Source organism: uncultured Desulfovibrio sp., from assembly GCF_944324935.1.
Lineage (GTDB): Bacteria > Desulfobacterota > Desulfovibrionia > Desulfovibrionales > Desulfovibrionaceae > Desulfovibrio.
The window spans coordinates 1-48,916 of record NZ_CALUYG010000020.1; the positions used below are offsets into that span (position 1 = coordinate 1).

At 63.2% G+C, this 48,916-nt stretch carries 41 protein-coding genes and 1 tRNA gene; 22 read left to right on the top strand and 20 right to left on the bottom strand.

Features of this window, described 5'->3' with window-relative positions; genetic code table 11:
- Window positions 1-341 precede the first annotated feature (341 nt).
- The 3 genes from Q0J54_RS06100 to trmFO form a co-directional block, all read right to left on the bottom strand.
- Window positions 342-1,283, bottom strand: coding sequence for a phosphoglycerate dehydrogenase (locus Q0J54_RS06100; protein ID WP_296304575.1), 942 nt, complete (start codon window positions 1,281-1,283; stop codon window positions 342-344).
- A 197-nt stretch (window positions 1,284-1,480) separates the two neighbouring features.
- Window positions 1,481-1,669 carry a hypothetical protein gene (locus tag Q0J54_RS06105; protein ID WP_296304576.1) on the bottom strand — a complete coding sequence of 63 codons (189 nt, stop codon included), beginning with the start codon at window positions 1,667-1,669 and terminating at the stop codon, window positions 1,481-1,483.
- Between the two features lie 48 nt (window positions 1,670-1,717).
- The gene (trmFO, locus tag Q0J54_RS06110) at window positions 1,718-3,301 is read right to left on the bottom strand and encodes a methylenetetrahydrofolate--tRNA-(uracil(54)-C(5))-methyltransferase (FADH(2)-oxidizing) TrmFO (protein WP_346666812.1); all 1,584 of its coding nucleotides are present in this window, start codon (window positions 3,299-3,301) and stop codon (window positions 1,718-1,720) included.
- A 375-nt stretch (window positions 3,302-3,676) separates the two neighbouring features.
- Between trmFO and Q0J54_RS06115 the strand changes: the two genes are divergently transcribed.
- A complete protein-coding gene (locus Q0J54_RS06115; protein WP_296304614.1) occupies window positions 3,677-4,510 on the top strand; it encodes a glycosyltransferase family 61 protein in 834 nt (277 codons plus the stop codon).
- Window positions 4,511-4,639: 129 nt separating this feature from the next.
- On the opposite strand, the gene Q0J54_RS06120 is transcribed toward Q0J54_RS06115, so the two are convergent.
- Together Q0J54_RS06120 and Q0J54_RS06125 are read right to left on the bottom strand one after the other, a co-directional pair.
- Window positions 4,640-5,224, bottom strand: a complete 585-nt coding sequence (locus tag Q0J54_RS06120; protein ID WP_296304578.1) for a nitroreductase family protein — start codon at window positions 5,222-5,224, stop codon at window positions 4,640-4,642.
- Window positions 5,225-5,383: 159 nt separating this feature from the next.
- A complete protein-coding gene (locus Q0J54_RS06125) occupies window positions 5,384-6,379 on the bottom strand; it encodes a GNAT family N-acetyltransferase (protein ID WP_296304579.1) in 996 nt (331 codons plus the stop codon).
- 1,101 nt (window positions 6,380-7,480) lie between these two features.
- Between Q0J54_RS06125 and Q0J54_RS06130 the strand changes: the two genes are divergently transcribed.
- The gene (locus tag Q0J54_RS06130; protein WP_296304580.1) at window positions 7,481-7,879 is read left to right on the top strand and encodes a helix-turn-helix transcriptional regulator; all 399 of its coding nucleotides are present in this window, start codon (window positions 7,481-7,483) and stop codon (window positions 7,877-7,879) included.
- Between the two features lie 120 nt (window positions 7,880-7,999).
- On the top strand, window positions 8,000-8,956 hold the full coding sequence (locus tag Q0J54_RS06135; protein ID WP_296304581.1) for a radical SAM protein: 957 nt from the start codon (window positions 8,000-8,002) through the stop codon (window positions 8,954-8,956).
- Window positions 8,957-9,158: 202 nt separating this feature from the next.
- On the opposite strand, the gene Q0J54_RS06140 is transcribed toward Q0J54_RS06135, so the two are convergent.
- The 3 genes from Q0J54_RS06140 to Q0J54_RS06150 all read right to left on the bottom strand — a co-directional run bounded on the left by Q0J54_RS06140 (window position 9,159) and on the right by Q0J54_RS06150 (window position 12,115).
- A complete protein-coding gene (locus Q0J54_RS06140) occupies window positions 9,159-10,367 on the bottom strand; it encodes a metallophosphoesterase (protein ID WP_296304582.1) in 1,209 nt (402 codons plus the stop codon).
- Window positions 10,368-10,484: 117 nt separating this feature from the next.
- Complete coding sequence (locus Q0J54_RS06145) at window positions 10,485-10,865, bottom strand: RidA family protein (protein WP_296304583.1); 381 nt, start codon at window positions 10,863-10,865, stop codon at window positions 10,485-10,487.
- Window positions 10,866-10,876: 11 nt separating this feature from the next.
- On the bottom strand, window positions 10,877-12,115 hold the full coding sequence (locus tag Q0J54_RS06150) for an aromatic amino acid transporter (protein ID WP_296304584.1): 1,239 nt from the start codon (window positions 12,113-12,115) through the stop codon (window positions 10,877-10,879).
- Between the two features lie 169 nt (window positions 12,116-12,284).
- Between Q0J54_RS06150 and ettA the strand changes: the two genes are divergently transcribed.
- From ettA to Q0J54_RS06205, 11 genes are all read left to right on the top strand, one after another.
- A complete protein-coding gene (gene ettA / locus Q0J54_RS06155) occupies window positions 12,285-13,967 on the top strand; it encodes an energy-dependent translational throttle protein EttA (RefSeq protein ID WP_296304585.1) in 1,683 nt (560 codons plus the stop codon).
- 19 nt (window positions 13,968-13,986) lie between these two features.
- Window positions 13,987-15,693, top strand: a complete 1,707-nt coding sequence (locus Q0J54_RS06160) for a DUF4139 domain-containing protein (protein WP_296304586.1) — start codon at window positions 13,987-13,989, stop codon at window positions 15,691-15,693.
- 408 nt (window positions 15,694-16,101) lie between these two features.
- On the top strand, window positions 16,102-17,448 hold the full coding sequence (radA, locus tag Q0J54_RS06165) for a DNA repair protein RadA (protein ID WP_296304587.1): 1,347 nt from the start codon (window positions 16,102-16,104) through the stop codon (window positions 17,446-17,448).
- Window positions 17,449-17,455: 7 nt separating this feature from the next.
- Window positions 17,456-18,082 (top strand): class IV adenylate cyclase, encoded by a 627-nt coding sequence (locus Q0J54_RS06170; protein WP_296304588.1) that lies wholly within the window; start codon window positions 17,456-17,458, stop codon window positions 18,080-18,082.
- Between the two features lie 3 nt (window positions 18,083-18,085).
- Entirely contained in the window at window positions 18,086-18,403 is a 318-nt protein-coding gene (gene clpS / locus Q0J54_RS06175) for an ATP-dependent Clp protease adapter ClpS (protein ID WP_296304589.1), read from the top strand.
- Between the two features lie 3 nt (window positions 18,404-18,406).
- Complete coding sequence (clpA, locus tag Q0J54_RS06180; protein ID WP_296304590.1) at window positions 18,407-20,794, top strand: ATP-dependent Clp protease ATP-binding subunit ClpA; 2,388 nt, start codon at window positions 18,407-18,409, stop codon at window positions 20,792-20,794.
- Complete coding sequence (gene aat, locus Q0J54_RS06185) at window positions 20,781-21,551, top strand: leucyl/phenylalanyl-tRNA--protein transferase (RefSeq protein WP_296304591.1); 771 nt, start codon at window positions 20,781-20,783, stop codon at window positions 21,549-21,551. The genes clpA and aat overlap by 14 nt, the downstream gene beginning before the upstream one ends.
- Complete coding sequence (uvrB, locus tag Q0J54_RS06190) at window positions 21,548-23,578, top strand: excinuclease ABC subunit UvrB (RefSeq protein WP_296304592.1); 2,031 nt, start codon at window positions 21,548-21,550, stop codon at window positions 23,576-23,578. Before aat ends, uvrB begins: the two co-directional genes overlap by 4 nt.
- A gap of 4 nt (window positions 23,579-23,582) precedes the next feature.
- Complete coding sequence (ligA, locus tag Q0J54_RS06195; RefSeq protein WP_296304593.1) at window positions 23,583-25,664, top strand: NAD-dependent DNA ligase LigA; 2,082 nt, start codon at window positions 23,583-23,585, stop codon at window positions 25,662-25,664.
- A 35-nt stretch (window positions 25,665-25,699) separates the two neighbouring features.
- Entirely contained in the window at window positions 25,700-26,482 is a 783-nt protein-coding gene (gene dapB, locus Q0J54_RS06200; protein WP_296304594.1) for a 4-hydroxy-tetrahydrodipicolinate reductase, read from the top strand.
- 179 nt (window positions 26,483-26,661) lie between these two features.
- Window positions 26,662-27,084, top strand: coding sequence for a hypothetical protein (locus tag Q0J54_RS06205; protein ID WP_296304595.1), 423 nt, complete (start codon window positions 26,662-26,664; stop codon window positions 27,082-27,084).
- A gap of 237 nt (window positions 27,085-27,321) precedes the next feature.
- Here Q0J54_RS06205 and Q0J54_RS06210 read toward each other — a convergent pair whose 3' ends face one another.
- The 7 genes from Q0J54_RS06210 to Q0J54_RS06240 form a co-directional block, all read right to left on the bottom strand.
- The gene (locus Q0J54_RS06210) at window positions 27,322-30,360 is read right to left on the bottom strand and encodes a chemotaxis protein CheA (protein ID WP_296304596.1); all 3,039 of its coding nucleotides are present in this window, start codon (window positions 30,358-30,360) and stop codon (window positions 27,322-27,324) included.
- Between the two features lie 58 nt (window positions 30,361-30,418).
- Window positions 30,419-30,787 (bottom strand): response regulator, encoded by a 369-nt coding sequence (locus Q0J54_RS06215; protein WP_296304597.1) that lies wholly within the window; start codon window positions 30,785-30,787, stop codon window positions 30,419-30,421.
- A 90-nt stretch (window positions 30,788-30,877) separates the two neighbouring features.
- Window positions 30,878-31,612 carry a chemotaxis protein CheW gene (locus tag Q0J54_RS06220; RefSeq protein ID WP_296304598.1) on the bottom strand — a complete coding sequence of 245 codons (735 nt, stop codon included), beginning with the start codon at window positions 31,610-31,612 and terminating at the stop codon, window positions 30,878-30,880.
- Window positions 31,606-32,382 carry a ParA family protein gene (locus Q0J54_RS06225; RefSeq protein WP_296304599.1) on the bottom strand — a complete coding sequence of 259 codons (777 nt, stop codon included), beginning with the start codon at window positions 32,380-32,382 and terminating at the stop codon, window positions 31,606-31,608. Before Q0J54_RS06225 ends, Q0J54_RS06220 begins: the two co-directional genes overlap by 7 nt.
- A 4-nt stretch (window positions 32,383-32,386) precedes the next feature.
- Window positions 32,387-33,319, bottom strand: a complete 933-nt coding sequence (locus Q0J54_RS06230; RefSeq protein WP_296304615.1) for a protein-glutamate O-methyltransferase CheR — start codon at window positions 33,317-33,319, stop codon at window positions 32,387-32,389.
- A 572-nt stretch (window positions 33,320-33,891) separates the two neighbouring features.
- Window positions 33,892-35,826, bottom strand: a complete 1,935-nt coding sequence (locus tag Q0J54_RS06235) for a HEAT repeat domain-containing protein (protein ID WP_296304600.1) — start codon at window positions 35,824-35,826, stop codon at window positions 33,892-33,894.
- Window positions 35,827-35,853: 27 nt separating this feature from the next.
- The gene (locus Q0J54_RS06240) at window positions 35,854-37,104 is read right to left on the bottom strand and encodes a chemotaxis response regulator protein-glutamate methylesterase (RefSeq protein ID WP_296304601.1); all 1,251 of its coding nucleotides are present in this window, start codon (window positions 37,102-37,104) and stop codon (window positions 35,854-35,856) included.
- 125 nt (window positions 37,105-37,229) lie between these two features.
- Here Q0J54_RS06240 and Q0J54_RS06245 point away from each other — a divergent pair.
- Window positions 37,230-37,307 (top strand) — tRNA-Pro (locus Q0J54_RS06245).
- 195 nt (window positions 37,308-37,502) lie between these two features.
- On the opposite strand, the gene Q0J54_RS06250 is transcribed toward Q0J54_RS06245, so the two are convergent.
- Genes Q0J54_RS06250 through Q0J54_RS06265 form a run of 4 tightly spaced genes read right to left on the bottom strand, consistent with a single transcriptional unit; the run spans window position 37,503 to window position 42,043 of the window.
- A complete protein-coding gene (locus Q0J54_RS06250) occupies window positions 37,503-38,342 on the bottom strand; it encodes a 1-acyl-sn-glycerol-3-phosphate acyltransferase (RefSeq protein WP_296304602.1) in 840 nt (279 codons plus the stop codon).
- A gap of 1 nt (window position 38,343) precedes the next feature.
- A complete protein-coding gene (locus tag Q0J54_RS06255; RefSeq protein WP_296304603.1) occupies window positions 38,344-39,609 on the bottom strand; it encodes a replication-associated recombination protein A in 1,266 nt (421 codons plus the stop codon).
- On the bottom strand, window positions 39,573-40,325 hold the full coding sequence (locus Q0J54_RS06260; RefSeq protein ID WP_296304604.1) for a 16S rRNA (uracil(1498)-N(3))-methyltransferase: 753 nt from the start codon (window positions 40,323-40,325) through the stop codon (window positions 39,573-39,575). Before Q0J54_RS06260 ends, Q0J54_RS06255 begins: the two co-directional genes overlap by 37 nt.
- Window positions 40,322-42,043, bottom strand: coding sequence for a hypothetical protein (locus Q0J54_RS06265; protein WP_296304605.1), 1,722 nt, complete (start codon window positions 42,041-42,043; stop codon window positions 40,322-40,324). The genes Q0J54_RS06260 and Q0J54_RS06265 overlap by 4 nt, the downstream gene beginning before the upstream one ends.
- 191 nt (window positions 42,044-42,234) lie before the next feature.
- On the opposite strand from Q0J54_RS06265, the gene Q0J54_RS06270 reads away from it, so the two are divergent.
- Genes Q0J54_RS06270 through Q0J54_RS06280 form a run of 3 tightly spaced genes read left to right on the top strand, consistent with a single transcriptional unit; the run spans window position 42,235 to window position 45,143 of the window.
- Window positions 42,235-43,284, top strand: coding sequence for a GAF domain-containing protein (locus tag Q0J54_RS06270; RefSeq protein ID WP_296304606.1), 1,050 nt, complete (start codon window positions 42,235-42,237; stop codon window positions 43,282-43,284).
- 2 nt (window positions 43,285-43,286) lie between these two features.
- Window positions 43,287-44,312: a rod shape-determining protein gene (locus Q0J54_RS06275; protein ID WP_296304607.1), complete on the top strand. Its 1,026-nt coding sequence runs from the start codon at window positions 43,287-43,289 to the stop codon at window positions 44,310-44,312.
- A 15-nt stretch (window positions 44,313-44,327) separates the two neighbouring features.
- A complete protein-coding gene (locus Q0J54_RS06280; RefSeq protein ID WP_296304608.1) occupies window positions 44,328-45,143 on the top strand; it encodes an inositol monophosphatase family protein in 816 nt (271 codons plus the stop codon).
- A 205-nt stretch (window positions 45,144-45,348) separates the two neighbouring features.
- Here Q0J54_RS06280 and Q0J54_RS06285 read toward each other — a convergent pair whose 3' ends face one another.
- Window positions 45,349-45,849 (bottom strand): NUDIX hydrolase, encoded by a 501-nt coding sequence (locus Q0J54_RS06285; protein WP_296304609.1) that lies wholly within the window; start codon window positions 45,847-45,849, stop codon window positions 45,349-45,351.
- Between Q0J54_RS06285 and rimI the strand changes: the two genes are divergently transcribed.
- From rimI to Q0J54_RS06305, 4 genes are all read left to right on the top strand, one after another.
- Window positions 45,848-46,309: a ribosomal protein S18-alanine N-acetyltransferase gene (gene rimI / locus Q0J54_RS06290; RefSeq protein ID WP_296304610.1), complete on the top strand. Its 462-nt coding sequence runs from the start codon at window positions 45,848-45,850 to the stop codon at window positions 46,307-46,309. The genes Q0J54_RS06285 and rimI overlap by 2 nt on opposite strands.
- Window positions 46,310-46,321: 12 nt before the next feature.
- Entirely contained in the window at window positions 46,322-47,074 is a 753-nt protein-coding gene (gene tpiA, locus Q0J54_RS06295; RefSeq protein ID WP_296304611.1) for a triose-phosphate isomerase, read from the top strand.
- Between the two features lie 74 nt (window positions 47,075-47,148).
- A complete protein-coding gene (gene secG, locus Q0J54_RS06300) occupies window positions 47,149-47,541 on the top strand; it encodes a preprotein translocase subunit SecG (protein WP_296304612.1) in 393 nt (130 codons plus the stop codon).
- 67 nt (window positions 47,542-47,608) lie between these two features.
- Complete coding sequence (locus tag Q0J54_RS06305) at window positions 47,609-48,580, top strand: Smr/MutS family protein (protein WP_296304613.1); 972 nt, start codon at window positions 47,609-47,611, stop codon at window positions 48,578-48,580.
- Window positions 48,581-48,916: the final 336 nt, after the last annotated feature.

The following is a 48,916-nucleotide window of genomic DNA, read 5'->3' on the forward strand; positions in this document are numbered from 1 at the left end:
GTATCGACACTGCTTGCTTTTTGTTTGGAGGAAAAGGGGGAAGCCCTCGCTCTGCTGTCGATGCCCGTAAGGCTCCTTCCTCGCCTAACGGGCACGGCCTACGGCCGCCTTTCGGTCGCGCTCTGCGGCAAAGAGGGGGTGCCCCCTCACCTCCCATTTTTTCCCAAAACCTCTACTTACCAGAATGAAAGTAGAGCGTTTTGCTTTTTTCAACGGCAAAACGCTTCAGCAAAAGCGCGCTGGGGGAAGGGGAGGGGGTTCCCCTCCCCCCAATAGCCACTCGAAAGAGGAAAGAAAAAGTAAAAGCGCCAAAGCGGCCATGCCGCACCCGGCTGATCGGACTAAGCCTCCTGCGCCGGAGCCAGGCCCAGATCGCGCAGCAGATTGGCCACGGCCATACGGCCCATGAGCTGGGTGGCCCCGCTGGTGGAGGAGGAGCAGTGCGAGCCCATGACCAGATTGTCCAGGGCGTACCAGCCGTCCTCCACGGGCGGCTCCTGCTCGAACACATCCAGTCCCGCGCCGTAGATGCGCCCTTCCTGCAGGGCGGCCAGCAGGGCGGCATTGTCCACCAGCTCGCCGCGGGCGGTATTGATGAGGATGGCCGTCGGCTTCATGGCCGCCAGACGACCGGCGTCGATACAATGCCGGGTGCTGTCGTCAAGCTGGGTGTGCAGCGTGATAACGTCGGCCTGGGCGCAGATGTCGTCAAGCGTGGCGCGCTCGATGTCGTTGGCCTCGGCATAGGCGGCGTCCCAGCGGATGTCGTGGGCCAGTATCCGCATGGAAAAGCCCTTTGCCCGCCGGGCCACGGCCCGGCCGATGGCCCCCAGGCCCACGATGCCCAGCGTCTTGCCGAAAAGGTCGATGCCGGTGATCTTGCTCCAGTCCCGGCGGCGGCAGCGCCCGTCGATGAGGGGGACCTTGCGGGCAACGGCCAGCATCAGGGCCAGCGCGTAATCGGCCACGGCTTCGGTGGGCGCGCCCTGCGTCCGGGAGACCGCGATGCCCCGCGCAGCGCAGGCGTCAAGGTCGATGTTGTCCAGCCCCACGCCGTACTTGGCCACGGCCCTGAGCTGCGGGGCGGCGGCAAGCACCTCCGCATTGACCGGATCGACACCGACGATGAGCCCCTGACAGTCCGCCAGCAGGCCGCACATCTGTTCGCCGGAGAGGATGCCGCCCGTCTCGTTGCGCACGACGGTCAGCCCCGCCTCCCGCAGGCTGTCAAAAAGGGTGGGGTCGGTCTTGCCGAAGGAACGCGGCGTCACCAGAACTTTCATACGAACCTCCCGGAAAAGGACGTTGCCGTCTGCCGCCGCAACGCTGCGACGGGCGGCGGAAAAAGGGCGCTCCCCTGTGAGGCGGAGCGCCCTGCTGAAGATGTGGGCCCGGCTGCGGGGAAAAAACAACGCGCGTTACGCTCGTTCCGGCGGAAAAGATACGGGAAGGAGCGCTCACGCCGGCGTGTCCTCTCCTCTTAGGCCACGGTATCCAGCCGGGTACCGATGCCTTCGGCGGCCAGACCGGCGGCACGGGCGGGATCGGTCTGCGTCGCAAGACCGGCCGAACTGCCGTTGATGATCTGACTGGCCATATTGGCCTGCATGTCCATGATGGAACGGCTCAACGCCACATTGATGCTGGCCTGAACGGCTTCCAATTCCATAACCGGCTCCTTTTTTTGTCGCAGGAACGACGTTTGAGCAACTATAGCCTAAAAGGCCGCGCTGGGGAAGAGGCGGCAACCGGCCTTCGCCGCATCCGCGCACCAGCGCTGGAAGGCCGCCTGCGCCCGCTGGGCGTAGAGCGCCTTGCGATCCTTTTTTTTCGCCTTTTCGTCCAGTTCGGGCATGAGGCCGAAATGGGCGTTGGACGGCTGAAAATGTTTGACCGGCGTCCGCAGATGGTTGAGCAGCGCGCCGAGGGCGCATTCCACAGGCGGCTGGGGCAAGAGCGTCCCCTGTTCGCGGGCAATGAGCATGAGAGCCAGCCAGAGCCCGGAGGCCGCCGATTCCACATAACCTTCCACCCCGGTGATCTGCCCGGCCAGGAAGACATCGGGTCGGGCCCGCAACGACAGGTCGGGCGCGAGGACTTCAGGCGCGTTGACGTAGGTATTGCGGTGCATGCTGCCGTAGCGGGCGAATTCCGCCCGCTGCAGGCCCGGTACCATGCGGAAGACGCGGGCCTGTTCGGCATAGGTCAGCTTGGTCTGACAGCCCACCAGATTGCAGGCCTCGCCGTTGCGGCTTTCCGCCCGCAGTTGCAGCACGGCCCACGGCCGGCGGCCGGTGCGGGGGTCCACGAACCCCACAGGCTTGAGCGGGCCGAAGGTGAGCGTGCGCGGCCCGCGCTGGGCCAGGGCCTCGATGGGCATGCAGCCCTCGAAGTGCTTTTCCTTCTCGAAACCGTGGGGCTGCACCTTCTCCGCATCCATCAGGGCCGCATGGAATGCCTCGTATTCGTCCCGCTCAAAGGGGCAGTTCAGATAATCGCCACCTTCTTCCCCTTTTTCCTGCCCGTAGCGCGAAGCGCGGAAGACGATGGACATATCGAGGGAATGCGTCCAGACGATGGGCGCGATGGCATCATAAAAATAACAGTATGCCGTACCGATGGTCTCCGCCAGCGAGGCGGAGAGGGCGGCATCCGTCATGGGACCGCTGGCCAGGATGATCACGTCATGCCCTTGCAGGCGGGCGTCGTCGAGCCCGGTGATGCGGGCCTCTTCCCGGCGGATATGTTCTGCGGCCTCGATGCGCTGCGTCATGTCGGCGGCAAAGGCCTCACGGTCCACGGCCAGCGCCTTGCCGGCCGGCACGCGGTGGGCGTCGGCCGCCGCCATGAACTCGCTGCCCAGGGCGCGCATCTCGGCCTTGAGCAGCCCTATGCCCGAAGTCGTCTCGTCGGAGCGCAGCGAATTGGAACAGACGAGCTCCGCCAGCTGCCCGCTCACATGGGCGGCGGACATGGCGGCCGGCTTCTGCTCGAAAAGGGTCACCTCCAGCCCGGCCCGGGCAAGCCGCAGGGCGCATTCGCAGCCCGCCAGCCCGCCGCCGACGACGGCAAATCGTTTATGCGACACGATAGCTCCTTGAATGGCGTTGGCCGCATGTTGCCCAAGTGCGCCGGGCTTGGCAAGGGGGCGCACGACCTGTTCACCGGCCGGCGGACCGGAAAACCGCATTGCGGGAAATGGGCTCGCCGCCGCTTTCTGCTTGCCTGACGCCGCAATATGCCGCGCACTTGGAAACAAGGAAGGCATACGCGTGCCGTCAGTGAAAACGTGTTTTTTCATGCGGCAAGGTGATGTGGAAAAACAGGCGACACCATGCCGGCATGGCGAACGGTCGGTTTTCCCGGCAGCCCGGCACGCGACAGCCCGCCCCTCTTCGGGGCGCCAGACCTTATGGCCGCCGGGCGCGCCGGCAAGGAAGAAATGCCTTATGGATGAAGCGCAGACTGCCTATCCCTATCTGGTCATGCCGTCTCAGCCGCTCCTGGAACGGCTCCCGCTCTATCTCTCGGGCGTCTATGCGTATGGGGAACCGCTCCCTCAGTCTTCGTCATTAACGCGCGGATAGATTTTCTGGCCCCCTCCGGCACGCCAGAGGCATTCATTGACGCCCCCGCTGTTTATTGCGGAAGATTTTTCAATCATTACGGACATGTTATTTTAGAAAGCCTGTCCCGGATGACGCATTTGCGGCATACCCCGGCATTACTGTGCCGCTATATAAAAGATTATCAAGGCGAAATGCTTCCCTGGCAGCGAGAGATTCTCTCCATCCTCGGCATAACGAACACGTTTTTTGAGATAACCCGCCCGACGGCTTTTGCCGCACGTGAGGTTCCCCAGCCGGGATATATCATACCCACAGAATTTTCTGAAGAACACAACAGCTTTCTCTCCTGCATCCGCCCGGAAAAGATGATACGGGGGAAAAAGACCTATCTTTCGCGGAAAAATATTGAGAAGACGATTCAAACAAATGAAGAAGATGCAGAAAAAATACTCAGGAACTGCGGATGGAATGTCATCTATCCTGAGGAGCTCTCTGTGCGGGAACAGCTGCGGGAGATCTCCAGTTCGGAAGTCGTGCTCGGCATCGAGGGGGCAGTCTTCCACAACATCGTTTTCTTTACCGGACTTGACACGAAACTTTATGCAATCCATCGTGAAAATAATGAGAATTACGTGACGATAGCCCGCCGGAAACACTTTTTCTATAAAAGAATCGATGCAGGACGCGACGGCATCATAGATATTGAAAAACTGGCGTATCTGCTGAAATATGACTGCCTTGACCAGCATGTCATCTCTGATGACGATCAGCACAGACTCTTGTGCCGGGCCCGGCTCGCACGCATCGCGCAATCGTCCATGCTCTGCGGAGAAAGGCTGAAAAACCTGCTGCTGTCGAAAGACCGCCATACATGCTCGCCAGGCAGGATGGAAAAGAAAAAAGAATGCCGCTCCTCTCACCGCGACGACACCCGCCCCTGAAGGACGGCAAAGGAGGTTGGCCCGCACCGGCGGCTCCAGGTGCGGCAACGGCGCGTACGCCTTCCGGCAGACGCACGCCTTCCGTTGCCGCTGGATGCCGTGAGGCGCGAGGCCTTTCGTATCCGCGATCTACCGCGGCCTGCCCACGGACTGGGTGGCCAGAGCCCGCCAGCCGTCCGGCAGAAAGGCAAAGCGGCCCGCATCGCGGGTGGTGGACGCCTTGACCACATTGCCCAGCCCCGCCGAAGCGCAGAACAGCCCCACATTCTGGTAGACAGAACCGATATGCATGCCGCCGTAAGGATCCTCCTCCGGCACGGCATAGATCAGCACGACGGCGGCATCATCCAGCGGACTGCCCAGGGGGGCGGCGGCGATCCGTTCGAGACGATGCCCGGCGGCGTCATACAGCCAGAGCCCGTCAGCCTTGTTGACATAGAGTTTCAGCGCCTGCCGGTTGCGGGCGCTGGGCGCCGTTCGCCTGCCGTCAGGACGATTCCGCCCCCAGGCGGCCCAGAGCAGATTGCCGAGCGTGGCTTGATCCAGCGGATCCTTGCTCAGGCTGCGAATCGTCTTCCGCTGGGCCAGCGCCTGCATGAGCGGCAGGCCGCCGGCGGTATCCGGGGCGGGCAGGGTGACGGTCTCCGCCAGCGCGGCGCAGGGCGTGGCAAAAAACAGGGCGGCGGCAAGCAGGGGAGCGGAAAGGGTTCGCATGACATCTCCTTTGGCAAACGGTGAAAACAAGCGGGACAATACGTTCCACAAAAAGCTCAAAACCGCCCCCCTGTCAAGGACAGACGGCCGGGAAGGACCGCGGCGAAAGAACCGCCGCGAAAGAACCGCGCCCGGTGCGTCGTTTGCCCGCCGCTGCCCTCAACGGCGCAGCAGCAGCCAGGATTGGAGGGGCAGGCGCTTTTCCGTCCAGTGTTCCTTGTAGCGCATGGCTTCGCCGTCGAGCGGGCCCATATCGTAACGACAGGCGCCTTCCTCGCAGAGCCAGCGCACCTGCTCCACCTGCAGGAGATTGCCGATCCCCCAGCGCTTCCAGGCGTCATGGTAGCTGAACTGCTGCCCTCGATAGACGTTGCCCGCCTTGCCGCCGAAAATAAAACCGATATCCACGCCCTCATGGCGGGCAAACATGATGCGCGCCAGCCCCTCTTGCGCCAGATGGCGCACAAGTACCGCGTACAACTGTCGGGCGGGCTGCTCCGTCATGCCGCAGGCGGCGATTCCCTTCCAGCTCGTCCTTTCCACAGCCAGCATGCGCGCGTAGAGCGGCGCGGCTTCCTCGGCTGTCCGCGGCGCATGCCGCTCAAAAACGATGCCTGCCCGCAGCGCCCGCCGCCGGGCCTTGGCCAGCTTCTGCCGGTGATTGGCCGACCGCCGGGCCAGAAAGCCATCCAGCCCGCCTTTCAGGGAAGCCGCACACTGGAGGCCGTCGGCGAAATGCAGCACGCGAAAATCTTTTTCCAGCCGTTGCAGCAGGCTGGCGGCCCGGCTGCCACGCGGGCGGATGCCGCTGATAAGGATCTTGGAAAAGATGCGCGTACCGCTTTCGCCAAGCCATCCTTCCAGCAGCGCCGGCGCAGCCCTGCCCAGCAGGCAGGCGCCAAAAAGCCAGTGCGACTCTATGGGCGTCAGGGCCACGCTCCCGTCAGAAAGGGGCTGCTCGGCAAAGGCCAGCACGGCCCCGTCATCGGCCCGGATACGCAGACGGCGGCGGGGCGAAACGGCGGCATGGAAGGAAAGCTGCCAGAGCGGGCCGGAGCAAAACGGGTCAGCCTGCTGCGTCCCCAGGGCAAGTTTCTGCCACAAGCGTTTCTGTTCCGCAGGGCAGAAGGTATCGGCCAGGTAAGCACACTCCATGATCCCTCCTTTTCCAGCATCGCATCCGGCAAGGCAACACAAAATATCGCACGGCTCCGCCTTGCTCTCCCGTTCACAGTCATGTACCATAAAACCAAAGAAAGCCGATGAGATGGCGCTTTCTTCTGTCTTGTTCCCAGCGTGCTTTCCCCTCAGGCCGAAAGTGGGAACGAGATCCCGCGCCGCCCCGGCTGACCATGACACTGTCGCGACATCCCGTAAGGCCATCGCCAAGGAGCAGACCATGCGTCACGCGAACAGTCCACCTCACCTGCCGGTATCACCGTTTTCGTTGTCATTCCGCAACGCTCCCCGTCACTGCGGGGCTCTCTGTCATTGCAGGCTCTCTGTCCACATACATATAAATATACATTACAGCAAGTTATAAATTTTTTACTGTGTAAATATTCATATATGATATATTCTTTCCCTTCATATCGCTTTCAGTTCTGTAAAAAAAGAAATATTGTCTATTTTTTTCTTTCATTGAGCAAAATAATTTTTAATTTATTTTTAAATAAAAGCAATATATATAATATTTTAGTGCATAGGGAAAAATACTCTGCATGCCTTTTTCTAAAAAAAATAAAAATAAATAAAATGCACTTTATACACAATTTATAATATATTATTTTTTTACTTTATCCATAATGAAACACAAAAACAAATTGCAATTTACACATATATATTTCACTATTAACATGAAACATGCAGCTAAATGGGCAAAAACGATAAATTCAAAAACTGCAATAAAATGTAATAATTTATTGATAAATGAAAAAATATCCATATTTGCATGAATTCATACATACATAATGAAAAAAAATAATGTATATCCTAAGCAACAATATGCAATATAAAAAACAACAATCCATCTTTTTTCAAAAAACTATCTTTAAATCGCATACAAAAAAATAAAATAAAAATTTTTTTCATGTTATATTACTAAAATATCATATATATAATAGTTTCTCAATTAGCACACTCATACTAAAAAGTACATATTTTATTATGACATACTTTATAAATCAACATATTGCGCGTTATAAGCTGTTCTCCCCCGGCGCAGTTCCTGCGAAAAAGACAGAAGGAGGCGTTAACATGAATTCCAAGGATGCTAGTAAACTTGCCGCGCAGGTCGGCCGCGTCATGGCCCGGCGACGCAAAATGTGTGGGATGACGCAGGCCATGCTTGCCGAGAAGCTCGGCATTACACAAGACTCGCTTTCGCGCATGGAAAAAGGCGTCATGGCGCCCAAATTTTCCCGGCTGCCGGAAGTGGCCCATTTTCTGGACTGCCGCGTGGCGGATCTTTTCCGCGACGCCAGTCCCGAAACGGACGACTGGGCCGCCGCCATTGCCGAAGAACTGCGGGATCTCGCCCCTGACGGACGTGAGCTCATCCTGACCCTGGTGCGGGAAACCGCGCGCGCCTTGCGCAAAATGCGCGAAAGCCAGCCTGCGCTCAGGGGGTTTGACAGCAGCGAAAGCCAGGCATAATTTCCTTTCCCAGTCATCCGGGCCGACAAGCCTCATGACACCGATCTGCACGTTACGGGCGTCCGCGCCAGTGGCGGGCAGATATGCTTTCCATTTTTCATGTTACAGGAGCAAAAGGGCATGAGCAAAGCCTTCCAACATGTTTACGGCCCGGTCCCTTCCCGCCGTTTGGGTCGCTCGCTGGGCGTGGACGCCCTGACATTCAAGACCTGTTCCTTTGACTGCGTCTACTGCCAGCTCGGGCACACCACCAATCACACCATCGAACGCAAGGAATATGTGCCCGTCGATGAGCTCCTCGATGAGGTGAAGCGCAAGCTTGCCGCCGATACCCCGCAATACATCAGCTTTGCCGGCTCAGGCGAGCCGACACTCCACAGCCGCCTTGGCGACATCATCCGCCACATCAAGATTATGACCGATGTGCCGGTGGTCGTCATCACCAACGGTTCGCTTCTCTGGCGGCCAGATGTCCGCTCGGACCTGGCTGCCGCGGATGTGGTCATTCCCTCTCTGGACGGCGGCACTGCCGCACAGCTCATGGCGGTCAACGATCCCGAGCCTTCTCTGAAATTTCAGGAGATCGTGGACGGGCTCATCCGCTTCCGCACGGAATTCCACGGCCAGATCTGGCTGGAGATCATGTTGCTTGGGGGCATGAACGATGATGACGCCTCCATCGACGCCCTGTGCCGCCTCGTTGCACAGATCCGCCCGGACAAGGTGCAGCTCAACAGCGTCTGCCGTCCTCCGGCGGAGCGCAGCGCCCGCCCCGTGCCGGCGGACCGCCTGCGCGCCATCCGGGAGCGCATGGCCGCCTCCGTTCCCTGTGAGGTGGAGATCATCGCCACGCACCTCGATGATGCGGCGCACACGAGCTTTCGCACCGAGGTACAGGAGGAAGACGTGCTGGCGACCATCGCCCGGCGACCCTGCACCGTTATTGACGTGGCCGATGGACTGGCCATCCACCATAACGAGGCGCTCAAGCATCTGGAAATGCTGGTGGCCGACGGCAAGGCCGTCACACAGACGCGCGGGGATCAGCTCTATTACGCCGCCGTGGAAAAAGCCTAGGACTGCTCAGGCGGCACGCTTTTGCCAGGAGGCGTCGAAGCCATACGCTCAACGCCCATTGTTTGCCTTGTTTGAACGACCGCTGATCCAGCGCGCGACAGGCCAGGTGAACGGCGTCCGCTCCCTGTGGGGCGGGCGCCGTTTCGCGCCATGCCGCGCCATGCCGCATCGTCCGTACCGCGGTGGCGTCCCTCCCGCCGCGTCAGGAAGCGGGCCCATCCCCGGCCCGCCGCAAGACCAGCAACAAAATTTCTCCGGGGACCCCCAGCCGGTAGGGGAAACCGCCCCACAGTCCACAACCGCTGGATACCACAAGGCGCGAGTCCTCGTCGCCGTAGATGCCGCGCACATAGCCGCCGTTGAAGGCGGCCACCAGCCAGTCCACGCCCAGGATCGAACCGCCGTGCGTATGGCCTGACAACTGCACCGTCACCTTGCCCCGTACCGCGTCGAACAGGGCCGGACGGTGGGAAAGCAGGATCACGGGAACGCGTGCCCGTGTGCCGTCCGGCCGTGTCTCCGTCCTGCCCACGGGCGCTATGAGCGCACGGGCAGCATCCAGGCCGCGTTGCAGCGTGCCTTCCGCATCCGGGCCGGGCAGACCGAAGCGCGCGGCAGCGGGATCGGTCACGCCAAGCAGGAAGAGTTCCTTGCCGCCGCGGGCCACGCTGACGGCCGCGTTGTCCAGCATCGTAATGCCCATTTGACGCAGCAGGGGTCGCCAGGCCGGGTAGTCGGAATAGTATTCATGATTGCCCGTACAGGCATATGTGCCCAGCGACGAGCGCAGATCGGCCAGCGGGCGGATGTCGTCGGCGCGCAGCGCAGGGGATCCGTCCATAATGTCCCCGGTCAACAGGACGACATCCGGCCGGGCCGCATTGACGCGCTCCACCAGCTCCGCCGTCCATGCCCGTCCGAACGTGCGGCTGACATGCAGATCGCTCAGATGCGCCAGCCGTATGCCGTCCAGTTCCGACGGCAGATGCCGCACGGCAAGCTCCACCTCCCGCACGGCGGGCACGCGCAGGGCCGTGGGGATGGCCACGGCGGCCAGCAGCAGGGCCAGCAGCCCCAGTCCCAGCGAAAGACGCGCATCATACGGGCGCAGGCGCGTCCAGACGTGCCCCAGTCCGCAGCGTTCAGCCAGCAGACACAGCAGCAGACAAACGTCCCGCCCCAGACTCAGCGCGGCGAAGAGCAGCACGATGCCCAGCGGGATGCCCGTGCCGATCTGGAACCAGCGCGGCACTTCCGGCGAATAGGAGCCGAAAAAAAAGCGGAAAAGCAGGAGCTTGCAGGTCCCGGCAGCCACTAGCACCGCCAGCGCAAGCCGCATCCGCAAGGAAAGCGGCGCAGGCAGGACGACCCGCAGCAGGATATACAACGTGAGAAAGAGGGAAAAAGTCATCAGCATACGTCAGAAATATAAAAAAAGACGGAGGGAGCCGCAACTCCCTCCGTCCATATGGCGTCGTGTGCCAGCGCGTCGCACGGCGTCCGCCTCAGCGGACAGCCGGACTTGCCCCTAGCGGGTGGCGATGGCCTCCACTTCCACCAGCGCTCCCAGCGGCAGGCCGGACACGGCCACGCAGGAACGGGCCGGATAAGGAGCGGCAAAGTATTTCTTGTAGACTTCATTGACCGCGGGGAAGTTGTCCATATCCGTAATGAAGACGACCGTCTTCACCACGTTTTCCGTGCTGAGCCCGGCTTCGGCCAGCACGGCGGAAAGGTTTTTCAGCGCCTGCTCGGCCTGGGCCGCCACGTCGCCTTCCACCATCTTGCCGGTCTCGGGCACCAGGCCGACCTGGCCGGAAAAGTAGCAGGTCTCGCCGGAGCGGATGCCCTGGCTGTACGGGCCGACGGCGGCGGGGGCCTTGGCGGTGTTGATCAGTTCCTTGCTCATAATGATCCTCCTTATTTGAAGGCAGGCAGATAGTTCAGTACGGTCAGGGTATGGCACACCGCCACCCCGATGCCGTACACCAGCAGCAGAGGGATGGCCCAGCCTGCGCCGGGCATGCGGTACAGCGCCTCGCCCCCCTTGCGGCGGCTGACGTGCAGCAGCATGGCCGGCACGATGACCGACCAGATGGCCGCGGCAAGACCGGCCCAGCCGATGGCCGCCAGAAAGCCGTCCGGCCAGATGAGGCCGCCCAGCATGGGGGGAAGGAAGGTGACCAGCATGGTCAGTGTACGCCCACGCCGGGAATTGTCAAAGTTGCACAGGTCCGCCATGTAGTCGAACAGGCCGAGCCCCGCGCCGAGGAAGGACGTGGCGATGGCGAGCAGGGCGAAGAATTCCAGCATCTTCTGGATGATGTAGCCCAGGGAGGACCCGGAAGCCTGCACAAGGTCGCCCACATTGCCGCCCGCCGCGATGACGGCCCGGAAGGCCTCGCGGTCCAGTATGCCGTCGGCGGCGATGATCCAGACAAGGTAGCAGAGCAGGGCGATGAAGGTCCCGTTACGCAGACAGGCATTGATGATGCGGGGCTCCTTGCCCAAATACTTGATGAGGCTGGGGACCGACGCATGGAAGCAGAAGGAGGTCAGATAGGTCGAGACCGCGCCGAACAGGAAGATGACTTCGCCGCTGTCGGCCTGATCCCCCCAGATGTGCCCCAGATCGGCATTGCCGATCATGCCGCCCACGGAAAGGAAAAAGGTGATGATCATCCCGCCCATGAGCACCACGGAAAGGCGATCCACCACATGGGAGCTCCACCAGACGCAGGCCGTGAGCAGCAGGGAAAAGATGAGGCTCGTCAGCACCCGCGGCGGCGTATAGCCCCAGCTTGACTGCATGGCCTGCTGTACCACCGAGCCGCCGCCGCTCACATAGGCGTACACCAGCGTGTAGAGCACGAAGGCCACGGCAAGGCCGTTGATGAGGCTCCATACCGGCCCCAGCGTCCGGTTGACCATGGTGTGCAGGCTGTCCCCGGGCTCGAAGCCCAGATTCACTTCCAGGATGGCCTGGCTGGCGCGCAGCATGCAGAACCAGGAGACAAAGATGACCACCAGCGACCAGTTGAACCACATGCCCGCGGAGATCATGGGCAGGCCCAGCATCCCCGCGCCGATGGCCGTACCGGCCACGACCATGGAGCCGCCCATGATCTTATGGAAATTCGGGCCGAAAAAAGTACGCATATGTCGTATTCCCTCCTCACCGCCGCCGGATCGCGGCGGGAGGTCATCTTGGCAGAGAGAGGAGGGCAAATCAAGGGGCTCCCGTCGCACGCTTGAAAATCCGTGCGACTCCGTATAGATTTGCTGTCCCGGCGGCCGGCGGCCGCCCAATCCGACCTTTGAGGAAAGCATGAGCAACGAACCGGACAAGATTATTTATTCCATGATCCGCGTGTCCAAGCGGCACGGACAGAAGGAAGTGCTCAAGGACATCTCGCTCTCCTATTTTTACGGAGCGAAGATCGGCGTGCTCGGCCTGAACGGCGCGGGCAAATCCAGCCTGCTCAAGATCCTGGCCGGCGTCGATCAGTCCTTTGACGGCAAGACCGTGCTCGCGCCCGGCTATACCATCGGCTATCTGGAACAGGAGCCCCTGCAGGGCGAGACCCGCACCGTGCGGGAAGTGGTGGAGGAGGGCGTGGCCGAGCTCATGGCCATCGCCCGCGAATTCGAAGCCATCAACGCCAAATTCGCCGAGCCCATGGAACCGGAGGAGATGGACGCCCTCATCGCCCGTCAGGCGGAAGTGCAGGAACTGATGGATCACAAGGGCATATGGGATCTGGACTCCAAGCTGGAAATGGCTATGGATGCCCTGCGCTGCCCGCCCGGCGACATGAGCGTGGAGCATATCTCAGGCGGCGAACGCCGCCGCGTGGCCCTCTGCCGTCTGCTGCTCCAGAATCCCGACATCCTGCTGCTGGACGAACCCACCAACCATCTGGACGCCGAGTCCGTGGCCTGGCTGGAGCGTTACCTCTCCACCTTCCCCGGCACGGTCATCGCCGTCACCCACGACCGCTACTTCCTCGACAATGTGGCGGGCTGGATCCTTGAGCTGGATCGCGGCCGCGGCATCCCGTGGAAGGGCAACTATTCCTCCTGGCTCGAACAGAAACAGAAGCGTCTGGCCCAGGAGGACAAGGCCGAGGCCGACCGCCAGAAGACGCTGGCCCGCGAACTCGAGTGGATCCGCATGTCCCCCAAGGGCCGCCACGCCAAGGGCAAGGCCCGCATCAACGCCTATGAGGCCATGCTCTCCCACGAGAGCGAGAAGCGCGCACCGGATCTGGAGATCTACATCCCGCCGGGACCGCGCCTTGGCAAGAGCGTCATCGAACTCAAGGGCGTGAGCAAAAGCATGGGCGACAAGCTGCTCATGGAGGATGTGAACGCCCTCGTGCCCGCCGGGGCCATCGTGGGCATCATCGGCCCCAACGGCGCGGGCAAGACCACGCTGTTCAAGCTCCTCACCGGGCAGGAACAGCCGGACGCCGGCTCCATCACCATCGGCGATACCGTCAAGTTCGCCTATGTGGATCAGGGGCGCGAGTCGCTCACGCCGGGCAAGACCGTGTATGAACTCATCAGCGACGGCCACGAGACCATCAAGCTGGGCAGCAGGGAAGTGAACGCCCGTGCCTACTGCACGCGCTTCAACTTCCACGGAGCGGACCAGCAGAAAAAGGTGGATGTGCTCTCCGGCGGGGAGCGGAACCGCCTGCACCTGGCCCGTATGCTCAAGTCCGGGGCCAACGTCCTCCTCCTGGACGAACCCACCAACGACATCGACGTGAACACCATGCGGGCCCTTGAGGACGCGCTGGACAACTTTGCCGGCTGCGTGCTGGTGGTGAGCCACGACCGCTGGTTCCTCGATCGCATCGCCACGCATATCATGGCCTTTGAAGGCGACTCCAGGGTGGATTTCTTCGAGGGGAACTTCACGGAATACGAGGAAGACCGCAAGAAGCGCCTCGGCAAGGATGCCGATACGCCGCATCGCCTGAAATTCCGCCGTCTTACCCGCTAAGGCAGCAGGAGATATGTTCATGTTCAACATTAACTGCAAGACGCCGCATCCGTGCCGCGGGCCTCTCCGGCACGGCCGCGGGCTGCCGCTGGCCGCACTGGCCCTGTGCGGCCTGCTGACGGGCGGCCACGCTCCCGCGCAGGCGGCGGCCGCCATGCCGGAGGTCGCGACCATGCCGACAGGTGCTTCGACGTTTCCCGATAACGGCGGAAAAACGACGACGCCCCCGGAGACGAAGACCCCTTCCGCCACGCCCGTTTGTCCGAAGCACAAGGAGCGGACGGAGCGGAAAATGGCCGGCATATTCGATCAGCCGCACAGCGTGGAGCTGTTTCCCGGCGGCGCGCGGATCACCCTGAATGAAGACGGTCTGCTGACGGAGGTCCGCAACGATCAGCCCGTGGTGTCGCTGCTGCTGCCGGACGGCGCGGCTGAGGTCTCGCCCGTCGTGGAGGGTCAGCGCATCCTGCGCTGGATGCTGACGCCCGTCACCTCCGAGCCCCAGGGCGAGGCCGCCGCGCAGCGGCGGCAGCTGCTGGCCCGGGCCGACGAGCTGGAAGGCCGTATCGCGGCCTGCACTGCCCGTATGGAGCTGCACAGGCAGCTCCCCGGCGGCGCGGACGGCGCGACCGTGGAAAATCTGTCCGCGCTGGCGGAAAAGACCGTGCCCGGCCTCATGGCCGAACGCCAGCGCCTCACGCGCGAGCTGGAGCAGCTCCGCAAGCTGATCAACGCCGTGCCCGCCGCTTCCGGGCAGGGCAAGCGGCTGGACATTGTGCTGGCCCAGTTCCCCGGCAAGCCGGTACGGGTCACCTGCACCTACACCCTGCATGATTGCGGCTGGCAGCCGCGCTACAGCCTCAATGCCCGTCCCGGTACGGGCAAGGTGGATATCGTCATGTCGGCCGAGGTCTGGCAGTATTCCGGCATGGACTGGGACAAGGCCCGGCTGACGCTGGTCACCCGCACGCCCGGCGAGATAGCGCCGGATGCGCTGCCGGACTGGGTCATCGAGCCCGTTGCCCCGGGCCGGCCGCGTCTGGCCGGCCCGCCGGCGCAGGGCAAGGCCGTCCCGCTCATGGCGGCCGTCGACAACAGCGGCATCCCCGCCCGGGAAGACGGGGCCTTTGTCCGCTGGGAGATCCCCACCGCGGGGCTGGCGCAGGGCAAGTCCATCCTCAACGTCACCAGCGAGGAATGGGCGGCCCCCATGCAATGGCTGGCCCGCCCCTCGGCGGGCGAGAGCCGCGTATGGATGACGGCGGAATACGCCTTTGACGACCGTCCCTCCTGGCCGGCCGGTCTCATGGAGTGCCGCATCGACGGACAGTATGTGGGCACGGGCGCCTTCCGCCCCGAAGCCGGCAAGGTGAAGCTCTTCTTCGGGGCCGACCCGCGCGTGACGGTCGCCACCATCAACGAGACCCGCAAGGAAAACGAGAGCGGCATCATCAATGCCCGCCGCTTCTGGCGCTGGAGCTGGCGCTACGCCATCCGCAACGAACGGCCGGAGGAAGTGCGGGTACGGCTGGAACGCCCCCTGCCGCGCAGCGTGGATGAGCGCGTGGCCCTCAAGCTGGGCGGCACGCCCGCACCGGCCACGGATGAGGACGCGGGGATCCTCTTCTGGGACGTGAAGGTCCCCGCACGCGGCACGAGCGATGTCCGGCAGGAGGTCGAGATCACGGCTCCCGCCGACCTGAAGCTCGCGCCCGTCGCTCCTTAGGGCCTGTTAACACTATCCGTTACTTGTTTGGGGGAAGGGAACCCCTCGCTCTGCTGTCGATGTCCGTAAGGCTCCTTCGTCGCCTAACGGACACGGCCCTCTGGGCCGCCCGTTGGATCGCCGCCGGCGCGGGAGGGGTTCCCCTTCCCCCCATCCCTTCCCCAGCGCGCTTTTATCAAAAGCGAATGGAAAACACCGCGTTTTTCCCGCGAAACGACAGTCCACAGGGTTTGAAACGCAAAACGTTCCAAACGAAAAATGCTTTAACGGACTGTAGAACAGCCTTTCGTGACCGTGAGGGAGCCGCCCATTTCCGGGCAGCTCCTTTTTTTGCGCGGCGTACCCATCATGCGGTCGGACAGCGCCGCGGCACTTGCCTCTCACCGCCTTTTTCCGTAGGTTTGCCGCATGGCAAAAACGCGCGAAGTCTACATCTGTTCCGCCTGCGGCGCACAGACCCTGCAATGGCGCGGGCAATGCCCCGGCTGCCATGAATGGAACACCCTGCAGGCCGCGGCCCAGCCCCGCACCACGGCCTCGCGTTCTTCCTCCGCCGCCCGCACGCCGGGCAGCCGTCCCCAGCCCCTGCAGGACGTTTCCGACGCGGGCCACACCCCCTATGCCAGCGGCATGGAGGCGCTGGACCGCGTCCTCGGCAAGGGGCTCGTGCCCGGCGCGGCCCTGCTGGTGGGAGGCGAACCGGGCATCGGCAAATCGACCCTCCTGCTCCAGGTGGCCGGGCTCGTGGCCCGGCAGGGCAGGGACGTGCTCTACGCCAGCGGCGAGGAGTCCCTCCCCCAGATCAAGGCGCGCGGGCAACGACTTGAAGTATTGCATGAACGTTTGCTGGCCCTGGCCACGTCCAGTGTGGAGGAAGTCATTGCCGCTGTGGAAAGCGCCACGCCGACCCTGCTGGTGGTGGACTCCGTCCAGACCCTGACCAGCCTCGAGGCCGACGGCCTGCCCGGCAACGTCAGCCAGGTACGGGCCGTGGCCACCGCGCTGCTGGAATGCTGCCGCCGCACGGGCACGACGCTCATCCTCGTGGGGCACGTCACCAAGGACGGCGTGCTGGCCGGGCCGCGCATGCTGGAACACATGGTGGATACGGTCATTTCCGTAGAGGGCGACCGCCGCCAGCTTTTTCGCCTGCTGCGCGTGTTCAAGAACCGCTTCGGCCCCAATGAGGAGCTCCTGGTCTTCCGCATGGGCCAGCGCGGCATGGAAGTGGTGGACGATCCCTCCACCTTTTTCCTCGGCGCGCGCGACCCTGAGCTCTCCGGCACGGCCGTGGTCATGGCCGTTGACGGCCAGCGTCCGCTGGCGGTTGAGGTACAGGCCCTGGTGGCGCGTACCTTTCTGAGCATCCCGCGCCGGGCGGCCCTGGGCTTTGACGCCAACCGGCTCCATCTGCTGCTGGCCGTGCTGGAAAAACGCCTCAAGCTCAACTTCGGCCAGGTGGACATCTACGCCAAGGTGGGCGGCGGCATGAAGTTGCAGGAACCGGGGCTCGATCTGGCGCTGGTGGCGGCCGTGCTCTCCTCCTACTATGACGTGCCGCTGCCGGAAAAATGCGTCCTCTGGGGAGAAGTCGATCTCAACGGCCAGATCCGCCCGGTGGCCGCCCAGGAATTGCGGCTCCGGCAGGCGCAGCGGCTCGGCTTTTCTCCCATCATCCACCCGGCGGCGGACACGGGCGGCATATCCACCCTGACCCAGCTGCAACAGCGGCTCTTCCACCGCCGCAACCCCTGAGGCAACCATGAGCTATGAAGTGGAGCGAAAATATCTGGATGCCGACTTTTCCCGCCTGCGTGAGCTGCTGACCGCCCACGCCGCCCGCAGCGAAGGCGTCCATTTTGAACGCAACATCCTCTTTGACAGACAGGACGAACTGTTCGACAGCCATCGCCTGCTCCGTCTGCGCAGCCGCCAGTGGGCCGGTCGTGAGGATCATATCCTCACCCTCAAGCTGCCGCCCGTGGCCGCGCGCCATGCCGGCGAGACCGGCTTCAAGATCCGGGAGGAGCGCGAATGCCCGGTGGCGGACAGACAGGCCATGCAGGGCATCCTGGAAGGGCTGGGCTATCTTCCCGCCGCCCGCTACGAAAAATTCCGGGAAAGCTGGCAGCTGGACGGGGTACAGGTGGACATGGACATTTTGCCCTTTCGTCAGGTGGTGGAACTGGAAGGCGCGGCGGAACGCATCCGCGAAGTTGAAGTGTTGCTTGAACTTGACAAGCTGCCGACCAGTGCCGACTCTTACCATGTACTGCATCAACGCTGGCGCGCGGAACAGGGTTTGCCGCCGGAGCGTTCCTTTGTCTTTTCCCCCTGTCAGGCGGCGCAATGGCGCGCCGTCCTGCATCTGCCGCCAGAGGAGGACTGAGCCATGCCGGCCCCGTACAGACCCCAGGATGAAAGCGACGGACAAAGCCTGGTGAAAGAACGCGTCAAGGAGCCGCAGCGCTTCGTGGTGCTGCTGCACAATGACGATTACACCAGCATGGATTTCGTGATCGATGTCCTTCAGGGGATTTTCAACAAGAACAGGGAAGAAGCCACGCGTATCATGCTGTCCGTACATGAGAAGGGCGTAGGGCGCTGCGGCGTCTACACCGCGGAGATCGCCGAGGCCAAGGTCCGCCGCGTGACCCAGAAGGCGCGGGCGGCGGGTTTCCCGCTGCGCTGCACTATGGAGCCGGAATAAGCCATGTTGAGCAATGACGTTCAGGAAGTCCTGAAAATCGCCGTCATGGAAGTGCAGGAACGCCAGCACGAGATGCTGACCGTGGAGCACATCCTCTACGGCATGACCGCCACCGTGCGCGGCTGCCTCATCCTGGAGGGCAGCGGTGTGGACGTGCCCCTGCTGCGCGAGCAGCTCGAGCATTTCTTCCAGACGGAGATGGAGAGCGTCCGCCCGGCCAATCAGCTGGAGATCGTCCAGACGCCGGGCGTGCAGCGCCTCCTGGAACGGGCCGTGGCGCACATCCGCTCCGCCGGACGGGAAAATGTGGATGTGGGCGATGTGCTTGTCTCCCTCATGGAAGAGGAAGGCAGCTATGCCGTCTATTATCTGCGCAAGCAGGGCGTGGAACGGCTGGATGTGCTGACCTTCATCTCCCACGGGCTGGAAGACGGCAGCGGCTCGAGGGGCGTTCGGGAAAAGGCGGAGGACGACGAGGAGGGCAGGGAAGAGGATCCCCTGGCCCGTTACACCACGGACCTCACGGCCCGTGCGGCCGCCGGCGGCATAGACCCCCTTATCGGACGGGAAATGGAGCTGGACCGCGCCATCGAGGTGCTCTGCCGCCGCCGCAAGAACAATCCCCTTTTCGTGGGCGAGCCCGGCGTGGGCAAAACCGCCCTTGCCGAGGGCCTCGCCCTGCGCATCCATGAGGGCAAAGTGCCGCCCCGCTTCCGCAAGGCCCGCCTCTTCGCGCTGGACATGGGGCTCGTGGTGGCCGGCACACGCTACCGCGGCGACTTCGAGCAGCGCCTGAAAAAGATCATGGATGCCCTGAAGCATGTGCCGCAGGCCATCCTTTTCATTGACGAGCTCCACACCATCGTGGGGGCGGGCGCCACATCCGGCGGGTCGATGGATGCTTCCAACCTGCTCAAGCCCCTGCTGGCCAGCGGCGAACTGCGCTGCATCGGCTCCACCACACATGAGGAATACCGTAACCATCTGGAGAAGGACAGGGCGCTCGTACGACGTTTCCAGCGCATCGATGTACGCGAGCCCGGCATCGAGGACTGTCTGGCCATCCTGGAAGGCTTGCAGCGCCATTACGCGGACTTCCATCAGGTGCGCTATGCCAAGCCCGTTCTCCGGGCCATGGTGGAGCTTTCCAGCCGTCATGTGCGGGAACGCCTCCTGCCGGACAAGGCCATCGACGTCATGGACGAAGCCGGCGCCGCCGTCCGCCTGCGCCAGCCGGACGAGGACGGCATGCGCCCGGCCGTGACCCTGCGGGACGTGGAACGCATCGTGGCCCGCATGGCCGGCATCCCCGAACGCAGCGTCAGCGGCGGCGAGAAGGACCGCCTGCGCCATCTGGAGCGCGATCTCAATGCCCGCGTCTTCGGGCAGGAGGCCGCCATCTCGCTGGTGGTGCGTGCCATCCTGCGCTCGCGCGCCGGGCTGGGGCAGAGCGGACGCCCCGCCGGGGCCTTCCTCTTCTACGGGCCCACCGGCGTGGGCAAGACCGAGGTCGCCCGCTCGCTGGCTCAGTGCCTCGGGGTGGACTTCCTGCGCTACGACATGAGCGAATACATGGAAAAGCACGCGGTCTCCCGCCTCATCGGCGCGCCTCCTGGCTATGTGGGCTTCGATCAGGGCGGCCTGCTCACCGAGGCCGTACGCAAATCCCCGTATTCCGTGGTGCTGCTGGACGAGATGGAAAAGGCGCATCCCGACATCTTTAATGTATTGCTTCAAGTCATGGATTACGGCACGCTGACCGACACCACGGGCCGCAAGACCGACTTCTCGCATGTGGTGCTGATTATGACCAGCAATGCCGGAGCCTTCGAGATGTCCGCCGCCAGCATGGGCTTTGCCGCGCCCGCCGCGACCCGTACGGAAACGGCCGGGGACGACAAGGCGGGCAAACCCACGGAAGCCGCCACCCGCAAGGGCCGCAAGGCGCTGGAACAGCTCTTCACGCCGGAATTCCGCAACCGCCTTGATGCGCTGGTTCCCTTCGGCAGCCTGACGCAACCCATGATGCTCCGCATCGTGGACAAGTTCGTGGAAGAAGTGGCGCAAAGCCTGACCGAGCGCCATGTCCGCCTTACGCTGGACGAGGAGGCCCGGCGACATCTGGCCCGGAAGGGCTTCGATCCGCGCATGGGCGCGCGGCCGCTGCGGCGTCTGCTGCGCGACGAGCTGGAGGATCCGCTGGCGCAGGAACTGCTGTTCGGCCGCCTGCAAAAGGGCGGCGAAGCCCTGCTCACCCTGAAGGACGGCAAGCTGCACCTGGACATCGCCCGAAAGGAGGCGGCCTGTGCCGCCGCTCCCGTGAGCGACGGACAGCATCCGCCACGGCATCGTGCGGCCACGAGGCGCAAGAAACAGGATGAGCAGGATTGAAACGCCGGCGCAACAGCCGGTCGATCCCGTAACGGCCTACGCCGAGCAGTTTCCGCCGCTGGAGGCGGCCCGGGAAGACGGCCTGCTGTGCCGGGGAGGGGATCTGCATCCGGTGCGCCTGCTGGCCGCCTACAGCCGTGGCATCTTCCCGTGGTACAGCGAGGGCATGCCGCTGCTCTGGTGGTCGCCCGCGCCGCGCTGCATCCTGCCGCTGGACAAGTTCCGCCTGCCCCGGCGCAGCATCCGCACCCTGCGCAAGGCCGGCTTCCGTCTGAGCTGTGACGCCGCCTTTGCCGACGTCATGCTGCACTGTGCGGAGCCGCGCCGCCGGGAGCGGGGCACATGGATCACCCGCGACATGTTCCGGGCCTATGTGCGCCTGCACGAGATGGGCTATGCCCATTCCATCGAGACCTGGCAGGGGGAAACGCTGGTGGGCGGGCTGTACGGCGTGTCACTGGGGCGGGCCTTCTTTGGCGAATCCATGTTCCACCGGGTCTCCGAAGCGTCGCGCGCGGCTCTGACCGGACTGGTGGATCTGCTGCGCCTGCGGGGGACCCTTCTGCTGGACTGCCAGCAGGACACGCCGCACATCATGGGCATGGGCGGGGATCTCGTCTCCCGGGCGGCCTTTGAAGAACTTCTTGAACTGGCCGTGCAGCGGGAGGCCGATCCCGCCTGCCCGCTGCGCTGGCAGCCCTGGCGCGAGCGCTATGCCCATGACGGCCGGCAGTGGCACGAGGTGAACCGCAGATGAGCGAAGCCGTCTTTTCCCTGCAAAGCGAGCACCTGCCCACGGGCGACCAGCCCGAGGCCATCGCCCAGCTCGTCGGCAATATCGAGGCCGGGGTCCCGGCCCAGGTGCTGCTGGGGGTCACCGGATCGGGCAAGACCTTCACCATGGCCAACGTCATCGCCCGCTGCAACCGTCCGGCGCTGGTGCTGGCCCCCAACAAGACCCTTGCCGCCCAGCTCTACAGCGAATTCCGCGCACTCTTCCCGCGCAATGCCGTGGAATACTTCGTCAGCTACTACGACTACTATCAGCCGGAAGCCTATGTGCCCGCCTCGGACACCTACATCGAAAAGGATTCGGCCATCAACGACAATATCGACAAGCTGCGGCATGCGGCCACGCATGCCCTGCTGACGCGGCGGGACGTCATCATCGTGGCCTCGGTCTCCTGCATCTACGGCCTGGGCTCGCCGGAATACTACGCCAGGATGGTCATCCCCGTGGAGGTCGGCCAGCGCTTCCCCCTGGACGCGCTCATCAGCCGTCTGGTGGAAGTGCATTACGAGCGCAACGACTACGACTTCCACCGCGGCACCTTCCGGGTACGGGGCGACGTGCTGGAGATCATCCCGGCCTATCACCACGAACGGGCCCTGCGGCTGGAATTCTTCGGCGACGACATCGACGCCATGCGCGAGATCGACCCGCTCACCGGCGACGTGCTGGCCGAGGTGAGCAAGACCGTGCTCTATCCCGCCAGCCACTTCGTGTCCGCACAGGACAACCTCAAACGCGCCTGCGACGATATCCGGCAGGAACTGCAGGAACGCCTTGCCCTGTTCCGGGAGCAGGGCAAGCTGGTGGAGGCCCAGCGCCTGGAACAGCGTACCCAGCTTGATCTTGAGATGATCGAGGAGCTGGGCTACTGCAACGGCATCGAGAACTACACCCGCCACATGGACGGCCGCAAGCCGGGCGAACCGCCGTCCTGCCTGCTCAACTACTTTCCCGACGACTACCTGCTCTTTGTGGACGAGTCCCACATCAGCGTGCCGCAGGTGGGCGGCATGTTCAAGGGCGACCGCTCCCGCAAGGAGACGCTGGTCAATTACGGCTTCCGCCTGCCCTCGGCACTGGACAACCGCCCCTTGCAGTTCGCGGAATTCCGCCGGCTCGTGCATCAGGCCGTCTATGTCTCGGCCACGCCGGCCAAATACGAGCTGGACGAGGCGCAGGGCATCGTGGTGGAGCAGATCATCCGGCCCACCGGCCTTGTGGACCCGGAAGTGGAGGTGCGCCCCACGGCCGGACAGATGGAGAACCTGCTGGGCGAATGCCGCGCCCGCGTCAGCCGGGGCGAGCGCGTGCTGGTGACCACGCTCACCAAGCGCATGGCCGAGGATCTGACGGAATACTGCTGCAATATGGGCGTGCGCGCCCGCTATCTGCATTCGGACATCGACACGCTGGAGCGCATGCAGATCATCCGCGCCCTGCGTACCGGGGAGTTCGATGTGCTGGTGGGCATCAACCTCCTGCGCGAAGGGCTGGACATCCCGGAGGTCTCCCTTGTCTGCATCCTGGATGCGGACAAGGAGGGCTTTTTGCGCTCCACGGGCTCGCTCATCCAGACCTTCGGGCGGGCGGCCCGCAACGAGCACGGCCATGTCATCCTCTATGCGGACACGGTGACGGCCTCCATGCAGGCCGCCATGAACGAGACCGCCCGCCGCCGCGAAAAGCAGGCCGCCTACAATGAGGCGCACCACATCACCCCGCGCAGCACCCGCAAAAGCCTGGACTCCCCGCTGGACGCCCTCTATGCCGAAAGCGACGGCAAAGGAGGGCGCGGGCGCGGCAAGGGCAGGGCGGCCGCCCGCAACGAACAGGCGGAACTCCCCCTCACGGCCGAGGAGACCGCCGTACGCATCGCCGAACTGGAAAAGGAAATGCGGGCCGCGGCCCGCGATCTGGAATTTGAGCGGGCCGCCGAGCTGCGGGACAGCATCCGGGCACTGCGCTCCCGCCTTATCGCCCTGCCGGAGTAACCATATGCCTCTTGACGACTTGCCGCTCTTTGCCCAGCCCGCCGCCTCCGTCCCGTCGGAAAAGGCGCGCATGGACGCCCTGGTGGCCGAGCTGGAACACCATAACTACTGTTATCATACGCTGGACGCGCCGGAGATCAGCGACGACGCCTATGATGCCCTGTTTCGCGAACTGCTGGCGCTGGAGGCCGCCCATCCCCAGTGGCGCAGCCCGCATTCGCCCACCCTGCGCGTGGGCGGCGGCCTCTTGAGCGGCCTGGCCAAGAAGGCGCACCGCCGCCGCATGTACGGGCTGGACAATGTGTTCACTGCCGAGGAATGGCACGATTTCGTCGAGCGCATGCGCCGGGCCCTGCCTGAAGCGCCGCTCGCTTTCTGGTGCGACCCCAAACTGGACGGGCTGGCGCTGGAGATCGTCTATGAAAACGGTATCCTGACAGAAGCCCTGACCCGCGGCGACGGGGAGACCGGCGAGGTGGTGACCGCCGCCGTGCGCACCATCAAGACCATCCCCCTGCGGCTCAGGCCGCCGGCGCAGGGCGAGGAGCTGCCGGCCCGTCTGGAAGTGCGCGGCGAGGTCGTCATCTTCAAGGCCGATTTTGCGGCCCTCAACGAGCGACGTGATGCCCTCGGGCAAAAGACCTTCGCCAATCCGCGCAATGCGGCGGCCGGGGCGCTCCGGCAGCTGGACACCACGGCGACCCGTTCCGTGCCGCTGCGCTTCCTGGCCTACAGTCTGGGAGAGGCGGACTGGGGCGGGGCCCCGTCCTGCACGCGCCAGAGCGACCTCATGGGGCGCCTGCAAAGCTACGGCTTCGAGACGCCGCCCTCCGGCCGCCTCTGCGCCGGTCCCGCCGAGGTGGAGGCCTACGTGGAGCAGGTACGGCAGCAGCGCGAGAATTTTCTCATGGAGATCGACGGCGCCGTGGCCAAGGAGGACGATCTGGAAGCACAGGAGGCCCTCGGCTACACGGCCCGTGCGCCGCGCTTTGCCGTGGCCTTCAAGTTCCCGGCCATGCAGGCCCGGACCATCCTGCGCGGCATCGAGATCCAGGTGGGCCGTACCGGCGTGCTGACGCCGGTAGCCATCCTTGATCCCGTGCCCGCGGGTGGGGTCATGGTCTCGCGGGCCACCCTGCACAACGAGGATGAGATCCGCGCCAAAAATATTCGCATCGGTGATACGGTACTTGTGCAGCGCGCCGGGGACGTCATCCCCGAGGTGGTCGGCCCGGTGCTGGAAGAACGACCGGCGGACGCGGTGGAGTTCGTCTTTCCCCACACCTGCCCGGTCTGCGGTCAGCCCGCCCACCGGGAAGAAGGGGAGGCCGCCTGGCGCTGCGACAATCTCGCCTGTCCGGCCATCCGCCTGCGAGCCATCAGCCATTTCGTCTCCAAGGCCGGGCTGGACATCAGCGGCATCGGCCAGAAATGGATCGAGCAGCTGGTGAGCAGCGGGCGCGTGCAGTCGCCGCCCGACCTCTTCACGCTCACCGTGCCGGAGCTGCTGCAGTACGATCGCATGGGCGACTCGCTGGCCCGGAAATTCGTGGATGCCCTTGATCAGGCCCGCCGCACGGCCACCCTGCCGCGCCTGATCAGCGGCCTGGGCATCCGCCATGTGGGCGAGCAGACCGCCCGGCAGCTTGCCCGGCATTATGCCGACCTTGACGCGCTGGCCCACGCCGGGACGGAAGAGCTCATGCGCATGGAGGACGTCGGCCCGGAGGTGGCCTCCTCCATCCACGCCTTTTTTGCCAATGCGGCCAATGCCGCCATGCTGGAACGCTTCCGCTCGCTGGGCCTCTGGCCCGCCGCCGCGACGGAGAGCGTGCGACAGCAAGAGAACGCCGGCCCGCTGGCCGGAAAGACCATCCTCTTCACCGGGACCCTTTCCATGAAGCGGGATGACGCCGCCAAAATGGCGGAAGCCTGCGGGGCGATCATCGCGGGAGGCGTCAGCAAAAAACTGGACTATCTGGTGGCCGGCGAAAAGGCCGGCAGCAAACGCGAAAAAGCCGAAAAACTGGGGATCCCCATCCTCAGCGAACAGGAATTCCAGGACATGCTCCACATGGGCGAATAAGCCCGGCACGTCCGCCAGCAAAGGAGAGATACGATATGGCAACGCCGCTCATCATCATGGGAGCCGGCGGGCGCATGGGACGCACCATCGCCGCGCTGGCCGAGGAAGACAGCACCTACAGCCTTGCGGCTCTGGTGGACCGGGCCGACCATCTGACCCAGCTCCACGGCGGCGACGGCTGCCTGATCACCGCCGATCTGCGCGCGGCGCTCGCTCAGTGCGCCGATGCCGTGATCATCGACTTCACCGCCCCGGAAGTCAGCCTGAACACCGCACGGCTGGCCGCCGAAAGCGGGCATGGCGTCGTCATCGGCACGACAGGCCTTGCCGAGGCGCAGCGGGCCGAACTTGCCGCACTTGCCCAAAAAACGCCGCTGTTCTGGTCGTCCAACATGAGTGTGGGCATCAACGTGCTGCTCAAGATCCTGCCCGAGCTGACCCGGGCGCTGGGCGACAAGTATGATATCGAAATGGTGGAACTGCACCACAATCGCAAAAAGGACTCGCCCAGCGGTACGGCCCTGACCCTTGGCGAATGCCTCGCCGAAGCGCGCGGCTGGAAGTTGCCCGACGTCCGCTGCTCGGCGCGGGACGGCATCATCGGCGCACGCCCCAAGGCACAGATCGGCATCCAGGCCATCCGGGGCGGAGACGTGGTCGGCGTCCACACGGTCTACTTCATGGGCCCCGGCGAACGTATCGAGGTCACCCATCAGGCCCACTCGCGCGAGACCTTTGCCCAGGGCGCATTGCGGGCGGCCGCCTGGCTCAAGGGCCGCTCCGCCGGTCGCCTCTACGGGATGCAAGATATTTTCTAGATTTTTTCTTGATATTTTCATTCCGGTGGGCTAGAGAAAAAAGGTACGTGAAAAGCAAGGGGGCTGGCGCAGCGGCATGATCGGAAAAACGTCCGCGCGAAGGGACCGGATGGAAGATCCTTCGGTCGACGTTTCACGCGTTATCACGCCCATGCGCCAAGTGATTTACCGGGGGAAACATGCCGCAGGTCGCCGCACGCATCAATGAGGACCAGGAACGCTGGCTCAAAGATTACTTCCGCACCAAGAGCGCGGGAGCGGAGTTCATCCTCCCGTGGGCTGTGGACACGTTTTTCCGGGCCATCACCAATATCAAGACCCTGTTCACCGCTGCCGAGCTGAAAGCTATCGTGGAAGCGCACAAGGATATGCGCCTCATGCCGGACAATTCCCGCCTGTCCTACCTGTTGCTGCGCGTGCATGACGCCTGCGAGATCAATCATGTGCATATGCGGCATGGCGCAAGCAAATCCAGCCTGGAGAGCAAGCTCAAGTCGCTGGATGATACGCAGGCCACAGCCCTCATGGTCTGGGCCTCCGCCTTCTGGGTCAGCCGCAACTGCTCGGCGGAAAGTCTGGACGAATATATTCGCGCCTACTAGAGCGGGGGAGGGCGTTGCCCGCACCCCGGATGCTCCTGAACCGAACAGCACAGCGTTTGCCGCTGTGCTGTTTTTTTATGTACGCCCGCAAACGGCATGCCCTGCCAAGGCTGATGCGGCGGTCTGCACGCGCGGCGGTGGCTGGACACGGCGGCGAATCCTCGCTGCGCGCATAAAAAAAGGTATCTCCCCAAAAAGGAGGAGATACCCGATCATCCGTTGGCAGAAGGCCCGGCGTCAGATGGTGAATTCCTCACAACCGGGAGTCTCGGAAGAAGCGGAGCGCATCCCCTTGGGGGTTTCATTGCCCAGACTGTTGCTGGCCTTGGAGGTGGACATCACATAGATCTCATGGGGATCAAGAATGAGGATGACCGAACCGTCGCCCATGATGGTCGCCCCGGAAATGCCCTTCAAATCGCCAAGGTAGGCCCCCAGGGGCTTGATGACGATCTCCTGCCGCTCCAGCAGGCGGTCCACCACCAGGCCCAGCCGGCGATCGTTATCGTGGATGACCACGACGGAGAGCACCTCAGGCAGAGGATCCGTACGCGGCAGATCCAGCATTTCCGCCAGTTCCACGATGCCCAGCACCTCGCCACGCAGCGTGACGGCCTTGCGCCCCTTGACGTCGGTCAGCCGGCTGCATTCGATCTTGGTCGTTTCGGAGACCGCATCCAGCGGGATGGCGTAAGTCTGGCCGGAAACATTGACCATCAGGGCATCGATAATGGCCAGCGTCAGCGGCAGGCTCAGGGTAAAGCGCGTGCCCTTGCCCAGCTCGGTATTGGTGCTGACGCTGCCCTTGAGGTTCTTGATGTTGGTGCGCACCACATCCATGCCCACACCACGGCCGGAGATGTCCGTGATCTTGTCCGCGGAGGAAAAGCCGGGGGCGAAAATGAGCTCAACGGCTTCGCGGTCGTCCAGCTGGGCGGCTTCTTCCGCCGTGATGATCCCCTTGCGGATGGCCACTTCGCGCATCTTTTCCGGGTCGATGCCCTTGCCGTCGTCCTCGATTTCGATGGCGACGGAATTGCCCTTGTGGAAGGCGCGCAGCGTCACGCGGCCCTTGGGCGGCTTGCCGGCGGCGATGCGCGCGTCTTCCGGTTCGATGCCGTGGTCGACGGAGTTACGGATAAGATGCACCAGCGGGTCGCCGATGGCTTCCACCACGCTCTTGTCCAGTTCCGTTTCCTCGCCTTCCATGACCAGATCCACTTCCTTGCCGCTTTTGCGGGACAGGTCGCGCACCAGGCGAGGAAAGCGGGAGAACACGGAGGAGACCGGCACCATGCGCACCTTCATGATGGTATCCTGAAGGTCGTCGGAAATGCGCGCCATAGCGTAGGTCGTTTCCGAAAGGCTCTGCGCCACCTGCGAAATATCCACATCCGCTCCGCCGGATTCCAGAGAACGGGCGATGAGGGCGTAGCGGTTTCGGTTGATGATGAGCTCGCCGATGAGATTCATAAGGTGGTCGAGCCGCTCATGGTCCACACGGATGGACGAACTCTTCTGCGTCGTTTCCGCAGCCGGTTTGGCGGCGGGCTTGGCGGCGGATGCACCGGGCTTGGCCGCAGAGGCGGCGGGCTTGGCGGCTGGCGTCGCAGGCTTGGTCGCGGCGGATGCCGCCGGGGCGGCGGGTTTGGCCGCAGACGCCGCCGGGGCCGCAGCGGCGGGCGCGGGTTTGGCGGCGGCCGGAGCTGCCGGAGCAGGGGCGGACGCGGGCTTTTCCGGCGCGGATGCCGAGGCCGTCGCCGCTTCAGGAGCGGCAGCGGGAGCCGTTTCTACGGCAGCGGGCGTCGCTTCGCGCTTCTTTTTCACGTCGGCGGCAGCCATTTCCTCGATGATGGCCGTCTCCTGCGAGATGAGATCCACCATCAGGGAAAAGTCGATGCCCTGCGTGCGGCCCTGATCGACAATGCCGGCAGTCCGTTCGGCGTACTCCTTGACGTCATTGAAGCCCACGAAGCTGCTGGCGTTCTTGATGGCCGTCAGACAGCGGTACAGGGCATCCTCGGAATCCTTGTGCGAGCCGTCCTTGCGCAGCGTGGCAAGGGCGGCGTTGATGATTTCAAACTGTTGCTTGATCGTCGCCTGAAAGGCGTCCAGATCGTCGCCTTCCGCCCCTACGGGGATGATGACCGGCGTTACCACCTCCACATTGTCAGCAGGCTTGACCTCAGCGGCGGCGCTTTCAGCATTTCCGCCTTTCTGGGCGGCGATGAGAGCGGGCGGGAGGGCGACTTCCTCTCCTGCCACGGCCTTTTTCAGTTGCGTCAGGATGGGTGTGGTATCAAAGGGATGGGCCTTGCCGCTGGCAACATCGATACGACCGACAAGCGCCTCCATCACGTCCACGACCAGCAGCAGCAGGTCGATGAGCTCGTGGGTAGGCGTCATTTTGCCCTGGCGGACGTTATTGAGCAGCGTCTCCGCCTCATGGGTCAGGGCATTCAGCTCATTGTAGCCGATAATGCCGCTGTTGCCCTTCATGTTATGGAAGAAGCGGAAGAGGTCATTGACCAGGTCGCCCTGGCCGTCGCCTTCTTCCAGTTGCAGCAGACCGTCATTGAGATTGCCGGTAATCTCAAGTGATTCATCAATAAAATCTTTGAGGTGGCCTTCGCCAAAGGCATTGAGGGCATATTCCTGGGTGTCCGGCAGGCTGGCGACCCATTCCTTGCTGCTCATGCCCGCCGCTTCCTCCTGCCCGGCATTTTTCGCTTCCGCGGGAGCGGCGGCGGGGGCAGGCGCTTCGGCGGAGGCTGCCTCGGGCGCAGGCGTTTCAGCGGACGCGGGGGCTGCTTCAGCGGCAGGGGCTGCCGCCTCGGCCGGCGCTTCCGCCGGAGCAGCATCAGCCGCGGGGGCTGCCGTCTCGCCATTCATAATGGCATCGATCTGGGCGATGATGTGGTCGATCTCCACATCCCCTTCGGAATTCGTCGCCTCAAGATTGTCGACCATCTGGCGCAGGGCATCCGTAGAGGAGAGGATCACGTCCATGATCTCGGGCGTGACCACCATGCTCCCCTTGCGCAACTCGTCCAGGATGTTTTCGGACTTGTGGGCAAGCTGATTGATGCGGTTCAGCCCCAGAAAGCCGGACGCCCCTTTCAGGGAGTGCATGGGCCGAAAAATATCATTGAGAAGCGCGAGATTGTCCGGGGCCTTTTCAAGCTCCAGCAAATTCGGTTCGATAGTTTCCAGGTGCTCCTTGGCTTCGTTGATGAAGTCGGCAAAGAGTTCCGGATCAAAAAAATCTTGACTCATACCATACCTACTTGGCTTGAGAGTATGCCATTCAGGCGCACTTGCCTAGTATTATCGGCTAGCCAAGCAGCATCTTTATGTTACGAACCATTTTTTCTGGCTGGGCGGGCTTCACCATGTAGAGGTTGGCCCCGAGCGCCATGCCCGTCTGGATGTCCTTCTCCTGGCCTTCCGTGGAAAGCACGATGATGGGGATGTCCTTGTAGGCATCCTGGGCGCGGATATTCTTGATGAAGGTGAAGCCGTCCATGCGCGGCATATTGACGTCGGAAACGATGAGATCCACCTGATCCAGGCTGTACAGCTTTTCCATGGCGTCAAGACCGTCTTCGGCGGTGCTGACCCGGAAGCCCTCGGCCTTGAGCACAAAGGCCACAAGATTGCGAATCGTCTTGGAATCGTCCACCACCAGTATATGCTTGCTCATGTCGTGCCATCCTCGTCAAAGGCGTTTGATGCAGAGTCTAGAGAGTTTCAGGGGGCTTGGCAAGTCTGCCGGATGACTGGAAGCTTCCGGTCAGCGGCAGAGGATCTGCCCGATGCGCTCCGGCGCCAGGATGCCGTAGAGATGCTCGCCGATGCGGGCAAGCGCGTAGAGGCATTCCGCGGCCTCGCCGAAATGCGTTTCGGGATTCCAGTTCAGAGCCTGCTGCTGCACGGTGTAAATATTTTCCACCTTGTCGATGATGAGTCCTATCTGTATGTCGCCGCAGGGACAGACCACCACCAGACTGTCGGCATTATAGCGGGGCTTGGCATCGCTGCTGACCAGCATGCACAGATGCACAAGCGGCGTGAGCCGCCCCCGCAGGTTGATGACGCCCGCCACATGGCGCGGCGCCCGGGGGAGCAGGGCGAGCGGCATATAGCGCAGCACCTCGCTGATGGCCATGATGGGCAGCAGGAAGGAGGTTCCGGCAATGCGGACGGCCACCAGCTGGATCTCGGAAGAGGAGAAGAGCACCTGGCGCTGATCTTCCGTTTCGGGAACGGCCGCCTCTGCGGCGACGGAACCGCCCGCATCCGGCGACGCTGCCGCGGCGGCGGGGGCTGCAGGAGACGCCGCAGCGACGGCGCCGCCCCGCATCAGCGTTTCAGGCGCCGTGATGACGGGAACGCCTGCAAGGGCATCAGGGCCAAGGTATTTCTCCACAAAGGACTGTTCCGCGCGGGAGAGAGGAGCTGTGTCCGCATCCTTGCCGGAAAGATGCAAATCCAGATCGGCAAAATATTCGGCAGGGGTTTTCACCATAATTTGAGCACCTCCTCGGCCATGTCGGCGTACGCACACGCGCCGCGAGACTTGGGATCAATATCAAAAATAGTGCAGCCCAGGGCGCTTGCCTCACGAAAATGCGTGTCAACGCCGATGACCGTATCAAAAATGGCGCCTTCCATCTTCTTCTGCAGCAGATCCAAGACATGCAGGCAGGCCTTGGCCCGTTTGTCGTACATGGTGGCCACGGCCCGGTAGCGTATGGGAGAAGGCAGCACCTTGTTCAGCGTATGCAGCGAATCAAACAGCAGCCGCAGGCCATGCAGGGCCAGAAAGTCCGTCTGGATGGGGATGATCAGCAGGTCACTGGCAAGCAGGGCGTTGACGAGCATCAGACACATGTGCGGCGGACAGTCCAGCACAATAAAATCATATTTGTCGCGCACCTTGCGCAGGGCGCGTGCAAGAATCGTCCCCTTGCACGTCCTGTTGTGCATGACATCTTCCAGATCGTTCAGCCGGATGCTGCCGGGGGCGATGTCCATGCCCGAAATGGCCTGCGGGTGGATGAGCTCCTCCCAGACGGCGGGCCACTCGCTCTCCCTGGCGACAAAGAGTTCGTACAGGCTGACGGTGACCGTTTCGGGATACAGTCGGGCATGCAGGGTGGCACAGGCATGGGGATCCAGATCCAGCACCAGCACCCGCTTTTCCCTGCGCGCCAGCGCGCCGCCAAGACTGAGCGAAGTGGTCGTCTTGCCCACTCCGCCCTTTTGATTGGCAACAGCAAGGATCCTGGCGGCCATGACCTCAGCCCATCTTGCGATAGACGATGGTGCCGGTATGATGTTCCGGCTTGAACGCACGGCTGATGTTGTGCAGCGACTCGGAATGGCCGATGAGCAACATGCCGTTGGGCTCAAGATTGTCGTAAAATGCGCTGATGACCTTGCGCTTCATTTCATCGTCGAAATAGATGATGACATTGCGGCAAAAGACGATCTGCGACTTTTCCACGCGGCGCAACTGATCCTTGTCGCTCAAATTTATCTGACCGAAAGAGACAAGCTGCTTCAGCTCCGGCTTGATCTTGTAGACGTTGCCGTCCTTGGTGAAATAGGCGGAAACGATCTCCGGCGGCGTGGTACGCAGCGCATATTCGTTGTAAATGCCGCGCCGCGCGGCCGCCAGCACGGCTTCCGAAAGGTCGTTGGCCGTGATCTTGATGTCCCAGGAGCGGATCTCCGACTTCAGCACCTCATACAGGATGATGGCCAGCGTGTAGGGTTCCTCACCGGTACTGCACCCGGCCGACCAGATACGCAGACGCTTACGCCCCGTCTTGCGGCATTCGTCAATGACTTCCTTGAGCACATAGTCCTGAAAGACCTTGAGCTGCGGCGGGTTGCGGAAAAAGCTCGTTTCGTTGGTGGTCACCACCTCGAAGAGACGGTTGAGCTCTTCCTTGCGGCTGTTGTCGAAGCGAAGGAAATTGTAATATTCGCTGTAGGACTTGAGGTTCAGTTCCTTGATGCGGTTGGAAAGACGGTTCTCAACCAGATACTTCCGGTTCTCGGCAATGAAGATGCCGCATACCTGATAGATGAAATCACGCAGTTGCAGGAATTCTTCATCCGTTATGTGAAGATCCTTGCGGAAGGGCGTCGATGAGCTGGACAGGCTGCTGCTGCCGGGCGCGGGGCGGAAGGCCGACGTCGGCGAAGGCGTACGCAGTCCGCCCATCGCGTGTTGCGTCCGAAAGGGGGACGTCGCCGGAGCGGCCGCCGGCTGACCTGCCGGCCTGAACGGCGAGGAGAGCGTCGAGCCCGCTCGTGCCGACGCATCCTGACCCGGACGGCTCAGAGTGCTCACTGGCGAGCGCAGCCCGCCGCTCCCCGCGACGCCCGAGGTGCTCTGCTGACCGAGAGTGGAGGAGCGGAAGGGCGAAGAAGCCCCGAGACCGGAAGAGCGACCGCCGGTCTGACCGGAGCCGGAGGAATGCCCGAAGGAGGACCCTCCGAGCCCCGTATTGCTGCGCAGGCCGGATGACAGGGAGGAACCTGATCCGCTGCCCAGAGAGCTGCCGCCCGTCTGGCTGCCGAACGACGAACGAAAAGGGGATTCCGTCTTGCCGGAGCCGGCGCTCAGGCCCGAGCCCGACAAGCTGCCGCCGGTCGTGCCCGGCGTGCCGCTGCGCAGGGAGGAAAAGGAACGGGACGCCTCAGCAGGCTTGCGCAAGGAGGAATCCTTGTCCTTTTCCGACGAGAGCTTGCCGTCACCACTTAAAAAAGAAGGGCGCTGCTGGCTCATGTTCATTACTCCTGTTCGGCCTGGATGGCGGCAACAGCTTCGGCAGCGGCGTGCTGGATCTCAGGATCCTCATGGTCCATCATGCCCAGCAGCACGCTGAAGGCGACATTGCCGCCGATCTTGCCCAGCACCTCAATGATCTTGAAGGTGAGCATGGGGCTGGAATGCTCAAGCATGGAGGCCAGCGTCGGCACGGCGTCAATGGCCTTGTTGAGCCCCAGCGCCTCGACGGCGCGGATGCGCACCCAGTCATTGTCATCATTGAGGGCCGTCATCAGATGCGGCATGACGGACGGAGTGCCGATCTGGCCGAGAAGATTGACGACAGCCGCGCGGACATCCTTGTTCTCATCAAAAAGGCGGGGGATGATGCGGGGCAGATAGCGTTCGGCCTCGATGCCGAGATTGAGGAAGGCCTCCACCGCCATCTGGCGCACGCGCGGGCTCTGATCCTCCAGGGCGTCGGTTATCTCGCTGAGATTTTCCGTCACGCTGTACCGGCCCATGGCATAGACGGCCATAAGCCGCTGCATGTCGTCGTCGCTGCTCATGCGTTCGCGGAAACGCTGATTGAGAATGGGGCTGTGCAGATTGATGCAGGCTTCAAGGGCCATTTCCTGCACATCCACATACCGGTGATCAAGCAGGCTGAAGGCCACCGTGCAGGCATCCTCGCAGCCGTGCTGATTGCCGAAGAAGATAAGCGCGCTCTTGAGGATCTCCGGGTCGTCGCACCGGGTGATGACTTCCTTGAAAAAGGGGATGTCCTCCGGTGCGCCCAGCTGCGACAGTTCGGCCATGCCCGCACGTTGCAGCTCGCTGCCCAGATTCCAGAAAATGCTCTTGATGACCTCGACGGGACGATGATCCCCCATGAGCTGACAGGCTTCCATGGCGATCATGATATGCAGATCGTCCCCGCTGGTCAGCGCATCACGGATGACGTCATTATACCCGATGGCGGCGATGGCCCGGATGGTCGCCTCATACAGTTCGGGCGACTGGTCGGGATCCAGCCGGCAGGCCAGATCGAAGACCGCCTGCGAGGCCTCGGCATCGCCCATGAAGCTCAGGCCCTGCAGAGCGGCCATGAGGATGTCCTCATCATTGTCCGTCAGGGCATCGAGCAGATAGACGCGCAGGCGCTCCTGAAGTTTCGGCGTCAGCAGCGACAGGGACTGCCCGCCGAGGATCTGGACAATGGCCTTGACGGTCTTGTGCCGCAGGGCGACGCTGACATTTTCCAGCGACTTGAACAGCAGCGGGATGGTCTTGATGTCGCCCACGCTACCGATGGCGTCGATGATGGCGGAGCACACCAGCGGCGAGACCTGGGGCAGCACCTGCACCAGCGCCCGGATGGTCGATTCGTCATTGATGCGGCTCAGGGCTTCCACCACCGCGAACTGCACCCATTCCTCGTCTTCCATCATGGCCTTGGCCAGATAGTCCACCGCTTCGGGGAAGCCCAGGTTGCCCAGGCTCACGGCCGCCTGATAGCGTACGTTGACCTCGGGATCATGCAACAGGACCTCGCCCAGCAGGGGGACCGCGAGATGATCCTGGGTATATCCAAGGATATCGGACACGAAAATACGGATATCCGGGTCCTCGTCATGCAGCCATTCGCGCAGGGCGCGCATGTTGTCCACGCCGATCTCGCGCAGAATGTCCATGGCCACATTGCGGATGGGCGCGTCATCATGGCGCAGCAGCGGCAGCACGGCATCGACGGTGCGCGCGCCGCGAATCTTGCGCAGAGCGTATTCCGCCGCTTCCTGTATGCCCAGATTTTCACTGGTCAGATGTTTGCACAGGTAGGGGAGGGCCTCCTCAAGGCCGGCGTCACCCGCGGCAAACGCGCCGCTGCGAATGGCGTCACTGTCTTCGCTCTGAAGATTCTCCAGTATCTGATGCACATTGGTAGACGAGTCGAGCATGATTCGTGTCCTCGGGTAGGGGGTCAACTAACCTTTTACACAGGCCATTATTGCCTTGGCGATATCATCGACATCAAGTATCTGATCGGCCAGCCCCGCATCCACGACCGCCTTGGGCATGCCGTAGACGACGCAGGACGCTTCGTTCTGGGCGATCAGATAACCGCCTTTCTGCTTGAGCACCTTGGCGCCTTCACAGCCGTCGGACCCCATGCCGGTCAGCATGACGCCAAGCACGCGCCGCCCCAGGCCGTTGCCCGCCGTTTCCATCAGCACGTTGACGCTGGGCTTGTACAGCGCGGAGGTCGGTTCCGGCGTCACAAGCACTTCCGGCAGCGGCCCCCGCATCTGGATGCCGATATGCTTGCCGCCGGGGCAGACATAGGCATGACCGTTCTGGATCTTGTCGCCGTTGACGGCCTCGGTCACCGAGATCTGGCAGACGCTGTCGAGGCGCTTGGCGAACGGCCCGGTGAAGGTCGCCGGCATATGCTGGGCCACCAGGATGCAGGCGGGGAAATTGGCGGGCAGCGCGGAAAGGATCTTCTGTACCACCGGCGGCCCTCCGGTGGAGACCCCGATGACGACGATATCGTGCGAACCGGTGCAGGGCCGGATGATGCTGGCGGCGGAGGACTGGGAGCTTGTCGCCCCCGTCAGGGAAGACGTGCTCCGCAGGGGGCGGGAGGCCGTCCCGCTCTGGCGCAGGGAAGACATCGTGCTGCCGGACAGGCTGCTCGTGACGGACGACCGCCCCAGACTGGACGTCAGCCCGGAAGGACGCGCCGTGCCGCCGGCCCCCGACAGGCCGCTGCCGGCCGACGAGGAAGACAGGGAGGAGCTGCGGCCCGCTTCCAGATTGGTCCGCGTATAGCGCAGGCGGAGAAAGGCCTTGCGTCGGGAGATGGACTTGACCTTGTGGCGCAGCTCGACGCCGAAATCCTCCTGGTCGGCGCCGCTGACCTTGGCAATGAAGTCAAGCGCCCCGTACTCCAGGGCCTTGAGGGTGGTTTCCGCGCCTTCGGCCGTCAGGGAGCTGACCATGAGCACCGGCAGGGGGTTGGTCTTCATCAGCTCCTTGAGCGTCGTCAGCCCGTCCATGCGCGGCATTTCCACATCCAGCGTTATGATGTCCGGTTGCAGCTGGGCAACTTTGTCCAGGCAGTCCCGTCCGTCCTTGGCCGTGCCGCACACGGTGATTTCAGGGTCTTTTTCCAGCAGGGCCACGATGGCGCTGCGCATAAACGTAGAATCGTCAACGACAAGAACTCGTACCACGGGAAAGCTCCAGAGCTAAAGTAGTTCATCGCTCAACAAAAAAAATCTACCGCAGATAAAAAAAATTGACAAATGAAAAAAACGCTTGCCAATCTCTCCGCTTTGAGCTAGGTTCTTTTTCGCAACGGGATGTGGCTCAGTTTGGCTAGAGCGCAGCGTTCGGGACGCTGAGGCCGCGCGTTCAAATCGCGCCATCCCGACCAGAAAGTGCAAGGAGTCATGCAGCAGCATGGCTCCTTTTTTATGGTCTGCGAAAAATCTGCCGCCGGCGCGGCGGGATGCGCTCCGTCAGGCTGCCGGACCGGCATGCCCCGGCAAAAAAAGGAGGCGCGATGCGCCCCCTTCCCGTACTGCGCCATAGCCACTGACGGGCCTGCCTGCTGCCCGGCGGCAGCGGATCAGGCCTCGCCGTTGACGCCGTCCTCCGCTTCCCAGCGGGCAAGGTGCGTGCGGATGAATTCGCAGATGGCGGCATGCTCCGCCTTGCCGTTGCCGCTGACGCGCAGGGCTTCGCCGAAGGCAAAGCGTACGGGCATGCCGGGACGTACCGGTCCCAGCTCCTTGATGCGCTTCCCCGTGCCCCAGGCGTCCGTCTTGAGGGCCAGCGGCACCACGGGCACGCCGGCCTTGCGTGCGAGCTTGATGCCGATGGTGTTGAAATGCTCCTCGCTGAATTGCCGGGAGCGCGTGCTCTGCGGAAAGACGATGATGGAGATGCCCTTCTCGAGCAGGCGCTGTCCCCCCTCCAGCACGGCGGCCAGATCCTGACGGGGATTGACGCGCTCCACCACGATGGGATCGCGCGAGCGCATGACCGCGCCAAAAAAAGGCATGGTGGTCAGGCTTTTCTTGACCACGAAGGTCACGGGACGGAATGGCCGGATCATGCTGGGGAGAAGAAAGGTCTCCAGCGTGCTCATGTGGTTGCCCACAAAGAGGCACGGTTCCTCAAGCTGTTCGAAATGCCGCATGCCGTCCACAAAAATGGGGCAGCCCAGCCCCTCCATGAGCTCGGCCACCCAGGCGCTGGCATGCACCCAGGCCGCGTCGCCGCATTCGCCACGGGCGGCTTTGGCGCACAGCCAGCGCACAGGCCCCAGAAAAAGGCGATAGTAAAAGCCGCAGGAGCGCAGCAGCCCTGGGGCCGGGGCCGGCGGCAGGGCGGGGCTGCGGTAGCTGTCCGCCTGCAGGAATTTTCGGCAGAAAAAACTGTCGTCAAAGGGCATGGGCATTTTCATGTCAGCCGTCCTTGTGGATCTTGTGTATCCTGCGCCACCACTGGCTCAGGCGCGTCTCGTCGCCGCAATCCCTGGGCTGGTAGAAACGCCGGCCCTGCACCTCGTCCGGCAGATAGGCCTGTTCCACATAGCCTTCAGGATAATTGTGCGGGTACTTGTAATCCTTGCCGTAGCCCCATTCCCGCTGGAGCTGGGTCGTGGCGTTGCGCAGATGCAGGGGCACGGGCGGCACGCCGTTAAGCTTTACTTCGCGCTGGGCGTTGAGATAGGCCGCATAACTGGAATTGCTCTTGCGGGCAAGAGCCAGATAGACGACCGTTTCCGCCAGGGGGATGAAGCCCTCGGGCATGCCCACGAATTCCACGGCCTGCTGGCAGGCCACAGCCAGCGGCAGGGCCTGCGGATCGGCCAGCCCCACATCCTCTGAGGCCGACAGGATGAGGCGGCGGCAGATGAACCGGGGGTCCTCGCCTCCTTCCAGCAGGCAGGCCAGATAAAAGAGAGCCGCATCCACATCGCTGCCGCGGATGGACTTGATGAGCGCCGAGGCCAGCTCATAGTGATTGTCCCCGTCCTTGTCGTGCCGGGCCAGCATTTCCGGCAGGGCGGCCTTGAGCGGCTCGGCATGGCGGCTTTCCTCCGGCAGGGCGGCAGCGTACTCCACCAGATTGAGCAGGGTGCGGGCATCGCCGCCCGCCGCCGAGGCCAGCACTTCCCGGGCGGCATCATCCAGCGTGATGTGCAGGGATTCCGCGCCGCGCCGCGCAAGCTCCATGAGTTCCGTCCGCCCCAGCGGACGCAGACGCAGCACATGCAGGCGCGAGAGCAGTTGCCGCGTCACGCTGAAGGAGGGGTTTTCCGTGGTGCTGGCCAGCAGGGTCAATTCGCCGGATTCCAGCAGCGGCAAAAAAAAGTCCTGTTGCGCCCTGGAAAAGCGGTGCAGCTCATCCAGCACCAGCACTTCCACTCCGGTCAGCAGCCGGCGCAGATGCTGCAGGCCGGCTTCCGGCGCGCTGATGCGGAGATAGCGCTTGCCGCTGGCCCGCGCCAGCAGCAGCGCCAGCGTGGATTTGCCGCAGCCGGGAGGGCCGAAAAAAAGCAGGCTCGGCAGACGCGGGGCCTGCATGAAAGAACGGATCTTGGCCGCAAGATGCGGCTGCCCCAGAAAAAATTCCAGACCGTCGGGGCGCAGCCGCTCCGGCAGGGGGCGGGAAGCGTCCTCGCCGCTGCTCAGGAGGGACGGTTGATCGTGAGATGTGAAGCCCACCAGTGGATCCCCAGACAAAGTGTTGCCGCGGTCTCGCAGCGCAGGATACGCTGACCAAGGCTGACCATGCGGAAGGAAGCCCCCCGCAGCGCCTCCAGCTCGCGCGCCGAAAAGCCGCCCTCAGGGCCGATGACATAGAGGGTCGTACCGGGCCGGCCCACCATGTCGGGCGTCAGCATGGAGGAGCCGTCCTGCAGTTCCCAGGGCAGGATGCGTTCATCGACCTGCCCGGACAGGGCGAGCACATCGCCGATGCCGCCGGAAAGCGCGCGGATCTGCGGCAGCCAGGGGTTGCCGCACTGCTTGGCCCCGGCGATCATCTGCTTCTGCCAGGATTCCCGGATATCGGCGGGCAGGCGGCCCTGACTGTGATCCCCCTGCCAGAGCCAGACTTCCCAGGCGCCCAGCTCCACGGCCTTTTCCATGAAGAAACCGCGGCGCACCGCCTTACTGAAGGCCAGGGCGATGATGGCCCGGGAGGCGGGCTCGGGAGCGACGTCCACGCTGCGGCAGACAAGGCGCACCCTGCGCTTGCCGCTCTCCACGACCGTGAACAGGCCGATCCGGCCCCTGCCGTCCAGCAGGCTGACGTCCGTCCCGGGGCCAAGGCGCAGGGACTGCGCCAGATGCACGGCCTCCTGTCCCTCCAGCAGCGCCTCGCCCTGCGGCGCGGCGGGCCAGTCTTCCGGAGCCAGATAAAAACGATGTTCGCTCACGAAAAGGCCTCATCCTTATGGGTTCTCGCCTTGCGGACGGCCCGGAAGCCGTCCAGCAGGGACACCAGTTTGCCATAATTGCGCCGTATTTCAAGTCCGGCCTTGCTCAGGTGCTCCTCCGGCGGTTCCATATAGGTACGCAGCATGTAGCGGTCGGACAGGATGCCCTCCACGCACTTCATAATGGCATCCACAAGATCGGGGAAGAAGGTGGAGATCTCAAACTTGAGATCCGTCAGCTGGGCGAGCGCCTCGCGCATCATCTGCCGGTAGGTGATGCGTGCCCCCTTGAAGGTGCGCAGCCGCAGGTCCTCGAGGATGCGTACGCGCCGCGCCTGCTGGATATAGCTGAAGCGCGTGCAGACCTCACGATGCAGCTCGCGCATGGTCTCAAAGGCCTCGTCGTTTTCCGGCGCATAGAGATAGCGGGAAAGCACCTTGCTCACGTTGGAGAAGAACTCGTCGCTGTAGCTGATCATGCGGCGCTGGTGCTTGGTCAGCCAGGCATAGAGGAACTTGAGCCGCTTTTCGTCGGTATCGGTATTCTCCACCACTTCGGTACGCTTGTAGACGATGCGGCCCGAGTATTCCCCGCGCACGATGTCGTTGAGGCGCAGGAACATGTTGGTGGTGTCCTTGATGATGTTGAGCCCCGGCAGGGGCTGGCCCGTCAGGGGATGCAGCACTTCCTGAAAGGCCACGGAAAGGGCGCGGTCCTGCCGCACGTTGCTCTGATCGAAGCTGTGCTGGCGGTAGGTGATGCGGATGATGATCACCCGCCGGGCCCTGTCGAGGAAAAATCCTCCCTCCTCTATGCGTTCGATGACCTCTTCCTGATCCTCGTCCACCTTGACGAGCGCTATCTTTTCCAGCAGGGGATAGCGCCGGTTCTCGCCGTCCGCCGTATAGGTGGTGATGGTGCGGTCCGTCTGCCCCAGCACGCGCAGGAGGAAGCGTTCGCCCATCTTGTGCAGCTTGCGGGCGAAGAGGGCGGACGAGGTGCGCCGTTCGGACACGATGGGGAAGCCGTAAAGCTCCATGAGATACTGGTAGACGAACATGCGGTTGCGTTCGTACAGCTCGTTGTCGCCGTAGACGAACTTGCCGATGCGGATGCCGAAGCGCTTGAGCTCGCTGTCGATGTCCGAAGGGAAGGAGGCGAAGATGCCGGCCAGATGGAACTGACGCCCCGCATCCAGCGCCAGCACCTGCGCCCTGTCCATGCTGCAAAGGTAGGGGACAAGCGCCGGATAGGTGTCCAGCAGCGAGGTATCCGCCGTACGGAACTGCTGCCGGAAAACGTCCTGATGCAGGCGCGGCAGCCGGGCGGCGATGGCCTCCAGATTCTGGTGGTACACCTGGCTTTCCAGCGGGCAGCAGGGCACGCCCTCCACCTCGGTGATGACCGGGTGCAGCTTGTCATACTGGAAGATCTCGGAAAAATAGTGCAGCTGCCGGGCAAAGGCCACCAGGGCGAAACCTGGCAAGTCCTTGTGCTCGAACATGTCGTTGTCGAAGGAGGGGAGCAGCTCGCGCGACTCCACCAGCGGATAGCCCTTGCTCTCCTGAAAGGGCTTGACCAGACAGAAGCGGATATGTACCGCATCAAGAAAGGACTTGAGCTGCTCGAGCGTGCTGCATGGCAACGGCTCGGCAAGCGTTTCGGCGTCCTGCCAGGGCAGGCCGTTCTTGCTGAAAACTTCTTGCCATTTGAGCATGCGTCACCTTCTCCATGTAGTGAGAAACTCTACGATATTTTTCTTTCGATTTCCAGCCCTCCGCCCGCTGTTTCCACAAAAAAACCGTCGGGCCGGGCAGTTGCAGCCAGCCCTTTCCTCTGCTAACATGAAGGCAATGCCCATGCTGACGGGCAGCACCCTACAACATCGGCGCATTCCCCGTACGTTTTATGAACAATATCCTTGAAAAACATGTCCTGAGCATCGTGTGCAGCGTTTTCGACGCGTACTCCGCCGTGCTCTTCCTGCCGGAAGAAGGCGCGGAAGAGGAAGGAGAGGTGCATCGCCTGGTCGCCTCCTTCAGCCTGGGAGACGGCATCGACGAGGGCAGCACCATCCAGCCGGGCAAGGGACTTGTGGGCTGGATCCTGCGCAACCGCCAGCCGCTGGTCGTGCCCAACTTCGACAAGCACCAGAGTACGCTGGGCTATTACCGGGAAGGAGAAGAAGGGGGCGTCAAGGCCTTCATGGGCTGTCCCGTGCCCACGGGCGGCGCGCTGTGCGTGGACAGCAAGCGCCAGTATTCCTTCACGGACAAGGACTACAAGATCCTGCAGATGTTTGCTGAGCTCATCACCCGCCAGCAGAACGCCCAGGGCGGGGCGGAGCCGCTGGGGGGAGACATCTCCCGCTATTTCGCCCAGCTCTGCGTCATCCAGAATCTTCGCTTTCACCACAAGCGCTGGCCGCAGTTCATCCAGAATTACCTGAAAACGATAGCCGAGGCCACGAACTTCGATTATTGCGCCTTTGCGTCGGTTGCGCGGCCCGGCGAAGCCTACTGTCTGGAATGCGAGTCCGTCCCCCTGCTGCTCAACGAGGGGGAGATGCTGGAATTCAGCATGAACAGCGGCCTTGCGGGGTGGGTGTTCAACAACGATCGCCCCGTCTTCGCGGAAGGCGTCAACGGCGGTCAGGGGACCATGCTCTTTGCCAAACTCCCGGAAATGCCGGAGTTTCAGGCTGCCATCTGCCTGCCGATCATCGTCAACAAAAGTACCCGCTGCGTGCTCTGCCTGGCCCACGGCACTCCCCGCGAGATGGACGAGGCCCTGCGCAGCTTCGTAAAGCTGGCGGCGGACCATCTGGCCCTCTTTCTGGAAAATCTCTATCTCAAGACCAGACTGCGGAACATGCTGCCGCGGGCGCATGTCCATACCAGCGGTTCCCGCATGTACGACCCGGACAACGCGCCGCAGCCCCAGGCGGATGAAGAATAGCCATGCTGCCGCATCTGTTCCGTCGCTTCTTTGCCCAGGACATCGCCATGGATCTGGGGACGGCCAATACCCTGCTGTTCACCCGCAAGCATGGCATCGTCATCAACGAACCGTCCGTGGTTGCCCTGGACGTCCAGAAAAACACGGTGCTTGCCGTGGGGAGCGAGGCACGGGAATATCTGGGGCGCACGCCGCAGCGCATCCGCGCCATCCGGCCCATGAAAGACGGCGTCATAGCTGACTTTGACGTCACACGGGCCATGATCGCCTATTTCGTGCGCAAGACCATCACCGGCCTGCGCCTGGTCAAGCCATCCATGGTCATCTGCATCCCCACCGGCATCACGCAGGTGGAAAAACGGGCCGTCATCGACTCCGCCCATCTGGCCGGCGCGCATGACGTCTCCCTGGTGGAGGAACCCATGGGGGCGGCGCTGGGGGCGGATCTGCCCGTGCGCGAGCCGCTGGGCAACATGGTGCTCGACATCGGCGGCGGCACCAGCGAAGTGGCGGTCATTACCTTGTGCGGCATTGCCGTTTCCCAGTCGGTGCGTGTGGCGGGGGACGCCATGAACATGGCCGTTCAACGCTATCTGCGGGATGTCTTCCGGCTCGAGGTCGGCGAGATCACGGCGGAAAACGTCAAAAAGATCCTCGGCAACGCCGTGCCCCGGCCTGAAGCGCCCCGGCTTGAGGTCTCCGGCAAGGACCTGGTGGAAGGGGCCCCCAAGGTCATCACCATCGGCGAGGGACACATCCGCGAGGCGCTCCACGACTGCATACAGGCCATTGTGGGGGCCGTCCTGCGGACCCTGGAACGCACCCCGCCGGAACTGGCCGCGGACATCCACCGTAACGGCCTGCTCATGGCCGGCGGCGGCTCCCTGCTCCGGGGACTGGATCAACGCATCGCCCGGGAAACGCGCCTCAAGGTCTTTGTGGACAAAGACCCCCTGACCACGGTGCTGCGCGGAACGGCACAGGCCATGCTGGACCGCGAGCTCTATCAACCCGTCTTCATCAACTGACCACAACTGACCGCCATGTATGATCTTTCCTGCAACCTGTCCGAGCTCACGGACAGGGTCGAGGCCGTGGTACGCCGCAGCGGCGACATCATCCTTGAACACTGGCGTCATCCAAGCCATGTGCGCCACAAGGGCCGCATCGATCTCGTCACCGAAACCGACGAGGCCGTGGAGGCCTTCCTTGTACAGGAGCTGCAACAGCTCGTGCCTCAGGCGGGCATCCTTGCCGAGGAGGGCGACGCCTTCGGGCCGGGCACGGACGGACTGTGCTGGATCATCGATCCGGTGGACGGGACGACCAATTTTGTCCACCGGCTGCCGCATGTGGGCACGTCCGTGGCCCTCTGGGACAAGGGCGAACCCGTGCTGGGCATCGTCAATGTGCCCATGCTGCATGAATGCTACCGGGCCTGCCGCGGCGGCGGAGCCTTCCGCAACGGCGACCGCCTCGGCGTCAGCGGCGCGGACCGCCTGTCGGACAGCCTCGTGGCCACGGGCATCCCCTACGCCATCCGTGAAGAACTGCCGCACATCATGGCCCAGCTCGCCGCCGTCCTGCCACAGGTGCAGAACCTGCGGCGCATGGGGGCGGCCTCCATCGACCTGGCCTATGTGGCCTCCGGGCAGCTCGATGCCTATTTTGAACGGGGGCTCAAACCCTGGGATGTGGCGGCCGGCATACTGCTCGTCACGGAAGCCGGCGGCCGGATAAGCCGCAGCGACGGCGCACCCTTCCGCTTTGGGGATGAGATACTGGCCACCAACGGCCATGTGCATGCGGCCATGTGCGATCTGCTGCAAACGGCCGCGCAGGCCTGCCCGCACGACTAGGGCCTGTCCACACTATTCTCCTTGTTTTGGGGGGAAGAATCAGGAACACGAGGCGGCGGCACGGCGCCGCCCGGCAGAACGTGAGCGGAAAAGCCGCGTTTTCCGCGAAGCGTCAGCCCGTATAGTTTGAAAGGCGAAGCGCTTCAAAAGGAAAATGTGCTCAAAGCAAGCGGACAGGACGGATGAGACGGGCAAGGCGGACGGTTCAGCCCAGCAGGTCGCTTTCCAGAACGGCGTGACGCACAAGCGGGGAAAGCAGTTCCCCGCCGTGGCGGGCCAGCCCCCGGAACTCCTCCTGATCCAGCAGCAGACGCGTGGCGGCGTCTTCGGCCAGCAGGAGCAGGCGGGACGGCGTGACCCGCAGCATGAACAGACTGACAAAGGCCTGTTCCGTGGCCGGGCAGGGCGGCAGAGTTCCCAGTTCGCACGGGCGGCAGGACGCCAGATCCCGCTCCCCGGCCAGCGCCTCGGCGCTTTCCAGCAGGGAAGCGCCCGCGACAACGGGAGCCCTGGCAAAGAAGTCCCAGCCCTGCGGTCCGGCAGCCAGCAGGATATGGGGCCCGCTCTCCACCACCAGGCAGATCTCCCGATGGACGAGCCGCTGCTCCCGCACAAGCGACGCGGCAAGACGACAAAAAGGACGATTGCGGGCATCGACGACTTCCAGCAGGGAGTGCGCGCCCGCCAGCAAGGGACGATTCCGCATGACGACTCCTGGAACGGATCTGACGTTTCGCCGCCTGCACGCCGGAGACGCGCAGGCCATGTTCAGACTGGAAAAATGCTGCTTCAGCCAGCCCTGGACCGAGGAACAATGCCGGGCCGCCTTCCTCCAGCCGGCCTTCGCCGCCTTCGGTCTGCTGGAGCCGGCGGGGCTTGTGGCCTACATCTCCTTTTACCATAGCGCGGATGAACTGGAAATACTCAATATCGCCGTGACGCCGGGACGCCGCCGGCAGGGCCTGGGCCGCCGGGTGCTGGGAATGGCCTTGCAAGTGGCGGGGAAAATGGGTATCAAAAAGAGTTTGCTGGAAGTGCGCGAAAGCAATCTTCCGGCCATCGGCCTGTACGAAAGTTTTGATTTTCGCCCGGTGGGGCGACGACGCAACTACTACCGCGCCCCGGACGAGGATGCCCTGATCTACGAACGCCTCGCCAAGGCCTGAATGGGACCCATCATGCAAAAAATCATTGCCGCCAACTGGAAAATGTACAAGACCCGGGCCGAAGCCCGCGACACGGCCGAGGCGCTGGCCCGTCATCTGTCGGAAAAGCAGCCCGCCGGACGTCAGGTCATCGTTTATCCGCCGTTCACGGCCATTGCCGAGGTGGCGGCCGCCCTTGCGGACACAGCCTGCGCGGCTGCCGGCGGTCAGGACGTCTATCCCGCCGAAGAAGGGGCCTTTACCGGTGAGATCTCGCCCCGCATGCTGCGTGATGCCGGCGCCTCCTGGGTGCTGACCGGGCATTCCGAACGCCGTCACATCCTGCAGGAGAGCGACGAACTCGTGGGCCGCAAGACGGCCTTTGCCCTTGCGCAGGGCCTTTCCGTCATGCTTTGCATCGGCGAGACCCTTGCCGAACGGGAGGGCGGACAGCTGCGCGCCGTGCTCCAGCGTCAGCTCCAGGCCGGCCTGGCGGAGGTCGCCCCCGCCCATGTCGGCCGGCTGGCTGTGGCCTATGAACCTGTCTGGGCCATCGGCACCGGCAAGGTGGCCGGCCCGGAAGAAGCGGGCGAAGCCCATGCCATCGCCCGCGAGCTGCTGCGCGAAGTCATCGGCGCGGCAGGGGAGAGCACGCCGCTGCTGTATGGCGGCAGCGTCAAGCCTGCCAATGCCGCCGGCCTGCTGGCTCTTGACAATGTGGACGGCCTTCTGGTAGGAGGCGCTTCTTTGGACGCGGATTCTTTCGCCCAGATCATCTTTGCCTAATGCCCGTCGGCGTCGTCGCAGCACGGCGCGAACCTTCAGGTACTGCCTGAAGACGGGACTTCCCGGAGGAAGCAGTGGAAACCCTTATCTTAACGCTTCACATCATTGTTTGCGTTCTCCTCGTCATCCTCATTCTCCTGCAGGCGGGCAAGGAAGGCATGGGCGTCATCTTCGGGGGAGGCGGCAGCACCTCCGTGTTCGGCAGTGCCGGCGCAGGGGGCATCCTCGCCAAACTGACGGCCTTCATGGCGGTGATCTTCGTCATCACGTCCCTGAGCTATACCTATGTCAGCAGCCCGCGCACGGCATCGGACGAATCCCAGATCCTCAATACGCCTCCCGTGAGCATTGAGGACAGCGCTCCGGCCGCTCCGCAGGCCCCGGCATCCACTTCCGCTCCCGCCGCTCCCGCAGCGGAAGGGACGCCCGCCGCCCCTGCGGCGGAAACGCCCGCCACGGCACAATAATCCTTCCAGCATGACCTGAAAAAGGCCGCGGCTCCGTCCGCGGCCTTTTTGTCCGAAGGGGTCCGCCATGTCCCATAAGGCACATTCCGACGATACCGGCAATTCCCGCTTCAACAATCCCTTTGCCGCACTTGACCAGAACGCCTTCCCACGCCGGGGGAAGCGGGGCTCGGCGGAGGGCACGTCCGGCACTGCCCGGCCCGCGCTCCGCAATACCGGCAAAAAGCATACGGCGCAGCCTGATGACGATGCCGATGCCGCGCTGTTCCTGTCGGCCATGTCGCGCGTGGAAAAAGCAGCCTCCGGCCCAGCGCGGCGCGGGGGATTCTCCCTGGACGAACAGGGAAAGCTCACGGAAAAGATGAAGGATGCCCGTCGGGAACGCGGGGCGGAGCCCCGTACCGGCCAGACTGCCGGCCAGCCCGCGCAGCCTTCTCCCCCTGCCGCACCGGCCAGCCCGCCCGCGGACGAGGAGGAAGACGCCTTCCTCCTAGCCATGAAGCAGGTAGCCCCCCTGGCCGGCAAGGGAAGGGCCGTGGCTCCCCCCGTCACCCCGCAGTCGCCGCCGCCGGCGGGAGACACCTCCCTCCAGGATTTTCTGGACGGCAAACTGGAATTTGCGCTGTCCTTCACGGATGAATATCTGGAAGGCCATGTGGTGGGGCTGGATCCGCTCATCATGGGCAAGCTGCGCTCCGGCTCCCTCAGCCCTGAGGCCCATCTCGATCTGCATGGCCTCAACGTGCTTCAGGCCTTCGAGACATTGCGCGGCTTCATGCGCGGCTCCTGGTACAAGGGACTGCGGACTGTACTGCTTGTCCCCGGGCGTGGCAAGAATTCGCCGGACGGCATAGGCATCCTGCGCGGCAAATTACAGACCTGGCTGACGCAGGACCCCTTCAAGCGCGTCGTGCTGGCCTTCTGCACCGCTCAGCCGCACGACGGCGGCCCCGGCAGCATCTACGTTCTGCTGCGCAAGTTCCGCAAAAAGGGGCGCATCTGCTGGGAGCGCATGCCGGCGGACGCCGACCTGTTTTAGAGCATTTTCCGTTTGAAACGCTTTGCGTTTCAAATCATACGGCCTGGCGTTTCGCGGAAAAACGCGGTTTTTCCGCTCACTTGGGGCCGGGCGACGCTGTGCCGCCGCCTCGCATTTTGCCTTTTTCAAAAGCAAAATGCTCTAACGCCTGTAACACTTTTGCGATTTCCTTGGGAGAATGAAGACCCCCTCGCTCTGCTGTCGATGCCCGTAACTTCCTTCGTCGTAACGGGCACGGCCTGCGGCCGCCTTTCGGTCGCGCTCTGCTGTCGATGCCCGTAACTTCCTTCGTCGTAACGGGCACGGCCTGCGGCCGCCTTTCGGTCGCGCTCTGCT

Coding starts and splice junctions, on each gene's coding strand:
- Q0J54_RS06235 (WP_296304600.1), bottom strand. CDS start 35,826: ATGCTCGACTCGTCTACCAATGTGCATCAGATACTGGAGAATCTTCAG.
- uvrB (WP_296304592.1), top strand. CDS start 21,548: ATGAGCGAAGCCGTCTTTTCCCTGCAAAGCGAGCACCTGCCCACGGGC.
- trmFO (WP_346666812.1), bottom strand. CDS start 3,301: ATGAAAAAACACGTTTTCACTGACGGCACGCGTATGCCTTCCTTGTTT.
- Q0J54_RS06270 (WP_296304606.1), top strand. CDS start 42,235: ATGAACAATATCCTTGAAAAACATGTCCTGAGCATCGTGTGCAGCGTT.
- Q0J54_RS06220 (WP_296304598.1), bottom strand. CDS start 31,612: ATGGTGAAAACCCCTGCCGAATATTTTGCCGATCTGGATTTGCATCTT.
- Q0J54_RS06285 (WP_296304609.1), bottom strand. CDS start 45,849: ATGCGGAATCGTCCCTTGCTGGCGGGCGCGCACTCCCTGCTGGAAGTC.
- Q0J54_RS06105 (WP_296304576.1), bottom strand. CDS start 1,669: ATGGAATTGGAAGCCGTTCAGGCCAGCATCAATGTGGCGTTGAGCCGT.
- clpA (WP_296304590.1), top strand. CDS start 18,407: ATGTTGAGCAATGACGTTCAGGAAGTCCTGAAAATCGCCGTCATGGAA.
- radA (WP_296304587.1), top strand. CDS start 16,102: ATGGCAAAAACGCGCGAAGTCTACATCTGTTCCGCCTGCGGCGCACAG.
- Q0J54_RS06265 (WP_296304605.1), bottom strand. CDS start 42,043: ATGCTCAAATGGCAAGAAGTTTTCAGCAAGAACGGCCTGCCCTGGCAG.
- Q0J54_RS06305 (WP_296304613.1), top strand. CDS start 47,609: ATGTCCCATAAGGCACATTCCGACGATACCGGCAATTCCCGCTTCAAC.
- Q0J54_RS06215 (WP_296304597.1), bottom strand. CDS start 30,787: ATGAGCAAGCATATACTGGTGGTGGACGATTCCAAGACGATTCGCAAT.
- Q0J54_RS06275 (WP_296304607.1), top strand. CDS start 43,287: ATGCTGCCGCATCTGTTCCGTCGCTTCTTTGCCCAGGACATCGCCATG.
- Q0J54_RS06135 (WP_296304581.1), top strand. CDS start 8,000: ATGAGCAAAGCCTTCCAACATGTTTACGGCCCGGTCCCTTCCCGCCGT.
- Q0J54_RS06280 (WP_296304608.1), top strand. CDS start 44,328: ATGTATGATCTTTCCTGCAACCTGTCCGAGCTCACGGACAGGGTCGAG.
- Q0J54_RS06150 (WP_296304584.1), bottom strand. CDS start 12,115: ATGCGTACTTTTTTCGGCCCGAATTTCCATAAGATCATGGGCGGCTCC.
- Q0J54_RS06225 (WP_296304599.1), bottom strand. CDS start 32,382: ATGGCCGCCAGGATCCTTGCTGTTGCCAATCAAAAGGGCGGAGTGGGC.
- Q0J54_RS06140 (WP_296304582.1), bottom strand. CDS start 10,367: ATGACTTTTTCCCTCTTTCTCACGTTGTATATCCTGCTGCGGGTCGTC.
- Q0J54_RS06210 (WP_296304596.1), bottom strand. CDS start 30,360: ATGAGTCAAGATTTTTTTGATCCGGAACTCTTTGCCGACTTCATCAAC.
- ettA (WP_296304585.1), top strand. CDS start 12,285: ATGAGCAACGAACCGGACAAGATTATTTATTCCATGATCCGCGTGTCC.
- ligA (WP_296304593.1), top strand. CDS start 23,583: ATGCCTCTTGACGACTTGCCGCTCTTTGCCCAGCCCGCCGCCTCCGTC.
- Q0J54_RS06130 (WP_296304580.1), top strand. CDS start 7,481: ATGAATTCCAAGGATGCTAGTAAACTTGCCGCGCAGGTCGGCCGCGTC.
- rimI (WP_296304610.1), top strand. CDS start 45,848: ATGACGACTCCTGGAACGGATCTGACGTTTCGCCGCCTGCACGCCGGA.
- Q0J54_RS06170 (WP_296304588.1), top strand. CDS start 17,456: ATGAGCTATGAAGTGGAGCGAAAATATCTGGATGCCGACTTTTCCCGC.
- Q0J54_RS06230 (WP_296304615.1), bottom strand. CDS start 33,319: ATGGGCGGACTGCGTACGCCTTCGCCGACGTCGGCCTTCCGCCCCGCG.
- Q0J54_RS06100 (WP_296304575.1), bottom strand. CDS start 1,283: ATGAAAGTTCTGGTGACGCCGCGTTCCTTCGGCAAGACCGACCCCACC.
- Q0J54_RS06160 (WP_296304586.1), top strand. CDS start 13,987: ATGTTCAACATTAACTGCAAGACGCCGCATCCGTGCCGCGGGCCTCTC.
- Q0J54_RS06205 (WP_296304595.1), top strand. CDS start 26,662: ATGCCGCAGGTCGCCGCACGCATCAATGAGGACCAGGAACGCTGGCTC.
- Q0J54_RS06250 (WP_296304602.1), bottom strand. CDS start 38,342: ATGAAAATGCCCATGCCCTTTGACGACAGTTTTTTCTGCCGAAAATTC.
- aat (WP_296304591.1), top strand. CDS start 20,781: ATGAGCAGGATTGAAACGCCGGCGCAACAGCCGGTCGATCCCGTAACG.
- Q0J54_RS06120 (WP_296304578.1), bottom strand. CDS start 5,224: ATGCGAACCCTTTCCGCTCCCCTGCTTGCCGCCGCCCTGTTTTTTGCC.
- dapB (WP_296304594.1), top strand. CDS start 25,700: ATGGCAACGCCGCTCATCATCATGGGAGCCGGCGGGCGCATGGGACGC.
- Q0J54_RS06125 (WP_296304579.1), bottom strand. CDS start 6,379: ATGGAGTGTGCTTACCTGGCCGATACCTTCTGCCCTGCGGAACAGAAA.
- clpS (WP_296304589.1), top strand. CDS start 18,086: ATGCCGGCCCCGTACAGACCCCAGGATGAAAGCGACGGACAAAGCCTG.
- Q0J54_RS06145 (WP_296304583.1), bottom strand. CDS start 10,865: ATGAGCAAGGAACTGATCAACACCGCCAAGGCCCCCGCCGCCGTCGGC.
- tpiA (WP_296304611.1), top strand. CDS start 46,322: ATGCAAAAAATCATTGCCGCCAACTGGAAAATGTACAAGACCCGGGCC.